The sequence below is a fragment of the Escherichia sp. 20412-1 genome (genome assembly GCF_003027595.1).
GTDB classification, from domain to species: domain Bacteria; phylum Pseudomonadota; class Gammaproteobacteria; order Enterobacterales; family Enterobacteriaceae; genus Escherichia; species Escherichia marmotae.
The window spans coordinates 1-41,974 of the sequence record NZ_PYQM01000032.1 but is presented as its reverse complement, the minus strand read 5'-3'; the positions used below and the strand labels follow the sequence as shown (position 1 = coordinate 41,974).

35 protein-coding genes, 7 tRNA genes and 1 pseudogene are annotated in these 41,974 nt (G+C 51.6%); 9 read left to right on the top strand and 34 right to left on the bottom strand.

Annotation, left to right across the window (positions count from 1 at the left end):
• Positions 1-126 precede the first annotated feature (126 nt).
• The 11 genes and pseudogenes from hscC to miaB form a co-directional block, all read right to left on the bottom strand.
• A pseudogene (hscC, locus tag C7B16_RS18160) lies at positions 127-1,686 on the bottom strand (molecular chaperone HscC); the annotation flags it as partial.
• A gap of 83 nt (positions 1,687-1,769) precedes the next feature.
• Positions 1,770-2,705, bottom strand: coding sequence for a pyrimidine-specific ribonucleoside hydrolase RihA (gene rihA, locus C7B16_RS18155; protein ID WP_001515969.1), 936 nt, complete (start codon positions 2,703-2,705; stop codon positions 1,770-1,772).
• 117 nt (positions 2,706-2,822) lie between these two features.
• The gene (gene gltL, locus C7B16_RS18150; protein ID WP_000631384.1) at positions 2,823-3,548 is read right to left on the bottom strand and encodes a glutamate/aspartate ABC transporter ATP-binding protein GltL; all 726 of its coding nucleotides are present in this window, start codon (positions 3,546-3,548) and stop codon (positions 2,823-2,825) included.
• Positions 3,548-4,222 carry a glutamate/aspartate ABC transporter permease GltK gene (gene gltK, locus C7B16_RS18145; protein ID WP_000272808.1) on the bottom strand — a complete coding sequence of 225 codons (675 nt, stop codon included), beginning with the start codon at positions 4,220-4,222 and terminating at the stop codon, positions 3,548-3,550. Before gltK ends, gltL begins: the two co-directional genes overlap by 1 nt.
• The gene (gene gltJ / locus C7B16_RS18140; RefSeq protein ID WP_000020950.1) at positions 4,222-4,962 is read right to left on the bottom strand and encodes a glutamate/aspartate ABC transporter permease GltJ; all 741 of its coding nucleotides are present in this window, start codon (positions 4,960-4,962) and stop codon (positions 4,222-4,224) included. The genes gltK and gltJ overlap by 1 nt, the downstream gene beginning before the upstream one ends.
• A 169-nt stretch (positions 4,963-5,131) precedes the next feature.
• Positions 5,132-6,040 (bottom strand): glutamate/aspartate ABC transporter substrate-binding protein GltI, encoded by a 909-nt coding sequence (gltI, locus tag C7B16_RS18135; protein ID WP_001515970.1) that lies wholly within the window; start codon positions 6,038-6,040, stop codon positions 5,132-5,134.
• 396 nt (positions 6,041-6,436) lie between these two features.
• Positions 6,437-7,975 (bottom strand): apolipoprotein N-acyltransferase, encoded by a 1,539-nt coding sequence (gene lnt, locus C7B16_RS18130; protein ID WP_016263045.1) that lies wholly within the window; start codon positions 7,973-7,975, stop codon positions 6,437-6,439.
• Between the two features lie 24 nt (positions 7,976-7,999).
• Positions 8,000-8,878, bottom strand: coding sequence for a CNNM family magnesium/cobalt transport protein CorC (gene corC / locus C7B16_RS18125; RefSeq protein WP_001278605.1), 879 nt, complete (start codon positions 8,876-8,878; stop codon positions 8,000-8,002).
• Positions 8,879-8,967: 89 nt separating this feature from the next.
• The gene (gene ybeY / locus C7B16_RS18120) at positions 8,968-9,435 is read right to left on the bottom strand and encodes an rRNA maturation RNase YbeY (RefSeq protein WP_000084457.1); all 468 of its coding nucleotides are present in this window, start codon (positions 9,433-9,435) and stop codon (positions 8,968-8,970) included.
• Positions 9,432-10,472, bottom strand: a complete 1,041-nt coding sequence (locus tag C7B16_RS18115; protein WP_024191850.1) for a PhoH family protein — start codon at positions 10,470-10,472, stop codon at positions 9,432-9,434. Before C7B16_RS18115 ends, ybeY begins: the two co-directional genes overlap by 4 nt.
• 152 nt (positions 10,473-10,624) lie before the next feature.
• Positions 10,625-12,049: a tRNA (N6-isopentenyl adenosine(37)-C2)-methylthiotransferase MiaB gene (miaB, locus tag C7B16_RS18110; protein WP_001515972.1), complete on the bottom strand. Its 1,425-nt coding sequence runs from the start codon at positions 12,047-12,049 to the stop codon at positions 10,625-10,627.
• A 145-nt stretch (positions 12,050-12,194) separates the two neighbouring features.
• Here miaB and ubiF point away from each other — a divergent pair, with 145 nt between their 5' ends.
• Complete coding sequence (gene ubiF, locus C7B16_RS18105; protein WP_000184597.1) at positions 12,195-13,370, top strand: 3-demethoxyubiquinol 3-hydroxylase; 1,176 nt, start codon at positions 12,195-12,197, stop codon at positions 13,368-13,370.
• A gap of 153 nt (positions 13,371-13,523) precedes the next feature.
• Here ubiF and C7B16_RS18100 read toward each other — a convergent pair.
• The 7 genes from C7B16_RS18100 to C7B16_RS18070 form a co-directional block, all read right to left on the bottom strand.
• A tRNA-Gln gene (locus C7B16_RS18100) sits at positions 13,524-13,598 on the bottom strand.
• 37 nt (positions 13,599-13,635) lie between these two features.
• A tRNA-Gln gene (locus C7B16_RS18095) sits at positions 13,636-13,710 on the bottom strand.
• Positions 13,711-13,756: 46 nt separating this feature from the next.
• Positions 13,757-13,833, bottom strand: a tRNA-Met gene (locus C7B16_RS18090).
• Between the two features lie 15 nt (positions 13,834-13,848).
• Positions 13,849-13,923 (bottom strand) — tRNA-Gln (locus C7B16_RS18085).
• A 34-nt stretch (positions 13,924-13,957) separates the two neighbouring features.
• Positions 13,958-14,032, bottom strand: a tRNA-Gln gene (locus C7B16_RS18080).
• Positions 14,033-14,055: 23 nt separating this feature from the next.
• Positions 14,056-14,140, bottom strand: a tRNA-Leu gene (locus C7B16_RS18075).
• An 8-nt stretch (positions 14,141-14,148) separates the two neighbouring features.
• Positions 14,149-14,225, bottom strand: a tRNA-Met gene (locus C7B16_RS18070).
• 331 nt (positions 14,226-14,556) lie between these two features.
• On the opposite strand from C7B16_RS18070, the gene C7B16_RS18060 reads away from it, so the two are divergent.
• Positions 14,557-14,994 (top strand): hypothetical protein, encoded by a 438-nt coding sequence (locus C7B16_RS18060; RefSeq protein WP_000943492.1) that lies wholly within the window; start codon positions 14,557-14,559, stop codon positions 14,992-14,994.
• Between the two features lie 41 nt (positions 14,995-15,035).
• On the opposite strand, the gene asnB is transcribed toward C7B16_RS18060, so the two are convergent.
• The 5 genes from asnB to nagB form a co-directional block, all read right to left on the bottom strand.
• The gene (gene asnB / locus C7B16_RS18055) at positions 15,036-16,700 is read right to left on the bottom strand and encodes an asparagine synthase B (RefSeq protein ID WP_107179971.1); all 1,665 of its coding nucleotides are present in this window, start codon (positions 16,698-16,700) and stop codon (positions 15,036-15,038) included.
• 405 nt (positions 16,701-17,105) lie between these two features.
• Positions 17,106-17,858: a ribonucleotide monophosphatase NagD gene (gene nagD, locus C7B16_RS18045; protein ID WP_000153129.1), complete on the bottom strand. Its 753-nt coding sequence runs from the start codon at positions 17,856-17,858 to the stop codon at positions 17,106-17,108.
• A gap of 47 nt (positions 17,859-17,905) precedes the next feature.
• Complete coding sequence (gene nagC, locus C7B16_RS18040; RefSeq protein WP_000187581.1) at positions 17,906-19,126, bottom strand: DNA-binding transcriptional regulator NagC; 1,221 nt, start codon at positions 19,124-19,126, stop codon at positions 17,906-17,908.
• 8 nt (positions 19,127-19,134) lie between these two features.
• Entirely contained in the window at positions 19,135-20,283 is a 1,149-nt protein-coding gene (gene nagA / locus C7B16_RS18035; RefSeq protein WP_000271161.1) for an N-acetylglucosamine-6-phosphate deacetylase, read from the bottom strand.
• A gap of 61 nt (positions 20,284-20,344) precedes the next feature.
• Entirely contained in the window at positions 20,345-21,145 is an 801-nt protein-coding gene (gene nagB / locus C7B16_RS18030) for a glucosamine-6-phosphate deaminase (protein WP_001237072.1), read from the bottom strand.
• 331 nt (positions 21,146-21,476) lie between these two features.
• Between nagB and nagE the strand changes: the two genes are divergently transcribed.
• The 4 genes from nagE (at position 21,477) to chiQ (ending at position 27,575) form a co-directional block, all read left to right on the top strand.
• Entirely contained in the window at positions 21,477-23,423 is a 1,947-nt protein-coding gene (nagE, locus tag C7B16_RS18025) for a PTS N-acetyl glucosamine transporter subunit IIABC (protein WP_001023084.1), read from the top strand.
• Positions 23,424-23,666: 243 nt separating this feature from the next.
• On the top strand, positions 23,667-25,331 hold the full coding sequence (gene glnS, locus C7B16_RS18020) for a glutamine--tRNA ligase (protein ID WP_016263046.1): 1,665 nt from the start codon (positions 23,667-23,669) through the stop codon (positions 25,329-25,331).
• 455 nt (positions 25,332-25,786) lie between these two features.
• The gene (chiP, locus tag C7B16_RS18015; protein WP_107179970.1) at positions 25,787-27,193 is read left to right on the top strand and encodes a chitoporin ChiP; all 1,407 of its coding nucleotides are present in this window, start codon (positions 25,787-25,789) and stop codon (positions 27,191-27,193) included.
• Positions 27,194-27,242: 49 nt separating this feature from the next.
• Complete coding sequence (chiQ, locus tag C7B16_RS18010; protein ID WP_001515975.1) at positions 27,243-27,575, top strand: ChiQ/YbfN family lipoprotein; 333 nt, start codon at positions 27,243-27,245, stop codon at positions 27,573-27,575.
• Positions 27,576-27,668: 93 nt separating this feature from the next.
• On the opposite strand, the gene fur is transcribed toward chiQ, so the two are convergent.
• From fur to ybfF, 5 genes are all read right to left on the bottom strand, one after another.
• Positions 27,669-28,115 carry a ferric iron uptake transcriptional regulator gene (gene fur / locus C7B16_RS18005; protein WP_000131707.1) on the bottom strand — a complete coding sequence of 149 codons (447 nt, stop codon included), beginning with the start codon at positions 28,113-28,115 and terminating at the stop codon, positions 27,669-27,671.
• Positions 28,108-28,194, bottom strand: coding sequence for a fur leader peptide (gene uof, locus C7B16_RS18000; RefSeq protein WP_010380762.1), 87 nt, complete (start codon positions 28,192-28,194; stop codon positions 28,108-28,110). Before uof ends, fur begins: the two co-directional genes overlap by 8 nt.
• Before the next feature lie 209 nt (positions 28,195-28,403).
• On the bottom strand, positions 28,404-28,934 hold the full coding sequence (gene fldA, locus C7B16_RS17995; RefSeq protein ID WP_001515976.1) for a flavodoxin FldA: 531 nt from the start codon (positions 28,932-28,934) through the stop codon (positions 28,404-28,406).
• Positions 28,935-29,125: 191 nt separating this feature from the next.
• Positions 29,126-29,419, bottom strand: a complete 294-nt coding sequence (ybfE, locus tag C7B16_RS17990; protein WP_001300829.1) for a LexA regulated protein — start codon at positions 29,417-29,419, stop codon at positions 29,126-29,128.
• A 139-nt stretch (positions 29,420-29,558) separates the two neighbouring features.
• Positions 29,559-30,323, bottom strand: coding sequence for an esterase (gene ybfF / locus C7B16_RS17985; protein ID WP_107179969.1), 765 nt, complete (start codon positions 30,321-30,323; stop codon positions 29,559-29,561).
• A 184-nt stretch (positions 30,324-30,507) separates the two neighbouring features.
• Here ybfF and seqA point away from each other — a divergent pair, with 184 nt between their 5' ends.
• Positions 30,508-31,053, top strand: a complete 546-nt coding sequence (gene seqA / locus C7B16_RS17980) for a replication initiation negative regulator SeqA (protein ID WP_001515978.1) — start codon at positions 30,508-30,510, stop codon at positions 31,051-31,053.
• Positions 31,054-31,081: 28 nt separating this feature from the next.
• On the top strand, positions 31,082-32,722 hold the full coding sequence (gene pgm / locus C7B16_RS17975; RefSeq protein ID WP_010380767.1) for a phosphoglucomutase (alpha-D-glucose-1,6-bisphosphate-dependent): 1,641 nt from the start codon (positions 31,082-31,084) through the stop codon (positions 32,720-32,722).
• Positions 32,723-32,886: 164 nt separating this feature from the next.
• Here pgm and kdpE read toward each other — a convergent pair whose 3' ends face one another.
• The 6 genes from kdpE to kdpF are packed head-to-tail and all read right to left on the bottom strand — an operon-like array spanning position 32,887 to position 40,652.
• Entirely contained in the window at positions 32,887-33,564 is a 678-nt protein-coding gene (gene kdpE, locus C7B16_RS17970; RefSeq protein WP_000186070.1) for a two-component system response regulator KdpE, read from the bottom strand.
• Positions 33,561-36,245, bottom strand: coding sequence for a two-component system sensor histidine kinase KdpD (kdpD, locus tag C7B16_RS17965; RefSeq protein ID WP_001515980.1), 2,685 nt, complete (start codon positions 36,243-36,245; stop codon positions 33,561-33,563). Before kdpD ends, kdpE begins: the two co-directional genes overlap by 4 nt.
• Positions 36,238-36,810 (bottom strand): K(+)-transporting ATPase subunit C, encoded by a 573-nt coding sequence (kdpC, locus tag C7B16_RS17960; protein ID WP_001515981.1) that lies wholly within the window; start codon positions 36,808-36,810, stop codon positions 36,238-36,240. Before kdpC ends, kdpD begins: the two co-directional genes overlap by 8 nt.
• An 8-nt stretch (positions 36,811-36,818) precedes the next feature.
• Positions 36,819-38,867: a potassium-transporting ATPase subunit KdpB gene (gene kdpB, locus C7B16_RS17955; protein WP_000087925.1), complete on the bottom strand. Its 2,049-nt coding sequence runs from the start codon at positions 38,865-38,867 to the stop codon at positions 36,819-36,821.
• A gap of 22 nt (positions 38,868-38,889) precedes the next feature.
• Positions 38,890-40,563 carry a potassium-transporting ATPase subunit KdpA gene (kdpA, locus tag C7B16_RS17950; protein ID WP_000741116.1) on the bottom strand — a complete coding sequence of 558 codons (1,674 nt, stop codon included), beginning with the start codon at positions 40,561-40,563 and terminating at the stop codon, positions 38,890-38,892.
• Positions 40,563-40,652 carry a K(+)-transporting ATPase subunit F gene (kdpF, locus tag C7B16_RS17945; protein WP_001272653.1) on the bottom strand — a complete coding sequence of 30 codons (90 nt, stop codon included), beginning with the start codon at positions 40,650-40,652 and terminating at the stop codon, positions 40,563-40,565. The genes kdpA and kdpF overlap by 1 nt, the downstream gene beginning before the upstream one ends.
• Before the next feature lie 314 nt (positions 40,653-40,966).
• Here kdpF and C7B16_RS17940 point away from each other — a divergent pair, with 314 nt between their 5' ends.
• Entirely contained in the window at positions 40,967-41,173 is a 207-nt protein-coding gene (locus C7B16_RS17940; RefSeq protein WP_000424791.1) for a YbfA family protein, read from the top strand.
• The last annotated feature ends 801 nt before the right edge of the window (positions 41,174-41,974 follow it).

The following is a 41,974-nucleotide window of genomic DNA, read 5'->3' as shown; positions in this document are numbered from 1 at the left end:
CTATATCGTTGGATATTACAGCGCACTAAGACCGCACGAATATAACGGTGGATTACCCCCAAACGAATCGGAAAATCGATACTGGAAAAACTCTAACTCGGTGGCCAGTTTTTGTTGACCACTTCACTCTTCTCTTTCATCGCCCAGCGCTCGTGCCCATAACTCTTCCAGTTTGGCTTTAAAAGTTCGGTTAATAAGCATATCGCGCGGATAAATTTTTAATGCCGATAACCGCGCCCGACTCTCTTCTATTTGCTGCGCATTTAACGTCACCGGGCTGTGATTAATCACTCTGGACTTAACGTTACCATCTTCCAGAAGCACGTCAACTTCAAGCAATCCGTTGATATCATAGCTAAAACGAATATCGATAGACTGGTAAGCGCCGGTTTTTTTCAGCGGCACATCGAAGGACTCCACCAGAATATTGTTCTTAACTTTGTGGTTTTCCCCCTGGTAGACATTAACCGTAATTGAATCCTGCTCCGGGTGCATGGTCGAGTAAGTTTCTACACGCGATACAGGTACAGTCGTGTTTCGTTCAATAATCGGTGAGAAAATGCCGGAAACCCCCTGACGGTTTACTTCTACGCCCAAAGAGTAAGGGCAGATATCGGTGAGGATCACTTCTTCAATATCTTCACTGCGTAAGCGGCAGGCGGCCTGGATTGCTGCGCCCAATGCGACAATGGTGCTCGGATCGTAGCTTTGATACGGCAACTTGCCAAACAGACGTACCGCAATTCGCTGTACTAATGGCATTTGCGAAGCGCCACCAACCAGCACCAGACTGTCGATTTGACTCGGTTTCAAACGTGCATCGCGCAATGCCTGTTCGATAGGCACACGCAAGCGGTTGAGTAGCGGTAACCACAAATTTTCCAGTTCGTTCTCGTAAAATTCGCATTCCCGCGTTTCTTCCTGGTACTGCCAGTGAATGTGCAGCGGTAATTGATTGCCACATTTTGCCGCTTCTACACAGACATACAGCGCCGCCAGTTCACTTTCGTTGAGCGTGTTTTTAGCCACTGCGGCGCGTTTTAACACTTCATCCACCAGCATATGAGTAAAATCTTCGCCACCAAGGAAGTTGTCGCCAGCGGAGGCGTGAACTTCAATCACCGGCGTGGCGTATTCGAGCACCGTGACGTCAAACGTGCCGCCTCCGAGATCAAAAACCAGCGAGCGGGTGTTTTGTTGCGTATGCAGGCCATACGCCATCGCGGCTGCTGTGGGTTCATTAATTAAGCGTACTGCATTTAACCCGGCTAACTCCGCTGCTAAACGGGTATGCTTGCGTTGTTCATCGCTGAAATAAGCCGGAACGGAGATCACCACATCTTTAATCGGACGTTGCAGAAATTCTTCGGCATCTTCTTTTAATGAGCGTAATACCAAAGAGGATAGTTCTGGCGCGTTAAATGTGTCGCTGCCTAACCGCCAGTTGGTATTACTGCCCATTGCGCGTTTAAATAACGCTGCGGTTTTATCCGGATGCGAAGTGCGCCGTGATACAGCCGGTTTTCCGACCAGAATATGATTATTTTCATCCATGCTAATTATGGATGGTGTTAAATATTCACCGAATTTATTTGGAATTAATTGTGCGGCACCGCCTTTCCAGACGGCAATTAAACTATTGGTAGTACCGAGATCGATACCAATGGCGAGTTCTGCATTATCCATTGCATTTATATCTTGAAGGAAAAAGAGAGAGTCAGAGTAAGATCACCCCATTTTCACGTGGTGATCTTAATCAATGACGTGTATTAAGCGTAAAATTTCAGACGATCGGCCAGTAAATCAACAAAGCCCTGACGATCCACATCGACCATTATGGTGGTATTTGGTTTATTACCAGTGAGATAGTAATAATCAACAACCGTCATACCCTGAGTATATTTCCCTTGTGTTTCGACACCAACCCAGCGTTCAACGGTGGTAAACAGTTCAGGTTTTAGCAGCCAGGCGATGGTGCATGGATCATGCAACGGTGCGCCGACAAAGCCCCATTTTTCGTCTTTGTGATATTCGAGGAAGAAATCCAGCAGTTCGGCAACGATGGTTGAAACAGGGTTACCAATAGCGCGGAAACGCTCGGTATCCTCAACGTGAATTTGCGCTTTGTGGGTGACATCCAGACCAGCCATCACCACCGGAATCCCTGACTGGAAGACAATTTCCGCCGCTTCCGGGTCAACGTAAATATTAAATTCTGCCGCTGGCGTCCAGTTACCGAGTCCCATCGCGCCGCCCATAATCACAATTTGAGCGATTTTGTTATGCAGCTCCGGGTGGCTGTTGAGCAACAACGCAACGTTAGTTTGTGGTCCGGTGGAAACTATCGTGACGGGTTCAGCACTTTCGCGCAGCGTTTTCGCCATCAGCTCCACCGCCGTGCAATTTTGCGGCGCAAACGCCGGTTCCGGCAATGCCGGGCCGTCCAGGCCGCTTTCGCCGTGCACATTGTCCGCGATAATCAAGTCACGCATTAACGGTTTTACTGCGCCACCAGCCACCGGAATATCGGTGCGATTAAGTAGGGTCAGCATACGCAGAACATTACGTAATGTTTTATCGGGCGTCTGGTTTCCGGCGGAGGATGTGATGGCTTTGACATCAAGCTCTGGTGAGGCGAGGGCGAGAACTATTGCGATAGCGTCATCATGACCTGGGTCGCAATCTAACAGAATTGGCAGTGCCATTGTTGCTCCTTGTTGTGTGCTTCTTTGCGACAAGGGTAACGCCGGGATGTAACAGATACGAGAGGCGAAACGATAAAGCGTGAGATGGCGCGCACTTGAGTATGCGCGCCTGACTTATTAGTGCAGTATTTTCGCGAGGAAGTCTTTTGCGCGGTCTGATTTCGGATCATCAAAGAACGCGTCTTTTGGCGAGTCTTCGACAATTTTACCTTCATCCATAAAGATCACCCGATTTGCTACTTTACGGGCAAAGCCCATTTCGTGGGTGACCACCATCATAGTCATTCCTTCATTCGCCAGCTCCACCATCACATCCAGCACTTCGTTGATCATCTCCGGATCCAGTGCCGATGTCGGTTCGTCGAACAGCATCGCAATAGGATCCATACATAATGCGCGGGCAATCGCTACACGCTGCTGCTGACCACCGGAAAGCTGCGCCGGAAACTTATTGGCATGCGCAGAAAGTCCCACGCGTTCCAGCAGTTTCAGGGCCTTTTCGCGGGCGGGCGCTTTATCGCGTTTAAGCACTTTTACCTGCGCCAGGGTCAGGTTTTCGATAATCGACAGATGGGGAAACAACTCAAAATGCTGGAACACCATTCCGACGCGGGAACGCAGCTTTGCCAGATCGGTTTTCTTATCGTTAACCACGATGCCATCAACGGTGATTTCACCTTGCTGCACCGGTTCGAGGCCGTTGACGGTTTTAATCAGTGTCGATTTACCGGAGCCGGACGGGCCGCAAACCACCACCACTTCGCCTTTTTTTACTTCGGTTGAGCAGTCGGTCAGCACCTGAAAGTGACCATACCATTTTGAAACATTTTTCAGGGTAATCATTATGCTGTCCTTCTTTTCAAGTAGCTGACCAACAACGATGCGCTAAGGCTAATGATGAAATAAACAAATCCGGCAAACAGGATCATCTCCACCTGCGTACCATCACGTTCACCAATGGTTGAGGCGGTACGGAAGAAATCGGCCAGAGATAACACATACACCAGCGAGGTATCCTGAAACAGGACGATGCCCTGAGTGAGCAGCAGCGGCACCATCGCACGGAACGCCTGCGGCAGAATAATCAGTTTCATCGACTGCCAGTGGGTCATTCCTAACGCCAGCGCAGCGCTCGACTGACCACGAGAAATACTTTGAATACCGGCGCGGATAATCTCGGAATAGTAGGCCGCTTCAAACATCGAAAATGCCACCATTGCAGAAATTAAGCGGATATCGGTTTTGGGTGATAATCCCAGCACGTTTTGCAGAAAACCCGGCACGATCAGGTAAAACCACAACAGAACCATCACTAACGGTATTGAACGGAACACGTTGACGTAGGCTTTGGCAAACCACGCCACGGGTGCAAAGCTGGACAGGCGCATTACCGCCAGCATCGTGCCCCACAAAATACCAATCACGACTGCCGTGATGGTGATTTTCAGGGTGATCACCAGCCCATCCAGCAGATACGGCAGGGAAGGAACGATTGAACTCCAGTCAAACTCGTACATTATTTGCCTCCCATGTTGCCGGGCAGGCGAACTTTACGTTCGACCAGCGTCATCACCAGCATAATAACGGCGTTAATCAGCACATACGCCAGCGTGATGGCGGTAAACGATTCCCAGGCGTGGGCGGAGTAATCGAGCAATTTTCCGGCCTGTGCTGCCATATCTACCAGACCAATGGTTGAGGCGATGGCGGAGTTTTTCACCAGGTTCATCATCTCAGAGGTCATCGGTGGGACGATAACACGATAGGCGTTAGGTAACAGAACATAGCGGTAGGCTTGCGGCAGCGTCAGCCCCATCGCCAGTGCGGCATTCTTCTGCCCTCGTGGCAGCGACTGGATCGCGGCGCGTACCTGTTCGCAAACACGAGCGGCAGTAAACAGCCCCAGGCAGAGCATGGAAGAAAGGAAAAACTGAATATTGGGATCCAGCTCCGCCTTAAACCACATGCCGATTTTTTCCGGCAGTAGTTCTGGGATCACCAGATACCAGGTAAAGAATTGCACAATCAGTGGCACGTTGCGGAACAGTTCGACATACAACGTGCCCAGACCGGAGAGAAAACGGTTTGGAACGGTACGTAAAATGCCGAATAACGAGCCGACGAGGAAAGCGATAATCCAGGCGCAGATCGACAGAGCGATAGTGACCTGAAAGCCGCTCCAGATCCAGCCGAGATAGGTGGTGTTGCCGAACGGGGCTTGTTGTAAAAAAATACCCCAGTTCCAGTCTATAGACATAAATCTACTCCAGAAAAAAAAGGGTAGCAGCGTTAACTGCTACCCTCGAAGATTGTTACCCAGCGTATTGCGGTTTTCAGGCCCGATGGGGAACGACCATCAGGCGTATAGTCTGTCCGTGCTACGTAACAATCGAGAGGGCTGAACTTTCCGCCCCTGGTTCTTGTAATTAGTTCAGTGCTTTGTCATTAGGTTCTTTGAACAGTGCTTTCATTTCGTCCGACAACTCGAAATTCATGTTCAGGTTTTTCGGTGGAATGGGGTTTTTGAACCACTTATCAAACCATTTTTCCGCTTCACCGGAGGTCTGCACCTGGGCGATGGTGTCATCCATCAGCTTTTTGAATTGCGGATCATCTTTGCGCAGCATGCAGCCGTAAGCTTCCTGAGACTGCGGTTTGCCGACGATTTCCCAGTTATCAGGCTTCTTCGCTTTCGCACGTTCACCGGCCAGCAGGGCGTCATCCATCATAAAGGCAACGGCACGACCGCTTTCCAGCGTGCGGAAAGAGTCACCATGGTCTTTGGCGCTGATGATGCGCATATTCATCTTCTGATCTTCATTCAGTTTGTTGAGCAGAACTTCAGAAGTGGTGCCGGAAGTGACTACTACGGCTTTGTCTTTCAGATCAGCAAAATCTTTAACATCGCCGTCTTTTTTGGTCAGCAGGCGCGTACCGACCACGAAAATGGTGTCGGAGAAAGCCGCCTGTTTCTGGCGTTCGAGGTTGTTGGTGGTAGAACCACATTCAAAATCGAAAGTGCCGTTTTGCAGCAGCGGAATACGGTTTTGTGAGGTGATCGGGATCAGTTTCACCTGCAGATCCGGTTTGTTGAGTTTCTTTTTCACTGCCTCGACAATGGCGTTGGAATAATCCTGAGAGTAACCCACCACTTTTTGCTGGTTGTCGTAATAAGAGAAAGGCACCGAAGATTCGCGGTGACCGACGACAATCACGCCGTTTTTGGCGATTTTGTCCAGCGTACTGCCTGCAGTCGGGGCAGTGTCTTCTGCCTGTGCCAGACCTGCGGAAAGCGCCAGGGCCAGGATTGCTGTGGCAGATTTACGTAATTGCATATCCAACTCCTTTATCTTCTGCGTTAAGAACGCATGGATACCCGTTGTGAGTGTTTGTGTTGTTATCATCTGCAACTTTATTGTGCAGTGTTGTGCTTGTTAGGTAACATTTAGTTTGTATAAATGTAAAGATATTGATGTTTTATTGTTTGTTTTTGCGAGATGCACCGCACCATTCCGAAGCAAAATTCTCAAAATGCACTCTTTTGGTGCTATCGGTGGATTGCTATGGTGCAACCTGGTTGTACCGACACCGGTTCAAGGTTTGCCTTGTATAACAAAGCAATAGATGTGCCAAAGTTGGATAGGGGAATTTTGTCATCCGGATAACGCATTGACGCCGCATCCGGTGAGCGTGCCGAAATACGTAATGTATTCCGGCACAATTAGAAGGGATTATTTACGTCGCTGACGGAGACTCATCAACACAGAGGCAAAACCAAACAGTGCCGTCAGCACCCACAGCGGCCAGTTGCCGGTACGTGCGTACGGTGTGAGTCCGGTAGTCGGCGTCACGTTAGTGGTTAATACTTCGCGGGTGAATTGCGGGATCATCGCCTGAACCTCACCCTGTGGGCCAATCACCGCCGTAATGCCGTTGTTGGTGCTACGCAGCAGCGGGCGCGCCAGTTCCAGCGCACGCATTCGCGCCATCTGGAAGTGCTGCCACGGGCCAATAGACTTACCAAACCATGCATCGTTGGAGATAGTCAGCAGATAGTCGGTATCCGGGCGGAAGTTATCGCGCACTTGCTCGCCAAGGATGATCTCGTAGCAAATGGCTGCGGTAAGCTGAATACCATTCACTGACAGCGGCGGCTGGATATAAGGCCCGCGGCTGAATGACGACATCGGCAGATCAAAGAACGGCGCTAACGGACGCAGAATCGACTCCAGCGGGACAAACTCGCCAAACGGCACCAGATGGTTTTTGTTATAGCGATTGGTCGATTCATAGCTGTAAGGTGCACCTTTACCCAGCGTGATGATGGTGTTGTAGGTATCGTAGCGGTTCTGCTTATTGAGGCGCGCGTCGACAATCCCGGTGATCAGCGAGCTACCTTTTTCACGCAGCACGCCATCCAGCTCTTTGAGGAACGGTTGCTGATTCATTTCCAGATCGGTAATTGCTGACTCTGGCCAGATAATCAACGACGATTTACCCATCAGCGGTGCTGTCGCGTTGTAGTAAATCTTCAGCGTATTAAGAAGCTGGCTTTCATCCCACTTCAGTGATTGTGGAATATCACCCTGAACCATTGAAACCTGAATGGTTTTCTCCGGTTGCGGGGTAAACCACTGGATGTAACGCAGAGGGAAGGGGAGTGCAAACAGCACAACGGCCACCACCAGCGGACGCCAGTTGCGTTTGACCAGCGCCAGCGCCAGCAGGCCACTAACCATCATCAGCAGGAAGTTAATGGCTTCCACGCCCATTATCGGTGCCAGCCCTTTTAACGGCCCGTCAATCTGGCTATAGCCGAACTGCAACCACGGAAAGCCAGTTAGCACCCAACCGCGCAGAAACTCGGTGACTTGCCAGAGGGCAGGGGCGGCAATCGTCACGCGCAGCCAGGTGGTTTTCGGCCACAGCCGCGCCAGAACACCAGCAAACAGCCCGGTATACAGCGAAAGATACGCCGCCAGCAGCACCACCAGGAAGATGTTTACCGGGCCTGGCATCCCGCCAAAGGTCGCGATGCTGACATATACCCAGTTAATACCGGTGCCAAACAGGCCAAATCCCCAGCAGAAGCCGATAGCGGCAGACTGAAGTGGGCGGCGGTTAAAGGTCAGAGCCTGAAGCCCCATCAGCGAAACAATCGCCGCAGGCCAGACGTCATAAGGGGAGAAGGCCAGCGTTCCGCAGGCACCGAATAATAACGCCAGCAGCAGGCGAATGCGCTGGCGTTCAAGTAATGAGGCAAAAGCCATGTAGTTATCTATCCAGTTTCGGTTTTATTCATCCAGCTTCGGCTGGGGTGAGTCATCCGGGATTTTGACATGAACCTGAATAATACGCCGACTGTCGGCCATCGCCACTTTGAACTGGTAACCGTCGATGTCGATGGTTTCGCCACGCGCCGGAAGATGCCCAAACGCCTGCATCACCAGACCACCGATGGTATCGACCTCTTCATCGCTAAAGTGGGTGCCGAACGCTTCGTTGAAATCTTCGATGGAAGCCAGCGCACGCACAGTCCAGGTGTGACGGCTAAGTTGACGGAAGTCGATATCATCTTCTTCGTCATACTCGTCTTCAATCTCACCAACAATCAGTTCCAGGATGTCTTCAATGGTCACCAGACCGGAAACACCGCCGAATTCATCAATGACGATCGCCATGTGGTATCGCTGAGAGCGAAACTCTTTCAGCATCCGGTCTACGCGCTTACTTTCAGGAACGACAACCGCCTGACGTAACACTTTGTCCATGCTGAAGGCTTCAGCATCGCTGCGCATAAACGGCAGCAAGTCTTTCGCCATCAGAATCCCTTCAATGTGATCTTTATCCTCGCTGATCACCGGGAAACGCGAGTGGGCAGACTCGATGATGACATCAAGGCATTCATCCAGCGTCTGGTTGCGTTTCAGAGTAATCATCTGGGAGCGCGGGATCATGATGTCGCGAACGCGTTGGTCTGCGATGTCCATTACCCCTTCGAGCATATCGCGCGTATCTTCGTCGATAAGGTCGTTCTGCCCGGAATCACGGATCAGCGCCAGCAGTTCGTCACGGTTTTTCGGTTCACCGTGGAAAAGTTGGCTGAGTAACAGGGAGAAAAATCCCTTCTTGTTGCTTATCGTGTCACTACTGTGTGAATTGTCGTCGCTCATGGCGTCGTATGGGTTCTCATGTTAGTTAATCAAAACACCGTCGTTACTTACCAACGGCGGGGACGTCTGCCAGTCAAATGCCCGGCAAATTATTCTTTCTCGGCAATGTACGGATCCTCATAGCCCAGAGCAAGCATAATCTCTGTTTCGAGGGCTTCCATCTCTTCTGCTTCGTCATCTTCGATGTGATCGTAACCTAACAAATGCAGACTGCCGTGCACCACCATATGCGCCCAGTGCGCCTCCAGTGGTTTACCTTGTTCCTGCGCTTCTTTCTCAACCACCTGACGGCAGATAACCAGATCGCCCAGCAGCGACATCTCCATGCCAGGCGGCACTTCAAATGGGAAGGAAAGCACGTTGGTCGGCTTATCTTTACCGCGATAGGTCAGATTCAGACTGTGGCTTTCGGCGGTATCGACCAGGCGAATAGTCACTTCTGATTCTTCCTGAAACTGCGGGATCACCGCATTCAGCCATGTCTGAAACTGGCTCTCTTCCGGTAGCCCGGAATTATCTTCACAGGCCAGTTGTAAATCGAGGATCACCTGACTCATTTTTGTTCCTGTTCTTCACGCTTGCGCTCTGCCGCCAGCGCCGCTTTACGTTTTTGTTCGGCTTCTTCCCAGGCTTCATAGGCGTTAACGATACGCGCCACTACCGGGTGACGAACAACGTCTTCGCTGTGGAAGAAGTTAAAGCTGATCTCTTCGACATCGGCCAGCACTTCGATGGCGTGGCGCAGACCCGATTTGGTATTACGCGGCAGGTCGATCTGCGTGACGTCGCCGGTGATAACCGCTTTTGAGTTAAAACCGATACGGGTCAGGAACATCTTCATCTGTTCGATGGTGGTGTTCTGGCTCTCATCAAGAATGATAAATGCGTCGTTCAGTGTTCGACCACGCATATAGGCCAGCGGCGCGACTTCAATAACGTTGCGCTCAATCAGTTTCTCGACTTTTTCAAAGCCAAGCATTTCGAACAGCGCGTCGTATAGCGGGCGCAGATACGGGTCTACTTTCTGGCTTAAATCGCCGGGCAGAAAACCTAATTTTTCACCAGCTTCTACTGCCGGACGGGTCAGCAGAATACGACGGATTTCCTGACGTTCCAGCGCATCAACCGCCGCAGCCACTGCCAGGTAGGTTTTACCCGTACCCGCCGGACCCACGCCGAAGGTGATGTCATGGTCAAGAATATGGGCGATGTACTGCGCCTGGTTCGGTGTGCGTGGTTTAATGACCCCGCGTTTGGTCTTGATATTGACCGCTTTGCCGTACTCCGGCACGCTTTCCGCACTTTGTTCCAGCACTCGCGCTTCTTTAATCGCAAGGTGGATCTGCTCCGGTTCGATATCCTGGATCTGACCGCGCATTGGGGCAGTATCGACATACAGGCTGCGCAGAATGTCTGCCGCGGCAGTGACGCAAATCGGACGACCGGTCAGTTTAAAGTGGTTATCGCGGCGATTGATTTCGATGCCGAGACGGCGTTCGAGTTGCTTGATGTTGTCATCAAACGGGCCGCACAGGCTCAACAGACGCGCGTTGTCTGCTGGCTCCAGGGTGATTTCGCGAGTGTCTATGTTCAAACCGTTCCTCTTATTTGTATGCCGCCGGAAGCTGAACATTCACCGGCCTATAAGGAAATTATTCACGCCACAGGAAAAAGGCGCAAGCATTGCGATAAAAATGGGGATAAAGAGAGAAAAAACAAGGCCCACCGGAACGGCGGGCCTGAGAATTACGGCTGATAATAACCCACGCCAAGGTCGTTTTCTTTGCGGGTACGGGCAATCACCGATTCCGGAGCCTCTGCCACGCGCAGACCCATTTCCTCTTCGGTACGTACCACTTTACCGCGCAGGGAGTTCGGGTAAACGTCGGTAATTTCCACATCGACGAATTTACCGATCATATCCGGCGTGCCTTCGAAATTGACCACGCGGTTATTTTCGGTACGCCCGGAAAGTTCCATGATGTTCTTACGCGAAGTACCTTCCACCAGAATACGCTGGGTGGTGCCGAGCATCCGGCGGCTCCATGCCATCGCTTGCTGATTGATACGTTCTTGCAGAATATACAGACGCTGTTTCTTCTCTTCTTCCGGAACATCATCAACCATATCGGCGGCTGGTGTACCCGGACGTGCGGAGAAGATGAAGCTATAGCTCATGTCGAAATTGACGTCGGCAATCAGCTTCATGGTTTTCTCAAAGTCTTCGGTGGTTTCGCCAGGGAAGCCAACGATGAAGTCAGAACTGATCTGAATATCCGGACGCGCCGCACGCAATTTACGGATGATCGCCTTGTATTCCAGCGCCGTGTGGGTACGGCCCATCAGGTTGAGGATGCGATCGGAACCGCTCTGTACCGGCAGGTGCAGGAAACTCACCAGTTCTGGCGTATCGCGATAAACCTCGATGATATCGTCGGTAAATTCGATCGGATGGCTGGTGGTAAAGCGAATACGATCGATCCCGTCGATAGCGGCAACCAGACGCAGCAGATCGGCAAACGAGCCGGTGGTGCCGTCGTAGTTCTCACCGCGCCAGGCGTTCACGTTCTGACCGAGCAGATTGACTTCACGCACGCCCTGAGCGGCAAGCTGGGCAATCTCAAACAGAATATCGTCGGATGGACGGCTTACCTCTTCACCACGGGTGTAAGGCACCACGCAGTAGGTGCAATATTTATTGCAACCTTCCATGATGGAGACAAACGCGGTTGGTCCTTCGGCGCGCGGTTCTGGCAGACGGTCAAACTTCTCGATTTCCGGGAAGCTGATATCTACGACCGGGCTGCGGTTTCCGCGCACGGAGTTGATCATCTCCGGCAGACGGTGCAGCGTTTGCGGCCCAAAAATAATATCGACGTAGTGGGCGCGTTGACGAATGTGGTCGCCTTCCTGCGAAGCCACGCAGCCGCCAACACCGATAATCAGGTCCGGATTCTTCTCTTTTAACAGTTTCCAGCGACCCAACTGATGGAAGACTTTTTCCTGAGCCTTCTCGCGGATTGAGCAGGTGTTCAGCAGCAGCACATCCGCTTCTTCCGCCACGTCGGTCAGTTGATAGCCGTGGGTGGCATCCAGCAGATCGGCCATCTTCGATGAATCGTACTCGTTCATCTGACAGCCCCAGGTTTTAATATGGAGTTTTTTGGTCATCGACTTGCTCTTGCGAAATAGTAGCCAGGAATGCAGGGCGCATAGTGTAATGCTTTGCTGCCGTTGTGACCAGTATGAGCGTTATCAGCCCTTGGGGGTAAAAATCCTGTAAACTTAAAGCATATTGCTAACAGGATGATTGACCATGACAAATCAACCAACGGAAATTGCCATTGTCGGCGGAGGAATGGTCGGCGGCGCACTGGCGCTGGGACTGGCGCAGCACGGATTTTCGGTAACGGTTATTGAACACGCTGAACCTGCGCCGTTTGTAGAGGACAGCCAGCCTGACGTGCGTATTTCAGCGATTAGCGCTGCGTCGGTATCATTGCTTAAAGGTTCAGGTGTCTGGGATGCGGTACAGGCTATGCGTTGCCATCCTTATCGCAGACTGGAAACGTGGGAGTGGGAAACGGCGCATGTGGTGTTTGACGCCGCTGAACTTAAGCTACCGTTGCTTGGCTATATGGTGGAAAACACCGTTCTGCAACAGGCGTTGTGGCAGGCACTGGAGACGCATCCGAACGTGACGCTACGTGTACCGGCCTCGCTGATTGCGTTGCATCGCGATAATGATCTTCAGGAGCTGGAGCTGAAGGGCGGAGAAGTGATCCGCGCGAAGCTGGTGATTGGTGCCGATGGGGCAAATTCACAGGTGCGGCAGATGGCGGGAATTGGCGTTCATGCCTGGCAGTATGCGCAGTCGTGTATGTTGATTAGCGTGCGGTGCGAGAATGATCCTGGCGACAGCACCTGGCAGCAGTTTACACCTGACGGGCCGCGTGCTTTCCTGCCGTTGTTTGATCACTGGGCGTCGCTGGTGTGGTATGACTCTCCGGCGCGCATTCGCCAGTTACAGAATATGAATATGGCGCAGTTACAGGCGGAAATCGCGAAACATTTCCCGTCGCGTCTCGGTTATGTGACGCCGCTTGCTGCGGGGGCGTTTCCACTGACGCGTCGTCATGCATTGCAATATGTTCAGCCAGGTCTGGCACTGGTGGGCGATGCGGCGCACACCATTCATCCGCTGGCGGGGCAGGGCGTGAATCTTGGTTATCGCGATGTTGATGCTCTGATTGACGTTCTGGTGAGCGCGCGCAGTCATGGCGAAGCGTGGGCCAGTTATCCAATCCTCAAGCGTTACCAGATGCGTCGCATGGCGGATAACTTCATTATGCAAAGCGGTATGGATCTGTTTTATGCCGGATTCAGCAATAATCTGCCGCCACTGCGTTTTGTACGTAATCTTGGTTTGATGGCGGCGGAACGTGCTGGCGTCTTGAAACGTCAGGCGCTGAAATATGCGTTAGGGTTGTAGCCTCACAACATTGCCGGATGCATGCCAACCGTAGGTCGGATAAGACGCGGCAGCGTCGCATCCGACTTCGTAGGGTAAGGCGTGCCAACATCGCATTCGATATTGAATAAACGCAGAAAAGCAAAAAGCCCGCCGAAGCGAGCTTTTTTAATGTGGCTGGGGTACGAGGATTCGAACCTCGGAATGCCGGAATCAGAATCCGGTGCCTTACCGCTTGGCGATACCCCAACAGGGTGCACTTACGATGTAAGCGTCTTGAATAAATTGGCTGGGGTACGAGGATTCGAACCTCGGAATGCCGGAATCAGAATCCGGTGCCTTACCGCTTGGCGATACCCCAACAAATTTTTTTGAACTTGCCGAACCTGTTCGACACATTCAGAATTTGGTGGCTACGACGGGATTCGAACCTGTGACCCCATCATTATGAGTGATGTGCTCTAACCAACTGAGCTACGTAGCCAGATTATTTCTTCGATGGCTGGGGTACCTGGATTCGAACCAGGGAATGCCGGTATCAAAAACCGGTGCCTTACCGCTTGGCGATACCCCAATAACCGGGCGGTGAACCGCTTACTCGAAGAAGATGGCTGGGGTACCTGGATTCGAACCAGGGAATGCCGGTATCAAAAACCGGTGCCTTACCGCTTGGCGATACCCCATCCGTACAACGCTTTCTGGTGAATGGTGCGGGAGGCGAGACTTGAACTCGCACACCTTGCGGCGCCAGAACCTAAATCTGGTGCGTCTACCAATTTCGCCACTCCCGCAAAAAAGATGGTGGCTACGACGGGATTCGAACCTGTGACCCCATCATTATGAGTGATGTGCTCTAACCAACTGAGCTACGTAGCCATCTTTTTTTCGCGATACCTTATCGGCGTTGCGGGGCGCATTATGCGTATAGAGCCATGCAGCGTCAACCTCTTTTTCAAGGAAAATTGCTTGGAATTGACTGTTTGGTTAGGTTGCGAACAGCGTGGCGCTATATTCGTCAATTATTGTTTACTTTGTGTTTTTTCTACAGCCTGCAGCCATTCTTTTGTCATACGGGGTGAAATTCAGAATTCAACAATAGCGGCGGGAAATTAATCTATGAAATACTGACCCGTTGCAACAGGACAGAACAGGGATCGCTACGCCTGCATCTCTGCTACCACTTCAGGCGATTTATTGAGGGAATAATATGTTGCGTTTTATGACGGTGCTGGTCAGTGCTTTATTACTTATGCAATCGGCGTTTGCCGATACAGCCCGACCGGAAATTGGTAAGTATGTCTTTGGTTATCGTGGTCAGGAAGGAGCAGTGGTCTGGATGATGCGAATTGGGCCGAAAGCGGAAAATGAAGCCCTTGTTCAGGTATCTCATGTTGATAATGACATCGATGGTCAGATTTTTCGCTGCAAAGTAAAAGCATTACAGGAAGGTGAGAAATCGTATACCGCTGTAATCAAGGGCGAATCTTTTGAGTTATTACGCCTGAAAGAGGGAAATGGAAGCCTGCATATCCCGGATGAATCGGCAGCCTGGTCAGTCGCCTACAGTAATGAGTTATCTGACAGCGATGTAGCAAATCCGGAACATTTCCTCACAGCCTATCAGAATCAACAAGTTCCCCAGTAACTGAAATTGCCCCGGATTTCTCCGGGGCATTATTACACGTCTTATTTATACGCCGACTGGTGAACACCGACTGCACGACCCGATGGATCGTCCATTTTCTTGAACGCTTCATCCCACTCAATCGCTTTGGCAGAAGAACAGGCAACGGACGGCCCCCCTGGTACGCACTCTGCGGCACTTGGGAGCGGGAACAGTTCTTCAAAGATTTCGCGATACAGATACGCTTCTTTTGAGGTCGGCGTATTGTATGGGAAGCGGAAGCGGGCCGTTTCCAACTGTTGATCAGAAACCTGCTGCGCCGCCACTTCTTTCAGAGTGTCGATCCAGCTATAACCGACGCCATCTGAGAACTGCTCTTTCTGCCGCCAGGCCACACTTGCGGGCAGATACGCTTCAAAACATTCACGCAGGATGTGTTTTTCCATCTTGCCGTTGCCGCACATTTTGTCCTGCGGATTAATGCGCATCGCTACATCAAGGAATTTCTTGTCAAGGAACGGCACGCGTGCTTCCACGCCCCAGGCCGACATCGCTTTGTTGGCGCGTGCGCAGTCATACATATGCAGGGCCAGCAGCTTACGCACCGTCTCTTCATGCAACTCTTTGGCGTTCGGCGCTTTGTGGAAATAGAGATAACCGCCAAACACTTCGTCAGAACCTTCACCGGACAGTACCATCTTAATGCCCATCGCCTTGATCTTACGCGACATTAAATACATCGGCGTTGAAGCGCGAATCGTGGTCACATCATACGTTTCAATGTGATAAATCACGTCGCGGATGGCATCGAGACCTTCCTGTACGGTGAAGTGAATTTCGTGATGCACAGTGCCCAGATGATTTGCCACTTCCTGGGCCGCTTTCAGATCCGGTGAACCAGGCAGACCCACGGCAAAAGAGTGCAATTGCGGCCACCAGGCTTCTGAACGTTCCTGATCTTCCACGCGGCGGGCGGCGTATTTTTTGGTGATAGCCGAAATAATTGAGGAATCCAGACCACCGGAGAGCAGCACGCCGTAAGGCACGTCAGACATCAGGTGGCTTTTAACGGAATCTTCCAGTGCCTGACGCAGCTCGTTTTTGTCGGTCACGTTATCTTTCACCGCATCGTAGTCGAACCAGTCGCGGTGATAATAAGAACGGATTTCGCCGTCCTGACTCCACAGATAGCTCCCTGCCGGGAACTCTTTAATGGTGCGGCAAACCGGCACCAGGGCTTTCATTTCTGAGGCCACATATAGCTGGCCGTGTTCGTCATAACCCATATACAGAGGGATGATCCCCAGATGGTCGCGACCAATCAGATATGCATCTTTTTCGCTGTCGTACAGGGCAAAGGCAAACATGCCCTGCAAATCGTCGAGAAATTCCGCCCCTTTTTCCTGATACAACGCGAGGATCACTTCGCAGTCAGATCCAGTCTGGAACTGGTAACGATCGCCATACTCAGCACGCAGCGCCTGGTGGTTGTAGATTTCCCCGTTCACTGCCAGTACGTGGGTTTTTGATTGATTGTAGAGAGGCTGCGCACCCGCGTTAACATCAACAATTGACAGACGTTCGTGGGCGAGAATTGCATTATCGCTGGTATAAATACCGGACCAGTCCGGGCCACGATGACGCATCAGGCGTGACAGCTCGAGTGCTTTCTTCCGCAGCTCAACTGCGTCTGTTTTGATATCGAATACGCCAAAAATTGAACACATAACCTTCTCCGTTAACCTGGTGTTTGCTGCTTGTTGTGTTTGCTTGTTTAAAAAAATGCCGCAAAGCAGCAATGTGCGCAAGAGATTTGGCGGTGAAAAAATAAAAAACGTAATGGTGATTGATGAATGGTGAAAAAGAGTGGGGTGTAGTGACCTTTTTATTGATGAATCGATAATTTTTAGCGGGTTTTATTGAATGGATATATTTTGCGGGGGGAGCAGAAACCAAATCGCTTACAAAGTGAGATTTGTTCATGCCGGATGTGGCGTGAACGCCTTATCCGGCCTACAAAATTATGAAAATTCAATATATTGCAGGAGCTGCGTAGGCCTGATAAGCGTAGTGCCTCAGGCAGTTTGGCGTTTGTCATCAATATCAACCACGTCCTGAGACGTGGTTGATTTTCAGATAACGTCGATTTCAGCGACTGATGGGTAAATCCAGCTAGGGCGGAACGGCATACTGTCGATATCGTCGAGCGACGAAACACCAGAGAGTACCAGAATCGTCTCCAGACCCGCCTGGAAGCCAGCCAGAATGTCGGTACGCAGGTTATCGCCAACAATCACCGTTTCTTCCGAGTGCGCCTGCATTTTGTTTAATGCTGCACGGATGATCCACGGGCTGGGTTTACCAACATAGAACGGTTTACGTCCGGAGATTTTCTCGATCCCCGCGCACAATGCGCCACAGGCCGGATAGAAACCACGTCCGTGAGTATCCGGGTTGGTGGCGATAAAACGTGCGCCGTTGGCGACGAAATATGCCGCTTTATGCATCATGTCCCAGTTGTATGAGCGCGTTTCGCCAACAATCACAAAGTCAGGATTAACATCGGTAATGGTAAAACCGGCTTTGTACAGTTCATGGATCAGCGCGCCTTCGCCCACTACATACGCTTTTTTGCCTTCCTGTCGACGCAGGAAATCGGCAGTTGCCATCGCGGAGGTATAAAACACACTGTCTGGCACATCGACACCCGCAGTGGCAAAGCGGTTTGCCAGGTCTTGCCCGGTCTGCGAAGGATAGTTGGTCAGCAACACCAGCGGCAGGCCTTTATCCATAATCCCGTGCAAAAACTCCGCTGCACCCGGTACGGCGACGTTATCGTGCATCAGCACGCCGTCGATATCGCAAATTACATTTTTAATGGTCATGGACTACCCAGAATATTGACAACAATAAGCGCCACTATAAAAGCACATTAATTTTCCAGCAAATGCTGGAGCAAAATACCGTTGAGCATGGCGCGTTTTACCAGTGCAAAAGCACCGATTGCTGAGCGGTGATCCAGTTCGGAACGCACTACCGGCAGATTAGTGCGAAACGCCTTCAACGCCTGGGTATTAATGCAGCTTTCAATGGCGGGCAGCAGCACTTTATCGGCTTCGGTGATCTCACCGGCAATAACAATTTTTTGCGGGTTAAATAAGTTGATGGCAATGGCGATGGTTTTACCCAGATGGCGACCGACATACTCAATCACTTCCGACGCCAGACTGTCGCCTTTGTTTGCGGCTTTACAGATAGTTTTGATGGTGCAGTCATCCAGCGGCACGCGGCTCTGATAGCCCTGCTTTAACAGATTCAACACTCGTTGTTCAATGGCGGCGTTGGCAGCGATAGTTTCCAGACAACCGAAATTTCCGCAGTGGCAGCGTTCACCCAGCGGTTCAACCTGAATATGGCCAATTTCACCAACGTTGCCGTTGCGGCCGATAAAAATGCGCCCGTTAGAGATGATTCCGGCACCCGTTCCGCGGTGCACGCGCACCAGAATGGAGTCTTCGCAATCCTGACTTGCACCGAAGTAGTGCTCTGCCAGCGCCAGACTGCGGATATCGTGACCGACAAAACAGGTCACTTTAAAACGTTCTTCCAGAGCCTCTACCAGCCCCCAGTTTTCCACCTGGATATGCGGCATGTAATGAATTTTGCCGCTGTCCGGGTCGACAAGCCCTGGCAGAATAACCGAAATGGCGATTAACTCTCGCAGTTTGCGCTGGTAGCCATCAATAAACTGGGCGATGGCGTTTAAGAGCGCATGTTCCAGCGTTTGCTGGGTACGCTCTGGCAGCGGGTAATGTTCTTCTGCCAGCACTTTGCTGCTGAGATCAAACAGGGTGATGGTAGCGTCGTGACGACCAAGTCGTACGCCGATAGCCTGGAAATTGCGGGTTTCGGTGACAATAGAGATTGCGCGGCGGCCTCCGGTGGAGGCCTGCTGATCAACTTCTTTGATCAACCCGCGTTCGATAAGCTGACGCGTAATTTTAGTTACGCTGGCGGGGGCAAGCTGGCTTTGTTCGGCAATCTGAATTCGCGAGATTGGCCCATGTTGGTCAATCAGGCGATAAACCGCCGCGCTGTTAAGCTGTTTTACGAGATCAACATTACCTATCTGAGCTTGTCCGCCTGGTGTCATACTTTCTCTTATTGAGTTACGACCTCGTTACCGTTAACGATGGTCCTGGTGATTTTAAAATCAGGTGTGAATGCGGTCAGGTTGGCCACTTTACCTGCGGCGAGAGTGCCGAGACGTTTCTCAACGCCAATTGCACGCGCCGGATAAAGCGTCGCCATACGCAGCACTTCATCCAGTGCGATACCACAATGTTCGACCAGATTACGCACGCCTTCAATCATGGTTAAGGATGAACCACTTAACGTACCGTTCTCATCCACACAAAGTCCGTTGCGGTAGTATATTGTTTTACCCGCAAAAATGAACTGTTCAATATTGGCACCTGCTGGCGCAGTCGCATCGGTAACCAGACACAGTTTGTCGCCTTTCAGACGTTTGGCGTTGCGAATGTTAGCGTAATCAACGTGCAGGCCATCGGCAATAATACCGCAATAAATGTCAGCTTCGTCGAGGATCGCGCCCGCCAGACCCGGCTCACGCCCCGTAATATACGGCATCGCATTGTACAGATGGGTGGCAAAGGTAATCCCCGCGCGGAAACCGGCTTTCGCTTCTTTCAATGTGGCGTTGGAGTGACCGGCTGAAACCACAATACCAGCATTTGCCAGTTTACTGATCACTTCCGTTGGCACCATTTCCGGCGCTAGTGTGACTTTGGTAATAACATCGGCATTTTCACAAAGGAAATCGACCAGCGCGGCATCGGGCTTACGCACGAAATTCGGATTATGAGTGCCTTTTTTTACCAGATTCAGCCACGGACCTTCCAGATGCAGACCTAATGCCTGATTCGGATGTTTTGCCAGGTATTCGCGCATTACGCGCACACCCTGTTTCATCAGCTCATCGCTGGTGGTGATAAGCGTCGGCAGGTAGTTAGTACAGCCTGATTTCTCATTGGCTTTCTGCATGATTTCCAGCGTTTCCACGCTGACCGCTTCAGCAGTATCGTTGAACTGTACGCCACCGCAGCCGTTTAACTGCACATCGATAAAACCGGGGGAGAGAATGGCCCCGTTCAGTGAACGTTGTTCAATCTCTGGCGGCAGTTCCGCTACTGGACAGACGCTTTTAATCAGGCCATCAGCGATAACAACCGCATGGTCATCAAGAAATTCGTGGCCGGTAAAGATCCGGCCCTGGGTTAATGCATACATTCCGACCCCCGATATCAAAAATAATACAGCCCTGAACGAAACGTCAGGGCAGGGATAACAATTACAGACCTTTGATGTTTTCTGCTTCTAATTCATTGAAATATCTTAAAGTCTTAACTTTCAGCTCCATGGTCGAAGGTTCATCACACACCATGATCGCTTTCGGATGCAGTTGCAGACAGCTAATAGTCCACATGTGGTTAACGCAACCTTCAACGGCCGCCTGCAGTGCCAGTGCTTTCTGGCTACCCAGCACCAGAATCATCACTTCTTCGGCATCCAGCAGTGTACCCACACCGACGGTCAGCGCATATTTTGGCACCTGATTAACATCATTATCAAAGAAACGAGAGTTTGCGACGCGAGTGTCATGTGTCAGGGTTTTGATACGGGTGCGAGAGGCGAGAGAAGAGGCTGGTTCGTTAAATGCAATATGACCGTCGTTACCTACACCGCCCATAAACAGATGAATTTTACCGTAAGAGCGGATTTTTTCTTCATACTGGCGGCATTCGGCGTCGATATCCGGGGCGTTGCCATTGAGAAGGTTGATATTTTCTGCTGGAATATCAACGTGATCGAAGAAATTACGGTGCATAAAGCTGTAGTAGCTTTCCGGATGCTCTTTCGGCAGACCGACATACTCGTCCATGTTGAAGGTGACAACGTGCTTAAAGCTGACCTGGCCTGCTTTATGCATTTCGACTAACGCTTTATAGGTGGTCATCGGTGTGCCACCGGTCGGCAAGCCAAGCACGAACGGGCGATCGGCAGTCGGTTTGAACGCATTGATGCGATTGACGATATGGCGCGCAGCCCATTTGCCGACCTGTTCAGCAGTAGTCAGGGGGATCAGTCTCATTATTCACCTCGATAAGAAAAATTAAGCCGTTGGCGGATTTGGCATCTTTAAGCGTAACCTGGATTTGCGCAGACAGGCGTCAATCCGACCTGATTTTTTGAATGATAAAATAAGTTTTCTGGTTTAGCCAGTAAAAGGGAGTGATGATAACGATATTTGGTGACAAAACTCACAAAAGACACGCGTTTAATTTGCGGTACGAATTAATTTTTTACACACTCTGTAGCAGATGATCTAACAACCTGATTACAGAACATCGGCAGTACAGTTTGCAGCAAAATAAAAATACGGCTTTAAACAAGCCAAATAGGGTTCTCGTAGGGGGAATAAGATGAATATTTTAGGGTTTTTCCAGCGACTCGGTAGGGCGTTACAGCTCCCTATCGCGGTGCTGCCGGTGGCGGCACTGTTGCTGCGATTCGGCCAGCCAGATTTACTTAACGTTGCGTTTATTGCCCAGGCGGGCGGTGCGATTTTTGACAACCTTGCGCTTATCTTCGCGATCGGTGTGGCATCCAGTTGGTCAAAAGACAGCGCGGGCGCGGCGGCGCTGGCGGGGGCAGTCGGGTATTTTGTACTGACCAAAGCGATGGTAACCATCAACCCGGAAATTAACATGGGTGTTCTGGCGGGTATCATTACCGGTCTGGTCGGTGGTGCAGCCTATAACCGTTGGTCCGCGATTAAACTGCCTGACTTCCTGAGCTTCTTCGGCGGTAAACGCTTTGTGCCGATTGCCACTGGCTTCTTCTGTCTGGTGCTGGCAGCCATTTTTGGTTATGTCTGGCCGCCGGTGCAGCACGCTATTCATGCAGGTGGCGAATGGATCGTTTCTGCAGGCGCGCTGGGTTCCGGTATCTTTGGTTTCATCAACCGTCTGCTGATCCCAACGGGTCTGCATCAGGTGCTGAACACTATCGCCTGGTTCCAGATTGGTGAATTCACCAACGCGGCGGGTGCTGTATTCCACGGCGATATCAACCGCTTCTATGCGGGTGACGGCACGGCGGGGATGTTCATGTCCGGCTTCTTCCCGATCATGATGTTCGGTTTGCCGGGTGCAGCGCTGGCGATGTATTTTGCCGCGCCGAAAGAGCGTCGTCCGATGGTTGGTGGGATGCTGCTTTCCGTGGCTATCACCGCGTTCCTGACCGGTGTGACTGAGCCGCTGGAATTCCTGTTCATGTTCCTCGCTCCGCTGCTGTACCTCCTGCACGCACTGCTGACCGGCATCAGCCTGTTTGTCGCAACGTTGCTGGGTATCCACGCGGGCTTCTCCTTCTCTGCGGGTGCCATCGACTATGCGTTGATGTATAACCTGCCGGCCGCCAGCCAGAACGTCTGGATGCTGTTGGTGATGGGCGTTGTTTTCTTCGCTATCTACTTCGTGGTGTTCAGTGTGGTTATCCGCCTGTTCAACCTGAAAACGCCAGGTCGTGAAGATAAAGAAGACGAAATTGTTACTGAAGAAGCCAACAGCAACACTGAAGAAGGTCTGACTCAACTGGCGACCAACTATATTGCTGCGGTTGGCGGTAGTGACAACCTGAAAGCGATTGACGCCTGTATTACCCGTCTGCGCCTGACGGTGGCTGACTCAGCTCTCGTCAACGATGCGATGTGTAAACGTCTGGGTGCTTCTGGTGTGGTGAAACTGAACAAGCAGACTATTCAGGTGATTGTCGGTGCGAAAGCCGAATCTATCGGTGATGCAATGAAGAAAGTCGTTGCCCGTGGGCCGGTAGCAGCAGCGTCTGCTGAAGCCGCTCCGGCAACTGCTGCTCCGGCAGCAAAACCACAGGCTGTACCAAACGCAGTGTCTATCGTTGAACTGGTATCACCGATTACTGGTGATGTTGTGGCGCTGGATCAGGTGCCAGACGAAGCATTCGCCAGCAAAGCGGTGGGTGACGGTGTGGCGGTGAAACCGACGGATAAAATCGTTGTATCACCAGCCGCAGGGACTATCGTGAAAATCTTCAACACCAACCACGCGTTCTGCCTGGAAACCGAAAAAGGCGCGGAAATCGTAGTCCACATGGGTATCGATACTGTGGCGCTGGAAGGTAAAGGTTTTAAACGTCTGGTGGAAGAGGGCGCGCAGGTAAGCGCAGGGCAACCGATTCTGGAAATGGATCTGGATTACCTGAACGCTAACGCTCGCTCGATGATCAGTCCGGTTGTTTGCAGCAATATCGACGATTTCAGCGGCCTGGTTATTAAAGCCCAGGGGCACGTCGTAGCGGGTCAAACACCGCTGTTTGAAATCAAAAAGTAATCGGCTTTATGCCTGATGCGACGCTTGACGCGTCTTATCAGGCCCGTAGGTTGGATAAGACGCGTCAAGCGTCGCATCCAACAATGACAAGCGGTGGGGATCTTCTCTACCGCTTTTTTTTTCATCAATCATCCCCATAATCTTTGTTAGATTTTTCGATTTTCTCTAACTAACAGTTGTCAGCCTGTCTCGCTTATAAGATCATACGCCGTTATACGTTGTTTACGCTTTGAGGAATCCACGATGAGTGAGGCTGAAGCCCGCCCGACTAACTTTATTCGTCAGATCATCGATGAAGATCTGGCCAGTGGTAAGCACACCACAGTACACACCCGTTTCCCGCCGGAGCCGAATGGCTATCTGCATATTGGCCATGCGAAATCTATCTGCCTGAACTTCGGGATCGCCCAGGACTATAAAGGCCAGTGCAACCTGCGTTTCGACGACACCAACCCGGTAAAAGAAGATATCGAGTACGTCGAGTCGATCAAAAACGACGTTGAGTGGTTAGGTTTTCACTGGTCAGGTAACGTCCGTTACTCCTCCGATTATTTTGATCAACTCCACGCCTATGCTGTTGAACTGATCAATAAAGGCCTGGCATATGTTGATGAACTGACGCCAGAGCAAATCCGCGAATATCGTGGCACTCTGACGCAGCCGGGTAGAAACAGCCCATACCGCGACCGTAGCGTTGAAGAGAACCTGGCGCTGTTCGAGAAGATGCGTACCGGCGGTTTTGAAGAAGGTAAAGCCTGCCTGCGTGCGAAAATCGACATGGCATCGCCGTTTATCGTGATGCGCGATCCGGTGCTGTATCGCATTAAGTTTGCTGAACATCATCAGACCGGCAACAAGTGGTGCATCTACCCGATGTACGACTTCACCCACTGCATCAGCGATGCGTTGGAAGGTATTACCCACTCTCTGTGTACGCTGGAGTTCCAGGACAACCGTCGTCTGTACGACTGGGTTCTGGACAACATCACTATTCCTGTTCATCCGCGCCAGTACGAATTCTCGCGTCTGAATCTGGAATACACCGTGATGTCCAAGCGTAAACTGAACCAGTTGGTGACCGACAAGCACGTAGAAGGCTGGGACGATCCGCGTATGCCGACCATTTCCGGTCTGCGTCGTCGTGGTTATACCGCGGCTTCTATTCGTGAGTTCTGCAAACGCATTGGCGTGACCAAGCAGGACAACACTATTGAGATGGCGTCGCTGGAATCCTGCATCCGTGAAGATCTTAACGAAAACGCCCCTCGCGCAATGGCAGTTATCGATCCAGTAAAACTGGTTATCGAAAACTATCAGGGCGAAGGCGAAATGGTTACCATGCCGAACCATCCGAACAAACCGGAAATGGGTAGCCGCCAGGTGCCGTTTAGTGCTGAGATTTGGATCGATCGTGCCGATTTCCGCGAAGAAGCCAACAAACAGTACAAACGTCTGGTGCTGGGTAAAGAAGTGCGTCTGCGTAATGCTTACGTGATTAAAGCGGAACGCGTGGAGAAAGATGCTGAAGGCAATATCACCACTATCTTCTGTACTTACGATGCTGACACCCTGAGCAAAGATCCGGCTGATGGTCGTAAGGTCAAAGGCGTTATCCACTGGGTAAGTGCGGCACATGCGCTACCGGTTGAAATCCGTCTGTATGACCGTCTGTTCAGCGTGCCGAATCCAGGCGCTGCGGATGATTTCCTGTCGGTGATTAACCCGGAATCGCTGGTGATCAAACAGGGCTTTGCTGAACCGTCGCTGAAAGATGCGGTAGCAGGTAAAGCGTTCCAGTTTGAGCGTGAAGGCTATTTCTGTCTCGACAGTCGCCATTCCACTGCGGAAAAACCAGTATTTAACCGCACCGTTGGGCTGCGTGATACCTGGGCGAAGGTTGGCGAGTAACGTTAAGTTCCACTTTGCCGGATAAGGCGTCCACGCCGCATCCGGCATGAACAAAGTGCACTTCGTCAACAATCCCAAACGCCGCACTCAGCGGCGTTTTTTCTGCTTTTCTTCGCGAATTAATTCCGCTTTGTAATTTATCCATAAAACAAATTTAAAATCACCAGCCATAATTTAATCGAATGCGACTGCCTTCATCCCACTGGAAAGCCGCATATTTTTCTTCTACGCGCTCTCCTGGTACAAATTTAAACCTTGTAACAAAAATCATCAAAATATGTGCGGTTGCTCATGTTCTTACATTCTCGTTACAGAAAGAGATTGATAATTCGCGGCGCGAAAAATAGTCTGTTCCTGTAGTCAGCGAGACTTTTCTCAACGCTACTTTTTTAATTTTTTATTTTTTCGCTGTTCACCCTTGGTGCAGCAATTTATACGTCAAAGAGGATTAACCCATGCGTACGTTTAGTGGTAAACGTAGTACGCTGGCGCTGGCTATCGCCGGTGTTACAGCAATGTCGGGCTTTATGGCAATGCCGGAGGCTCACGCCGAAGGATTTATCGACGATTCAACCTTAACCGGCGGTATCTATTACTGGCAGCGTGAACGTGACCGTAAAGATGTTACCGACGGCGACAAATACAAAACCAACCTTTCTCACTCCACCTGGAATACCAACCTCGATTTTCAGTCTGGTTATGCCGCGGATATGTTCGGCCTTGATATTGCTGCGTTTACGGCGATTGAAATGGCGGAAAATGGCGACAGTTCACACCCGAACGAAATCGCTTTTTCGAAAAGTAATAAAGCCTATGACGAAGACTGGTCAGGCGATAAAAGCGGTATAAGCCTGTATAAAGCAGCGGCCAAATTTAAATACGGTCCGGCGTGGGCGAGAGCAGGTTATATTCAGCCAACCGGTCAGACGCTGTTAGCGCCGCACTGGAGCTTTATGCCGGGTACTTATCAGGGCGCGGAAGCCGGGGCTAATTTTGATTACGGTGATGCTGGTGCGTTGAGCTTCTCCTACATGTGGACCAACGAATATAAAGCGCCGTGGCATCTGGAAATGGATGAGTTTTATCAGAACGATAAAACCACCAAAGTTGATTACCTGCACTCCCTCGGGGCGAAGTACGATTTCAAAAATAACCTCGTGCTGGAAGCGGCATTTGGTCAGGCTGAAGGGTATATCGATCAGTATTTTGCTAAAGCCAGCTACAAATTTGATATCGCCGGTAGCCCGCTAACTACCAGCTACCAGTTCTACGGTACGCGCGATAAAGTTGACGATCGCAGCGTCAACGATCTTTACGACGGCACCGCCTGGCTACAGGCGTTGACCTTTGGCTACCGGGCGGCTGACGTAGTGGATTTGCGCCTGGAAGGCACCTGGGTGAAAGCTGACGGTCAGCAGGGGTACTTCTTACAGCGTATGACCCCAACCTACGCTTCCTCTAACGGCCGCCTGGATATCTGGTGGGATAACCGTTCTGATTTTAACGCCAACGGCGAAAAAGCGGTCTTCTTCGGCGCGATGTATGATCTGAAAAACTGGAATCTTCCAGGTTTCGCCATCGGCGCTTCTTACGTTTACGCCTGGGATGCCAACCCCGCTACCTGGCAGAGCAACCCGGATGCGTACTACGACAAGAACCGGACTATTGAAGAGTCTGCATACAGCCTGGATGCGGTCTACACCCTTCAGGATGGTCGCGCCAAAGGTACGATGTTCAAGCTGCACTTCACCGAATACGATAACCACTCCGATATCCCGAGCTGGGGCGGCGGTTACGGCAACATCTTCCAGGATGAGCGTGACGTGAAGTTTATGGTTATCGCGCCATTCACTATCTTCTGATGTCCGACGCGGCAGGTTTTTCGCCTGCCGCACGTTTGAGGAATTTGCTATGAAGAAACTGATTCTCATCGCCATGATGGCATCGGGGTTGGTGGCCTGTGCGCAATCAACCGCGCCACAGGAAGATAGTCGTCTGAAAGAGGCGTACAGCGCCTGTATTAATACCGCACAAGGCTCGCCGGAAAAAATTGAAGCCTGCCAGAGCGTGTTAAACGTGCTGAAGAAAGAGAAACAACATCAGCAATTTGCCGAGCAGGAAAGTGTGCGCGTGCTGGATTATCAGCAGTGTATTCAGGCAACGCAAACCGGTAATGATCAGGCGGTGAAAGCCGATTGTGATAAGGTCTGGCAGGAAATTCGCAGTAATAACGCTACGCAGTAAAAAACAAAAAGCGAGAGCTGTAACTCTCGCTTTTCTTATTTCTCTTTATAAAAAAGCCAACCCGCAGGTTGGCTTTTTCTCGTTCAGGCTGACTTAATTGCCTTCGTGCGCGTGCTCATCTTCGCGGCAATCGCCTTCGGCGCAGTGACCGTAAAGATAGAGACTATGGTTAGTCAGGCGAATGCCGTGTTTTGCGGCAATTTCACGCTGACGCGCTTCGATAGATTCATCACTAAATTCGATAACCTTGCCGCAATCGAGGCAGATCAGGTGATCGTGGTGATGTTGCTGGGTCAGTTCAAATACGGATTTACCGCCTTCAAAATTGTGGCGGGTGACGATACCGGCGTCGTCAAACTGGTTCAGTACGCGATATACGGTAGCCAGACCAATTTCTTCACCCATATCGATCAGACGTTTGTACAAATCTTCCGCACTGACGTGATGGTTGTCCGGCTCCTGAAGAACTTCCAGGATTTTTAAGCGTGGAAGCGTTACTTTCAGGCCAGCTTTCTTTAGGGCGGTATTGTTATCAGTCATGCGGAATCTGTCCTGTTACTAAGCGATTCACTTCATTAAAAGAAGTGACAGAATTTGCTCTTGAGATAATGCGTATCATTATAGAATTGCCATGCCTAAATGAAAACTACAAGTCCCTGGCAAATATTGTTAATAAAAACGTGGCTTAGCTTACATTTACATCGGTAAGGCCACTTCAACACTGGAACATTGTACAGGTACAACGGCAAAAGTTACAAATTTGTAGCAATTATTTTGATTGGCATTATCTATTAATACGGCGTAGACATGAGTCTACGCCGCATCACATCAGGCGTTGATAATTTCGTCGAGATGCAGCTCTTCAGAAATTTGTTTCACCCATTTTTCCACGCGTTCGGCGGTCAGTTCCGGCTGACGGTCTTCGTCGATAGCCAGACCGACAAAGTGGTTGTCATCCGCCAGACCTTTTGAGGCTTCGAAATGGTAGCCCGCAGTTGGCCAGTGACCAACGATGGTAGCACCACGCGGTTCGATGATGTCACGGATAGTGCCTAACGCGTCGCAGAAATATTCTGCGTAATCTTCCTGGTCGCCACAGCCAAACAGTGCAACCAGTTTACCATTGAAATCAATCTCTTCGAGAGTCGGGAAGAAGTCGTCCCAGTCACACTGCGCTTCGCCGTAGTACCAGGTTGGGATGCCCAGCAGCAGAATGTCATAAGCTTCCAGATCTTCTTTGCTGCTTTTTGCAATGTCATGGACATCGGCAACGTCTTTACCAAGCTGTTTTTGAATCATTTTCGCGATATTTTCGGTATTACCGGTGTCGCTGCCGAAAAAGATGCCAGTGATAGCCATGAGTGAAATAACCTCTTGAAACTTATTGAAATGGGGGTGGCAAATTGCCCACGGATAAAGGCAATCATAGCAGAACAGGCAGTCTTGCGGAATCAGCAAACTCGCAGGACTGCACACTGTGCTACACGATTTTTTTGTCCAACTTCAAGTTACATGGGCTGTAACCCGAATTATTTGAGTAAAGGATGGGATCAGACGATGCCCTGACTACGCAGCGCCGCGAGTTGTTGCATCAACATCTCTTCGATCAGTTCGCTACGGCTCATATTACGCGACTCTGCCAGCTCGTTCAGCGCCTCGACAGCTTCTGCATTCAGCTTCAGTTCGACACGCTTAAGACCACGTACTTTGTCGCGTTTTAGCTGGTTGCGTTTATTAATACGCAGCTGTTCATCGCGCGAAAGCGGATTGGTTTTCGGTCGTCCCGGTCGACGCTCGTGCGCGAACAGATCTAATGTCGTACGGTCCGTTTGTTCTTTGGCCATGATCTTGGTGACTTCGGGGGAAACAATCAGCCAGGCGTCTGCCCGGATGGATAGCGCGCCATAATACATCAGCGCGATGAGTCACGCCAACGCCCACGCGCGGAAAGCGACGCAGACGCTGGGTTTTTAATCAGTTGCATTAATCATTGAGATAGCGGCGGATGGCGCGCAGCACTGCATCAGGTTTTTCTGCGTGTACCCAGTGACCCGCACCTGCAATCACATGCGCCCGTGCCTGCGGAAATTGCGCCAGTAAATCATCACGATATTGTTCAGTAACATACGGCGAATTACCACCGGGGATAAATAGGGCGGGGTGATCCCACGCCGGGATTTTCTCCCAACCCACAATATGCGGATACTGATCCCACAACACCGGCACGTTAAAACGCCATTCGCCGTCAACGTAGGATTTCAACAGAAACTGAATCACCCCTTCTTCATTCAGATGCTGACGCATCACCGTCGCCGCCTGTTGACGTGTTTGTGCGTCAGATTCGCTGACCGCGTTGATGGCCGCGAAAATCTCATCATGACGGCGCACGTGATAATCGACGGGCGCAATATCGATTGCCACCAGTTTATCGATGCGATCGGGGGCCTGCGCGGTGAGCGCCATTACTGCTTTGCCGCCCATTGAGTGGCCAATAAATGTCGCCTTATCGATCTGCTGCGCATCCAGCGTATCCAGCAGATCCTGCGCCATCGCCGGATAATTCATCACAGGATCGCGCGGTGAAAGTCCGTGGTTACGCATATCCACCTGGATGATATCGTGGTCGCTCACCAGGTCACGTGCCAGCACGCCGAGGTTGTCGAGACTACCAAACAGACCATGAACAAGGACGATGGGAGAATTATTGTGCTGATTTTGTGTAGATTGCGCGCGGATATTCAATTTCATGGCAAAGTTCTTTTTTTCGCGAAGTCGGGTTAGGGTATTATGTTGACCATTGTGCCACAGGGCTGCAACAAATAAGGTTTAATCCGAGTTTTTCTGCAAGCCAGGCTTGACGCTATCCGCTGCCGGGATTTATTCATATACTCCTGGCGACTTGTATTCAGCTAAGACACCGCACTGGATTAAGATGAAAACGATTGAAGTTGATGATGAACTCTACAGCTATATTGCCAGCCACACTAAGCATATCGGCGAGAGCGCATCCGACATTTTACGGCGTATGTTGAAGTTTTCCGCCGCATCACAGCCTGCTGCTCCGGTGACGAAAGAGGTTCGCATTGCGTCGCCTGCTATCGTCGAAGCGAAGCCGATCAAAACGATTAAAGACAAAGTACGCGCAATGCGTGAACTTCTGCTTTCCGATGAATACGCAGAGCAGAAGCGTGCGGTCAACCGCTTTATGCTGCTGTTGTCTACACTATATTCTCTTGACGCCCAGGCGTTTGCCGAAGCAACGGAATCGTTGCACGGTCGCACGCGCGTTTACTTTGCGGCAGATGAACAGACGCTGCTGAAAAATGGTAATCAGACCAAGCCGAAACACGTGCCAGGCACGCCGTATTGGGTGATCACCAACACTAACACTGGCCGTAAATGCAGCATGATTGAACACATCATGCAGTCGATGCAATTCCCGGCGGAATTGATTGAGAAGGTTTGCGGGACAATTTAAAACAACGTTGCAGATAAAGGACAAAGCAATGGCAATCCACAATCGTGCAGGCCAGCCTGCACAACAGAGTGATTTGATTAATGTCGCCCAACTGACGGCGCAATATTATGTACTGAAACCAGAAGCAGGGAATGCGGAGCACGCGGTGAAATTCGGTACTTCCGGTCACCGTGGCAGTGCAGCGCGCCACAGCTTTAACGAGCCGCACATTCTGGCGATCGCTCAAGCGATTGCCGAAGAACGTGCGAAAAACGGCATCACTGGCCCTTGCTATGTGGGTAAAGATACTCACGCCTTGTCCGAACCTGCATTCATTTCCGTGCTGGAAGTGCTGGCAGCAAACGGGGTTGATGTCATTGTGCAGGAAAATAATGGCTTCACTCCGACACCTGCCGTTTCCAATGCCATTCTGGTTCACAACAAAAAAGGTGGCCCGCTGGCAGATGGTATCGTGATTACGCCGTCCCATAACCCGCCGGAAGATGGTGGTATCAAATACAATCCGCCAAATGGTGGCCCGGCTGATACCAACGTCACCAAAGTGGTGGAAGACAGGGCCAACGCACTGCTGGCCGATGGCCTGAAAGATGTGAAGCGTATCTCCCTTGACGAAGCGATGGCATCCGGTCATGTGAAAGAACAAGATCTGGTGCAACCGTTCGTGGAAGGCCTGGCCGATATCGTCGATATGGCGGCGATTCAGAAGGCTGGCCTGACGCTGGGTGTCGATCCGTTGGGTGGTTCCGGTATCGAATACTGGAAGCGCATTGGCGAATATTACAATCTCAACCTGACCATCGTTAACGATCAGGTCGATCAGACTTTCCGCTTTATGCACCTCGACAAAGACGGCGCGATCCGTATGGACTGCTCCTCTGAGTGTGCGATGGCGGGTCTGCTGGCACTGCGTGATAAGTTCGATCTGGCGTTTGCTAACGATCCGGATTATGACCGTCACGGCATCGTTACTCCGGCAGGTTTGATGAATCCGAACCACTACCTGGCAGTAGCGATCAATTACTTGTTCCAGCATCGTCCGCAGTGGGGCAAAGATGTTGCCGTCGGTAAAACGCTGGTTTCTTCTGCGATGATCGACCGTGTGGTCAATGACCTGGGTCGCAAGCTGGTAGAAGTACCGGTAGGTTTCAAATGGTTTGTGGATGGTCTGTTTGACGGCAGCTTCGGCTTTGGCGGCGAAGAGAGCGCGGGCGCTTCGTTCCTGCGTTTCGACGGTACGCCGTGGTCAACTGATAAAGACGGCATCATTATGTGTCTGCTGGCGGCGGAAATTACTGCCGTCACCGGCAAAAACCCGCAGGAACACTACAACGAGCTGGCAAAACGCTTTGGTGCGCCGAGCTACAACCGTTTGCAGGCAGCAGCAACTTCCGCACAGAAAGCGGCGCTGTCTAAGCTGTCTCCGGAAATGGTGAGCGCCAGCACTCTGGCAGGCGACCCAATCACCGCGCGTCTGACCGCTGCGCCGGGCAACGGTGCTTCTATCGGTGGTTTGAAAGTGATGACCGACAACGGCTGGTTCGCCGCGCGTCCGTCAGGCACGGAAGACGCATACAAGATCTACTGCGAAAGCTTCCTTGGCGAAGCACATCGTAAGCAGATCGAGAAAGAGGCGGTTGAGATTGTTAGCGAAGTTCTGAAAAACGCGTAATCATATAAAGTAAGAAAAAAGGGCGGTCGGAAGATCGCCCTTTTTTACTTATGACCGCCTGATGCGCTACGCTTATCAGGCCTACGAGAATGGTGCAATATATTGAATTTTCACTATTTTGTAGGCCGGACAAGGCGTTTTCGCCGCATCAGACAAATAACACCCTAAAGCATAAACCGATACCCAATACCGGTTTCAGTAATAAAATGGCGAGGTCGGGCCGGGTCTTGCTCTAGTTTTTGTCGCAGATGCCCCATATAAATACGCAAATAGTGACTGTGTTCGACCGCATTTGGCCCCCATACCTGGTTGAGTAACTGGCGCTGGGTAAGCACTTTCCCGGCGTTGTTGAGCAACACAGCCAGCAGGCGGAACTCTATCGGCGTCAAATGCACTTCTTCCTCGCCGCGATGGATCACGCGGGCGGCCAAATCAACGGTCACATCGGAAAATGTCACCACCGGATCGGGCGCGGCGGTGGCGGAGTGGCGGCGTAACGCGACGCGTAGACGAGCCTGCAATTCACCAATGCCAAACGGTTTACTCAGGTAATCATCAGCTCCGGCATCCAGCGCGGCGATTTTGTCGCTCTCTTCGCTACGTGCGGAAAGCACAATTACCGGCACCGCGCTCCACTGGCGCAGGTCGCGGATAAACTCAATTCCATCGCCATCGGGCAGGCCGAGATCGAGAATAATCAAATCCGGCTTACGGGTTGCCGCCTCCAGCAGCCCACGTTGCAGTGTTTCGGCCTCAAAGACGCGCATACCGTCGCCCTCCAGCGCTGTGCGCAGAAAGCGACGAATAGCCTGTTCATCTTCAACAATCAGAACGTTTGTCACATATCCTCATGAAATTCTTCAAGTTCAGGAGCGGTTTGCTGAGGAAGTGTAACACGAAAACAAGCGCCACCTTCCGGTCGGTTGAATGCGATGATCGTACCACCGTGTATTTCTACAATCGCCCGACAAATTGCCAACCCAAGCCCGACGCCCGGCACTGCTGACTCTTTATTCCCGCGGGCAAATTTATCAAAAATCGTCCGTTCCTGACCTTGTGGAATACCGGAGCCGTTATCCCAGACATCCAGTTGTAGTTGCTCTCCCTCGACATGGGCATCAATACCAATTTCAGCCTGCGTTCCCGCGTACTTCACCGCATTCTCCAGCAGATTAATCAGCACCCGCTCAAACAGTGGCCCGTCGACGTGGATCAAGGTCAGCGGTTCAGGCAGAGAGAGGTTGATGGGTGACGATAAACCTGGCTCCAGCATTTGCAGCGCACTGCCGACGACTTCTTCCAGCGTTAACCACTCTTTCTTCAAATTAAAGCCGCCGGACTGAATTCGCGCCATATCCAGCAAGTTATTTACCAGTCGGGTCGTGTTCAGCACATGCTGGCGAATTTCGCTGGCCTGGCGAGCGTGCGGAGAACCTTCGCTTGCCAGATCAAGCGTTAAGATTTCTGCCTGACCAAACAGCACCGTAAGCGGGGTGCGTAAATCGTGAGACAGCGCCGCCAGCAGCGCGTTGCGGATCTGTTCACGCTCGCTGGCCATCCGCGCCTGTTCTTCGCTGGCGGTCAGCATCAGGCGCTCAAGAGCATTGGCCACTAACAGCGTAAACGTTTCCAGCAGGCGCTGTTGTTCCGGGATCATCAACTGGCGCAAATTTCCCGGTTCCACCACCACCAGTCCGTAGGTTTTCTCGCCGCTTTTTAACGGCAAAATCTGGTACGGCACGCCGGGTAAAGTGTCGGTGCCCGCACCCGCAGGCAGACCTTTATCAAAGCTCCAGCGGGCGATAGCATCGTCCCACGGCGTCATCCCCTGCGGATGTGTTAGCGGCAGTAATATACCGTTGTCATCAGGTAACAACACCTGACTGCGGGCATGAAAAGTAGAAGCAATAAACTGCTCGCTGGTGGCAGCGATGTCCTGGGGACTGCGGCCTACCGCCAGCGTTTTTGACATTTCATATAAGTGTCGCGTGCGTTGCTCGCGGTAACGGGCTACCCGCGCCTGGTAACGCACGCCAGCGGTAAGGTTCCCGATCACCAGCCCGACGGTTAACATCACCGTGAAGGTCAGCAGATACTGCACATCAGAGACGGCGAGCGTGCCGCGTGGGGCGATAAAAAAGAGATCGAAACTCACCACGTTAATGACGGTGGCAACCACCGAAGGCCAGCGACCATAAAAAAGTGCCACCACCACCACGCCCAACAGATACAGCATCACCAGGTTAGCGGCATCGAAGGCCATCAGCCACTGCATGGCAATTAAAGTGATAACGGCGCATAACGCGGCGGCAACCACGCAGCCCTGAATTTGCACCCGCCATTTGTCTTTAAAAGAGCGGCTATCCGGCGCGTTATTAATTGTGCGCGCAGGTGGTTCATCAAGCGCGACCAGTACCTGATCGAGGTCGGGGGCGATGCGCGCCAGTCGGTCGGCAAAGGTTTCCCGACGCCACCAGCGGCGCGAGGCCGGGCGACCGAGAATTATCTTGCCGAGATTATGCTCCCGGGCATAACGCACTACGGCTTTTTCTTCTGCCGGATCAGAAAGTGTTGCTGTCTCTGCGCCTAACTCCTGCGCCAGACGCAAGGCGCTGAGAATGGCTCGACGTTTTTTCTCCGGTAAGCGGTGCAGGGCAGGGGTTTCAACATATACAGCGTGCCAGACGCTCCCCAGCCTTGACGCCAGCCGCGCCGCCGCCCGAACCAGTTTTTCGCTGCCCGTATTATGCCCAATACATAAAAGGATCGCGTCGCGCGTGTGCCAGACTTTCTCTTCGCCAGGACTCCCCCGCCAGGCGCGCATTTGCTCATCTACGCGATCGGCAGTACGGCGCAGCGCCAGTTCGCGCAGGGCAATCAAATTGCCTTTGCGGAAAAAATGTTCAATGGCGCGCTCAGCCTGCCCGGCAATATAGACTTTGCCTTCTTTCAGGCGCTGGCGCAGATCGTCCGGAGGCAGGTCCACCAGCACCACGTCGTCGGCGGCATCGAAAAAAGGATCGGGCACGGTTTCCCGTACCTGAATTCCGGTGACGCCACTGACCACATCGTTCAGACTTTCCAGATGCTGAACGTTGACGGTAGTGAAAACATCAATGCCTGCTTCCAGTAGCTCTTCGATATCCTGCCAGCGTTTAGGATGACGGGAACCTGGCGCATTACTGTGCGCCAGTTCATCCATTAATATCAGCGCCGGACGGCGGGCGAGGGCGGCATCGAGATCAAACTCGCTGATATGCCGCCCACGGTACGCCTGGCGTTTCAGTGGCAGAACAGCCAGACCTTCCAGCATTGCGGCGGTATCTTTCCGCCCGTGGGTTTCTACCACGCCAACCACAATATCCAGCCCTTGCGCCCGCAGTCGCTGGGCTTCCGCCAGCATCGCCCAGGTTTTCCCGACGCCCGCACAGGCACCGAAGAAAACTTTTAGCTTTCCGCGATGCGGCGCGGCAGTTTGTTCCAGCAGACGGTCGGGGTCGGGACGTAAGGGTTCGTTATTCATCAAGCTTATCCAGCGCCAGATTGAGTTCGACAATGTTGACGACCGGCTGGCCGATATATTTCACCAGCGGTTGTTGGCTGTATTTTGCGACCAGTTGTGTGAGCTGTTCAACGCTGAGATTACGCGCTTTCGCCACCCGTGGGATCTGCCAGGTCGCCGCTTGCGGGGTAATGTTATTGTCCAGCCCGCTTGCCGAAGCCGTGACCAGTTCAACCGGAACGCTCGCGCTGGCATCCGGGTTAGCGGCTCGTAAAGCAGCAACGCGTGCAGCTATTTGTTTATTCAGCGCCGGATTACTGACCGCCAGATTGCTCCCGCCAGAAGCCTGTGGATTATAGGGCATTTCTGCCGTTGCCGACGGGCGGCCATGAAAATAGCCGTTATCGGTAAAATTCTGCCCGATTAATGCCGAACCGCGCACTGTATCACCTTCACGGATCAACGAACCGTTGGCCTGCCAGGGAAACCACCATTGCCCAAGCAGGGTGGTTAGCAGCGGGTAAACGCCGCCAGTAATCAATAACAGAAAGAGAAAAGTCGAGAATGCCGGACGTAATCCACGCATGGTAAACCTCACACCAGACCGCAAACGGTCAGCAGTAAATCAATGACTTTGATACCGATAAACGGCACCAGCAGCCCACCCATACCGTAAATCCATAAGTTACGGCGCAACATGGCAGAAGCGGTAAGCGGTTTATAACTCACGCCTTTTAATGCCAGGGGAATCAAAAAGACGATAATCAAGGCATTGAAAATAACTGCACTGAGAATGGCGGAGTCGGGCGAATGCAGGCGCATGATGTTCAGCGCATTCAACTGCGGATACGTTGCCGCGAACGCCGCCGGAATAATGGCGAAGTATTTCGCCACATCGTTGGCAATGCTGAAGGTCGTAAGCGAACCACGGGTCATCAGCATCTGTTTGCCAATATGCACCACCTCGATCAACTTGGTCGGATTGGAGTCGAGATCCACCATATTGCCCGCTTCTTTCGCCGCCTGAGTGCCGGAGTTCATCGCCACCGCGACGTCGGCTTGCGCCAGCGCTGGGGCATCGTTGGTGCCGTCGCCAGTCATTGCCACCAAACGGCCTTCCGCCTGGTACTGACGAATCAACGCCAGCTTGGCCTCTGGTGTCGCTTCGGCAAGGAAATCGTCGACGCCCGCTTCCGCTGCAATGGCGGCGGCGGTCAGACGGTTATCGCCGGTAATCATCACCGTTTTAATGCCCATTTGGCGCAGTTGGGCGAAACGCTCTTTAATGCCACCTTTGATGATATCTTTCAGCGCAATAACGCCCAGCACGCGAGAACCTTCCACCACTACCAGCGGCGTGGCACCCTGACGCGCAACCTGATCGACTTTTTGGTCGACATCGGCAGGGAAGTGGCTACCGTTAGCCTCGACATGACGGCGAATGGCATCGACAGAACCTTTACGGATCATGCGGTTATCAATGTTGATCCCACTCATCCGGCTTTGCGCAGTAAAGGGTACAAAGGTGGCATGGAGCGACTGCACATCGCGCTCGCGCAGGTTAAAACGCTGCTTGGCGAGGATCACAATACTGCGGCCTTCCGGCGTTTCATCGGCCAGCGAAGCCAGTTGTGCGGCGTCGGCCAGCGTTTTTTCCTCCACGCCCTGCGCGGGGATAAACTCTGATGCCTGGCGGTTACCGAGGGTGATGGTGCCGGTTTTATCCAGCAGCAGGACGTCCACGTCGCCCGCAGCTTCAACTGCACGTCCGCTGGTGGCGATCACATTCGCGCCCAGCATCCGGCTCATCCCGGCGACGCCGATAGCTGACAGCAAGCCGCCGATAGTTGTTGGGATCAGACAGACCAGCAGCGCTACCAGTACCGTCACGCTGACTGCGTTACCGCCCCAGGCGGTAAATGGCCATAGCGTTGCGGTTGCCAGTAAAAAGACGATGGTCAGGGCAATCAGGAGAATGGTCAGGGCAATCTCGTTCGGCGTTTTGCGTCGTTGTGCGCCTTCCACCATCGCGATCATCCGATCCAGAAACGTCTCGCCGGGGTTAACGCTGCACTCAATTACCAGCCAGTCAGAAAGAATACGCGTGCCGCCAGTGACGGAGGCAAAATCGCCGCCGGACTCACGGATCACCGGTGCCGATTCCCCGGTGATGGCGCTCTCATCGACCGATGCGCCACCTTCAATAACTTCACCATCGCAAGGGATAATATCGCCCGCTTCTACCAGCACGATGTCGCCTTTACGCAGTTGATCGGCCGGAACTTTGTCTGCCACAGCACCATATTTCGGCTCGCGCAGCTTGCGAGCAAAGGCGGTTTTTTTCACCCCTTTCAGACTGTTGGCCTGCGCTTTACTGCGGCCTTCCGCCAGCGCCTCTGCGAAATTGGCGAACAGCACGGTGACCCAAAGCCAGCCACTAATTGCCGCGCTAAATAGCGCATTGCCGGGCATCGCACCGCTCACCATCGCGATACTAATAAAGGTGGTCAGCAGACTGCCGATCCAGACGATAAACATCACCGGATTGCGCCATTGCGCCTGCGGACTTAATTTTTTCACCGCTTCTTTCAGCGCCTGGGCGACAAGTGTTGGTTCGAATAGCGCCAGTTGTTTACGACTCATATTCAGTGCTCACTCAATATCATCAGGAGAGATATTCCGCCACCGGACCAAGCGCCAGGGCAGGGATAAAGGTCAGTGCGCCAACCAGCAACACGGTGCCGATTAACAGGCCAATAAACAGCGGGCCGTGCGTTGGCAGTGTACCGGAGCTGGCGGGTTGGCTCTTTTTACTCACCAGCGAACCGGCAATCGCCATCACCGGGATAATCACCCCGAAGCGCCCGACAAACATGCAGAACGCCAGTAAGCAGTTCCAGAACGGTGAGTTGGCGCTTAATCCGGCAAAGGCACTGCCGTTGTTGTTGGCGGCGGACGACACGGCGTACAGCACTTCGCTAAAACCATGCGGGCCAGGGTTGAGCATGGCGCTACGTCCGGCATCGGTCATCATCGCCAGCGCCGCGCCCATCAGCACCAGCGTTGGGGTAACCAGAATCGCCAGCGCGGTCAGTTTCATCTCGCGCACGTCGATTTTTTTACCCAGATATTCCGGCGTGCGACCAATCATCAGCCCGGCAATAAACACCGCCAGCAGGACGAACAGCATCATGCCGTAAAGGCCAGAACCCACGCCGCCGAATACCACTTCACCAATTTGCATCAACCACATCGGCACCATGCCGCCGAGAGCGGTAAACGAATCATGCATCGCAATCACTGCGCCGCAGGAAGCCGCCGTAGTCACGACCGCAAACAGGCTACTGACCAGTACGCCAAAACGGCTCTCTTTACCTTCCATATTGATGCTGCTGTCTGCGCCCAGCGCCAACAGATGAGGATTACCCTGAATTTCTGCCCACATCACCACGGCCACGCAGATGACAAAAATCACCGACATTGCCCACAGCAACATGCGCCCCTGACGACGATCGCCCGCCACTTCGCCAAAGGCAAAGCAAAGCGCCGTTGGGATCAAGAAGATCGCCAGCATTTGCACGAAGTTGGTCAGTGCAGTCGGGTTTTCAAACGGATGCGACGAGTTGGCATTAAAGAAACCACCGCCATTAGTACCGAGCATCTTGATCGCTTCCTGAGAAGCCACCGGCCCCATCGGTAACAATTGCTGTGCCCCTTCAACGGTTGTCACAGCCTGATAAGGCAGAAAGTTTTGCAGCGCACCTTGTTGAATAAAAAACAGGGCGATCAACAACGCCACTGGGGCTAACACCCATAACGTGATGCGTAACAGATCGACCCAGGCATTGCCCAGTGTGCTCATGCTCTGGCGGGTAAACGCGCGGATGAGGGCGAAAATCACCGTAATCCCGCTGGCGGCAGAAAGAAAGTTTTGTACCGTTAAGCCCGTCATCTGACTGAAATAGCTCAACGTTGTTTCGCCGCTGTAAGACTGCCAGTTGGTGTTGGTGACAAAGCTGACAGCAGTATTCAGCGCCAGATCCCACGACAAACCCGGCAGTTGCTGCGGATTAAGCGGCAGATAATGCTGACCGACCAGCATGAAAAACAGCACCGCCAGTCCCAGCAGGTTCAGGCAGAGAATGGCAGACAGATACTGCTTCCAGTTCATCTCACGGTCAGAGACGCCAAGTGCGCGAAAGAGTACGCGTTCAACGCCTGCCGTACCGGGAAGAGGAATATCATTAATCAGCCGTGCCAGCCCGCTGCCTAAAGGGCGCGCCAGCACCATCAGCACCAGTAAAAACGTGGCGATCAGTAAGAACCCTTGCGCAGCCATCAGAACGCCTCCGCATTGATCAGGGCATAAACCAGATAACCCAGTAATAAAAACACCAGCAACACGCCGGTTATCACGCCTGCACTCACAGTGCACCTCCAGTGGCCTAAAAGTGATACCGGAAGGGTAGAATTGTGGCTGCAAAGATTTCGCAAAAATCTGCGGGCGGGGTGTAAAAAAAGTATAAAAATGGCAAAAGCCATGATTTAACTAATGGTTAGTATCATTTTAACTTTTATGTAACTTAATTACACGGTGAATGTAAATAAACCATCAATAAGCAAAAATAAGTGGTCGGATGAGTAGTAAAATTACACAAAAGGCGGTACTATTTTCATCAGATAAACGAATTCATTTTTCCGGTGTTATTCACCGGGTAGATACAAAAAAGGGGGAGAAAAGTATGGAACTCTATAAAGAATATCCTGCATGGCTTATCTTTTTACGCCGTACTTATGCGGTTGCAGCGGGCGTTCTGGCGCTGCCTTTCATGCTTTTCTGGAAAGACCGCGCCCGCTTTTACAGCTACCTGCACCGCGTCTGGTCGAAAACCAGCGATAAACCGGTGTGGATGGATCAAGCCGAAAAGGCAACCGGTGATTTTTACTGATTGCTAGCACATTTAAGCCAGCCTTGTATACGGGGCTGGCTTAGGCGTTCTGTATCAACGGATCTCATGACGCCTTCATTTCATCACTGTTTTATCTTCAAGTTTCGCTAGTACCCTTTTAAAAGGGTAACTCAGAATGCGGTTATCCTCATTGTCTCTCTAAGCGGCTCTATCGTCAGAAATCTCTGGTTAGGTTGGATACCCCATTACACTCTTTCCTGTAACTTCAGTGTAAAGTGAGAAAGTCGCTATCACTTTTGCTCACTCCAGCATCTAAATAAATTCCGAATTTTGCTATTAATATCGCTACTTCAATAAAAGTAGATAGTAAAGAGAGTAATATATACCTTATTGATATATTAAGAATAATTCATTGTTAATGAATCTAATGCGATAAGGTGTATTGGTGTTAATAAAAAGATATTGTATTTTTAGTTGATAATTAAAAACACACAATATTTCAGCCTTTTCTATGTAAGAACTCAATTTTATAAGGTATCCATTTTTATATGGAGGCGGTAGCGTGTCTGTTGTTGGTGGTTTTATTTACACGCTGAATATAATTGAATTATCGAATATATAACTATGTATCCGTTCCAGTCGTCGTAACTATTGATAATTATTTGATATTATTAGTGATTGTTGCTGGAAAGATAAAAATGAGCGACAAAGCAGCAATAGACGTCACCTTCATGACTAAAAAATAAATAAAAACCCATCAAAAAATAATTCGTTTATTAAAAAGGACTCATGCCATTATGACGGAATATTACCTCAATGAGACAGTTATAACTTTCACCG

Excerpts from the sequence above, each read along its gene's own strand:
- seqA (WP_001515978.1), top strand. The coding sequence starts at position 30,508 with ATGAAAACGATTGAAGTTGATGATGAACTCTACAGCTATATTGCCAGC.
- nagA (WP_000271161.1), bottom strand. The coding sequence starts at position 20,283 with ATGTATGCATTAACCCAGGGCCGGATCTTTACCGGCCACGAATTTCTT.
- C7B16_RS17940 (WP_000424791.1), top strand. The coding sequence starts at position 40,967 with ATGGAACTCTATAAAGAATATCCTGCATGGCTTATCTTTTTACGCCGT.
- pgm (WP_010380767.1), top strand. The coding sequence starts at position 31,082 with ATGGCAATCCACAATCGTGCAGGCCAGCCTGCACAACAGAGTGATTTG.
- kdpA (WP_000741116.1), bottom strand. The coding sequence starts at position 40,563 with ATGGCTGCGCAAGGGTTCTTACTGATCGCCACGTTTTTACTGGTGCTG.
- rihA (WP_001515969.1), bottom strand. The coding sequence starts at position 2,705 with ATGGCACTGCCAATTCTGTTAGATTGCGACCCAGGTCATGATGACGCT.
- nagB (WP_001237072.1), bottom strand. The coding sequence starts at position 21,145 with ATGAGACTGATCCCCCTGACTACTGCTGAACAGGTCGGCAAATGGGCT.
- miaB (WP_001515972.1), bottom strand. The coding sequence starts at position 12,049 with ATGACCAAAAAACTCCATATTAAAACCTGGGGCTGTCAGATGAACGAG.
- uof (WP_010380762.1), bottom strand. The coding sequence starts at position 28,194 with ATGATACGCATTATCTCAAGAGCAAATTCTGTCACTTCTTTTAATGAA.
- nagD (WP_000153129.1), bottom strand. The coding sequence starts at position 17,858 with ATGACCATTAAAAATGTAATTTGCGATATCGACGGCGTGCTGATGCAC.
- nagC (WP_000187581.1), bottom strand. The coding sequence starts at position 19,126 with ATGACACCAGGCGGACAAGCTCAGATAGGTAATGTTGATCTCGTAAAA.
- gltL (WP_000631384.1), bottom strand. The coding sequence starts at position 3,548 with ATGATTACCCTGAAAAATGTTTCAAAATGGTATGGTCACTTTCAGGTG.
- C7B16_RS18060 (WP_000943492.1), top strand. The coding sequence starts at position 14,557 with ATGTTGCGTTTTATGACGGTGCTGGTCAGTGCTTTATTACTTATGCAA.
- kdpB (WP_000087925.1), bottom strand. The coding sequence starts at position 38,867 with ATGAGTCGTAAACAACTGGCGCTATTCGAACCAACACTTGTCGCCCAG.
- lnt (WP_016263045.1), bottom strand. The coding sequence starts at position 7,975 with ATGGCTTTTGCCTCATTACTTGAACGCCAGCGCATTCGCCTGCTGCTG.
- kdpD (WP_001515980.1), bottom strand. The coding sequence starts at position 36,245 with ATGAATAACGAACCCTTACGTCCCGACCCCGACCGTCTGCTGGAACAA.
- ybfE (WP_001300829.1), bottom strand. The coding sequence starts at position 29,419 with ATGGCCAAAGAACAAACGGACCGTACGACATTAGATCTGTTCGCGCAC.
- fldA (WP_001515976.1), bottom strand. The coding sequence starts at position 28,934 with ATGGCTATCACTGGCATCTTTTTCGGCAGCGACACCGGTAATACCGAA.
- ybeY (WP_000084457.1), bottom strand. The coding sequence starts at position 9,435 with ATGAGTCAGGTGATCCTCGATTTACAACTGGCCTGTGAAGATAATTCC.
- gltK (WP_000272808.1), bottom strand. The coding sequence starts at position 4,222 with ATGTACGAGTTTGACTGGAGTTCAATCGTTCCTTCCCTGCCGTATCTG.
- fur (WP_000131707.1), bottom strand. The coding sequence starts at position 28,115 with ATGACTGATAACAATACCGCCCTAAAGAAAGCTGGCCTGAAAGTAACG.
- nagE (WP_001023084.1), top strand. The coding sequence starts at position 21,477 with ATGAATATTTTAGGGTTTTTCCAGCGACTCGGTAGGGCGTTACAGCTC.
- glnS (WP_016263046.1), top strand. The coding sequence starts at position 23,667 with ATGAGTGAGGCTGAAGCCCGCCCGACTAACTTTATTCGTCAGATCATC.
- kdpC (WP_001515981.1), bottom strand. The coding sequence starts at position 36,810 with ATGCGTGGATTACGTCCGGCATTCTCGACTTTTCTCTTTCTGTTATTG.
- ubiF (WP_000184597.1), top strand. The coding sequence starts at position 12,195 with ATGACAAATCAACCAACGGAAATTGCCATTGTCGGCGGAGGAATGGTC.
- corC (WP_001278605.1), bottom strand. The coding sequence starts at position 8,878 with ATGAGCGACGACAATTCACACAGTAGTGACACGATAAGCAACAAGAAG.
- gltJ (WP_000020950.1), bottom strand. The coding sequence starts at position 4,962 with ATGTCTATAGACTGGAACTGGGGTATTTTTTTACAACAAGCCCCGTTC.
- asnB (WP_107179971.1), bottom strand. The coding sequence starts at position 16,700 with ATGTGTTCAATTTTTGGCGTATTCGATATCAAAACAGACGCAGTTGAG.
- chiQ (WP_001515975.1), top strand. The coding sequence starts at position 27,243 with ATGAAGAAACTGATTCTCATCGCCATGATGGCATCGGGGTTGGTGGCC.
- ybfF (WP_107179969.1), bottom strand. The coding sequence starts at position 30,323 with ATGAAATTGAATATCCGCGCGCAATCTACACAAAATCAGCACAATAAT.
- chiP (WP_107179970.1), top strand. The coding sequence starts at position 25,787 with ATGCGTACGTTTAGTGGTAAACGTAGTACGCTGGCGCTGGCTATCGCC.
- gltI (WP_001515970.1), bottom strand. The coding sequence starts at position 6,040 with ATGCAATTACGTAAATCTGCCACAGCAATCCTGGCCCTGGCGCTTTCC.